The organism is Pseudonocardia sp. Cha107L01 (genome assembly GCF_052566575.1).
Genome location: NZ_CP199579.1, coordinates 7,052,698 through 7,110,368 on the forward strand (window position 1 = coordinate 7,052,698; position 57,671 = coordinate 7,110,368).

General features: G+C 66.3%; 44 protein-coding genes and 6 pseudogenes (1 of these 50 running past the window's edge). 24 read left to right on the forward strand and 26 right to left on the reverse strand.

Annotated features, from left to right (window positions below):
- The 3 genes from ACTXG6_RS33220 to ACTXG6_RS33230 all read left to right on the forward strand — a co-directional run.
- Window positions 1-202 carry the end of a magnesium transporter MgtE N-terminal domain-containing protein gene (locus ACTXG6_RS33220; RefSeq protein WP_445183351.1) on the forward strand. 1,244 nt of this gene lie to the left of the window's left edge, so the window shows 202 of its 1,446 coding nt (coding positions 1,245-1,446); its start codon lies off the left edge, out of view; its stop codon occupies window positions 200-202.
- Between the two features lie 165 nt (window positions 203-367).
- A complete protein-coding gene (locus tag ACTXG6_RS33225; RefSeq protein WP_445183352.1) occupies window positions 368-778 on the forward strand; it encodes a hypothetical protein in 411 nt (136 codons plus the stop codon).
- A gap of 72 nt (window positions 779-850) precedes the next feature.
- Entirely contained in the window at window positions 851-1,411 is a 561-nt protein-coding gene (locus tag ACTXG6_RS33230) for an MgtC/SapB family protein (RefSeq protein WP_445183353.1), read from the forward strand.
- A gap of 1,033 nt (window positions 1,412-2,444) precedes the next feature.
- Here the strand turns inward: ACTXG6_RS33230 and ACTXG6_RS33235 are convergent.
- Window positions 2,445-2,891 (reverse strand): DUF2127 domain-containing protein, encoded by a 447-nt coding sequence (locus ACTXG6_RS33235; RefSeq protein WP_445190159.1) that lies wholly within the window; start codon window positions 2,889-2,891, stop codon window positions 2,445-2,447.
- A gap of 587 nt (window positions 2,892-3,478) precedes the next feature.
- Between ACTXG6_RS33235 and ACTXG6_RS33240 the strand changes: the two genes are divergently transcribed.
- Window positions 3,479-3,628 carry a lmo0937 family membrane protein gene (locus ACTXG6_RS33240; RefSeq protein WP_445183354.1) on the forward strand — a complete coding sequence of 50 codons (150 nt, stop codon included), beginning with the start codon at window positions 3,479-3,481 and terminating at the stop codon, window positions 3,626-3,628.
- 240 nt (window positions 3,629-3,868) lie between these two features.
- Here the strand turns inward: ACTXG6_RS33240 and ACTXG6_RS33245 are convergent, their stop codons facing one another.
- The 3 genes from ACTXG6_RS33245 to ACTXG6_RS33255 all read right to left on the reverse strand — a co-directional run bounded on the left by ACTXG6_RS33245 (window position 3,869) and on the right by ACTXG6_RS33255 (window position 7,428).
- Window positions 3,869-4,759: an MIP/aquaporin family protein gene (locus tag ACTXG6_RS33245; RefSeq protein ID WP_445183355.1), complete on the reverse strand. Its 891-nt coding sequence runs from the start codon at window positions 4,757-4,759 to the stop codon at window positions 3,869-3,871.
- A gap of 12 nt (window positions 4,760-4,771) precedes the next feature.
- Entirely contained in the window at window positions 4,772-5,185 is a 414-nt protein-coding gene (locus ACTXG6_RS33250; RefSeq protein ID WP_445183356.1) for a hypothetical protein, read from the reverse strand.
- A gap of 1,724 nt (window positions 5,186-6,909) precedes the next feature.
- Window positions 6,910-7,428 (reverse strand): STAS domain-containing protein, encoded by a 519-nt coding sequence (locus tag ACTXG6_RS33255; protein WP_445183357.1) that lies wholly within the window; start codon window positions 7,426-7,428, stop codon window positions 6,910-6,912.
- On the opposite strand from ACTXG6_RS33255, the gene istA reads away from it, so the two are divergent.
- The 5 genes and pseudogenes from istA to ACTXG6_RS33280 all read left to right on the forward strand — a co-directional run.
- Window positions 7,427-8,899, forward strand: a complete 1,473-nt coding sequence (gene istA, locus ACTXG6_RS33260) for an IS21 family transposase (protein WP_445183358.1) — start codon at window positions 7,427-7,429, stop codon at window positions 8,897-8,899. The two genes, ACTXG6_RS33255 and istA, sit on opposite strands and share 2 nt — an antisense overlap.
- On the forward strand, window positions 8,896-9,165 hold the full coding sequence (locus tag ACTXG6_RS33265; RefSeq protein ID WP_331511675.1) for a hypothetical protein: 270 nt from the start codon (window positions 8,896-8,898) through the stop codon (window positions 9,163-9,165). Before istA ends, ACTXG6_RS33265 begins: the two co-directional genes overlap by 4 nt.
- Complete coding sequence (gene istB / locus ACTXG6_RS33270; protein ID WP_445183359.1) at window positions 9,162-9,935, forward strand: IS21-like element helper ATPase IstB; 774 nt, start codon at window positions 9,162-9,164, stop codon at window positions 9,933-9,935. The genes ACTXG6_RS33265 and istB overlap by 4 nt, the downstream gene beginning before the upstream one ends.
- 1,665 nt (window positions 9,936-11,600) lie before the next feature.
- A pseudogene (locus ACTXG6_RS33275) lies at window positions 11,601-11,837 on the forward strand (transposase); the annotation flags it as partial.
- Window positions 11,838-11,852: 15 nt separating this feature from the next.
- Window positions 11,853-12,338, forward strand: a pseudogene (locus ACTXG6_RS33280) (allantoicase); the annotation flags it as partial.
- Window positions 12,339-12,357: 19 nt separating this feature from the next.
- On the opposite strand, the gene ACTXG6_RS33285 reads toward ACTXG6_RS33280, so the two are convergent.
- Entirely contained in the window at window positions 12,358-12,624 is a 267-nt protein-coding gene (locus ACTXG6_RS33285; protein ID WP_445183360.1) for a DUF1876 domain-containing protein, read from the reverse strand.
- Window positions 12,625-12,744: 120 nt separating this feature from the next.
- On the opposite strand from ACTXG6_RS33285, the gene ACTXG6_RS33290 reads away from it, so the two are divergent.
- A complete protein-coding gene (locus ACTXG6_RS33290) occupies window positions 12,745-17,709 on the forward strand; it encodes an NAD-glutamate dehydrogenase (protein WP_445183361.1) in 4,965 nt (1,654 codons plus the stop codon).
- A gap of 475 nt (window positions 17,710-18,184) precedes the next feature.
- Here ACTXG6_RS33290 and ACTXG6_RS33295 read toward each other — a convergent pair.
- The 3 genes and pseudogenes from ACTXG6_RS33295 to ACTXG6_RS33305 form a co-directional block, all read right to left on the reverse strand.
- Window positions 18,185-18,958: pseudogene (locus ACTXG6_RS33295) on the reverse strand (IS3 family transposase); the annotation flags it as partial.
- A gap of 39 nt (window positions 18,959-18,997) precedes the next feature.
- On the reverse strand, window positions 18,998-20,050 hold the full coding sequence (locus tag ACTXG6_RS33300; protein WP_445183362.1) for an IS110 family transposase: 1,053 nt from the start codon (window positions 20,048-20,050) through the stop codon (window positions 18,998-19,000).
- A gap of 208 nt (window positions 20,051-20,258) precedes the next feature.
- Window positions 20,259-20,570, reverse strand: a complete 312-nt coding sequence (locus ACTXG6_RS33305) for a transposase (RefSeq protein WP_445183363.1) — start codon at window positions 20,568-20,570, stop codon at window positions 20,259-20,261.
- 734 nt (window positions 20,571-21,304) lie between these two features.
- Here ACTXG6_RS33305 and merB point away from each other — a divergent pair.
- Window positions 21,305-21,632, forward strand: a pseudogene (gene merB / locus ACTXG6_RS33310) (organomercurial lyase).
- A gap of 96 nt (window positions 21,633-21,728) precedes the next feature.
- A pseudogene (locus ACTXG6_RS33315) lies at window positions 21,729-22,313 on the forward strand (IS630 family transposase); the annotation flags it as partial.
- Here the strand turns inward: ACTXG6_RS33315 and ACTXG6_RS33320 are convergent.
- The 4 genes and pseudogenes from ACTXG6_RS33320 to ACTXG6_RS33335 all read right to left on the reverse strand — a co-directional run.
- Window positions 22,309-22,662, reverse strand: a pseudogene (locus ACTXG6_RS33320) (transposase); the annotation flags it as partial. The pseudogenes ACTXG6_RS33315 and ACTXG6_RS33320 overlap by 5 nt on opposite strands.
- Before the next feature lie 503 nt (window positions 22,663-23,165).
- Window positions 23,166-24,011 carry an IS3 family transposase gene (locus tag ACTXG6_RS33325; protein ID WP_445183364.1) on the reverse strand — a complete coding sequence of 282 codons (846 nt, stop codon included), beginning with the start codon at window positions 24,009-24,011 and terminating at the stop codon, window positions 23,166-23,168.
- 47 nt (window positions 24,012-24,058) lie between these two features.
- Complete coding sequence (locus tag ACTXG6_RS33330) at window positions 24,059-24,349, reverse strand: transposase (protein WP_445183365.1); 291 nt, start codon at window positions 24,347-24,349, stop codon at window positions 24,059-24,061.
- 115 nt (window positions 24,350-24,464) lie between these two features.
- Window positions 24,465-25,349, reverse strand: a complete 885-nt coding sequence (locus ACTXG6_RS33335) for an IS3 family transposase (protein WP_445183366.1) — start codon at window positions 25,347-25,349, stop codon at window positions 24,465-24,467.
- A 305-nt stretch (window positions 25,350-25,654) separates the two neighbouring features.
- On the opposite strand from ACTXG6_RS33335, the gene ACTXG6_RS33340 reads away from it, so the two are divergent.
- A complete protein-coding gene (locus tag ACTXG6_RS33340; protein WP_445183367.1) occupies window positions 25,655-26,746 on the forward strand; it encodes an IS110 family transposase in 1,092 nt (363 codons plus the stop codon).
- On the opposite strand, the gene ACTXG6_RS33345 is transcribed toward ACTXG6_RS33340, so the two are convergent.
- Window positions 26,700-27,059: a transposase gene (locus tag ACTXG6_RS33345; RefSeq protein WP_445190160.1), complete on the reverse strand. Its 360-nt coding sequence runs from the start codon at window positions 27,057-27,059 to the stop codon at window positions 26,700-26,702. The two genes, ACTXG6_RS33340 and ACTXG6_RS33345, sit on opposite strands and share 47 nt — an antisense overlap.
- A gap of 194 nt (window positions 27,060-27,253) precedes the next feature.
- Here ACTXG6_RS33345 and ACTXG6_RS33350 point away from each other — a divergent pair, with 194 nt between their 5' ends.
- On the forward strand, window positions 27,254-28,327 hold the full coding sequence (locus ACTXG6_RS33350) for an IS110 family transposase (RefSeq protein WP_445183368.1): 1,074 nt from the start codon (window positions 27,254-27,256) through the stop codon (window positions 28,325-28,327).
- 166 nt (window positions 28,328-28,493) lie between these two features.
- On the opposite strand, the gene ACTXG6_RS33355 is transcribed toward ACTXG6_RS33350, so the two are convergent.
- From ACTXG6_RS33355 to ACTXG6_RS33375, 5 genes are all read right to left on the reverse strand, one after another.
- Complete coding sequence (locus tag ACTXG6_RS33355) at window positions 28,494-29,378, reverse strand: IS3 family transposase (RefSeq protein ID WP_445183283.1); 885 nt, start codon at window positions 29,376-29,378, stop codon at window positions 28,494-28,496.
- Window positions 29,375-29,662: a transposase gene (locus ACTXG6_RS33360; RefSeq protein ID WP_445183284.1), complete on the reverse strand. Its 288-nt coding sequence runs from the start codon at window positions 29,660-29,662 to the stop codon at window positions 29,375-29,377. The genes ACTXG6_RS33355 and ACTXG6_RS33360 overlap by 4 nt, the downstream gene beginning before the upstream one ends.
- Window positions 29,663-29,781: 119 nt before the next feature.
- Window positions 29,782-30,633: a polysaccharide lyase family 7 protein gene (locus tag ACTXG6_RS33365; protein ID WP_445183369.1), complete on the reverse strand. Its 852-nt coding sequence runs from the start codon at window positions 30,631-30,633 to the stop codon at window positions 29,782-29,784.
- Window positions 30,634-31,427: 794 nt separating this feature from the next.
- Window positions 31,428-32,540, reverse strand: a complete 1,113-nt coding sequence (locus tag ACTXG6_RS33370; RefSeq protein WP_445183370.1) for an IS30 family transposase — start codon at window positions 32,538-32,540, stop codon at window positions 31,428-31,430.
- Between the two features lie 820 nt (window positions 32,541-33,360).
- Window positions 33,361-34,532 (reverse strand): IS3 family transposase gene (locus ACTXG6_RS33375; RefSeq protein ID WP_445183371.1). Its coding sequence is split into 2 segments (ribosomal slippage): window positions 33,361-34,268 and window positions 34,268-34,532, totalling 1,173 coding nucleotides; the frame shifts between segments, so codons are not numbered across the junction.
- 231 nt (window positions 34,533-34,763) lie between these two features.
- On the opposite strand from ACTXG6_RS33375, the gene ACTXG6_RS33380 reads away from it, so the two are divergent.
- From ACTXG6_RS33380 to ACTXG6_RS33390, 3 genes are all read left to right on the forward strand, one after another.
- A complete protein-coding gene (locus ACTXG6_RS33380; protein ID WP_445183372.1) occupies window positions 34,764-35,684 on the forward strand; it encodes an AMP-binding protein in 921 nt (306 codons plus the stop codon).
- Window positions 35,606-39,250 carry a Pls/PosA family non-ribosomal peptide synthetase gene (locus ACTXG6_RS33385; RefSeq protein ID WP_445183373.1) on the forward strand — a complete coding sequence of 1,215 codons (3,645 nt, stop codon included), beginning with the start codon at window positions 35,606-35,608 and terminating at the stop codon, window positions 39,248-39,250. Before ACTXG6_RS33380 ends, ACTXG6_RS33385 begins: the two co-directional genes overlap by 79 nt.
- A gap of 319 nt (window positions 39,251-39,569) precedes the next feature.
- On the forward strand, window positions 39,570-41,471 hold the full coding sequence (locus ACTXG6_RS33390; protein ID WP_445183374.1) for an Hsp70 family protein: 1,902 nt from the start codon (window positions 39,570-39,572) through the stop codon (window positions 41,469-41,471).
- Between the two features lie 653 nt (window positions 41,472-42,124).
- Here ACTXG6_RS33390 and ACTXG6_RS33395 read toward each other — a convergent pair.
- Window positions 42,125-43,825 carry an IS1634 family transposase gene (locus ACTXG6_RS33395; RefSeq protein WP_445190161.1) on the reverse strand — a complete coding sequence of 567 codons (1,701 nt, stop codon included), beginning with the start codon at window positions 43,823-43,825 and terminating at the stop codon, window positions 42,125-42,127.
- A gap of 156 nt (window positions 43,826-43,981) precedes the next feature.
- On the opposite strand from ACTXG6_RS33395, the gene ACTXG6_RS33400 reads away from it, so the two are divergent.
- Window positions 43,982-44,401 (forward strand): family 43 glycosylhydrolase, encoded by a 420-nt coding sequence (locus ACTXG6_RS33400; RefSeq protein WP_445183375.1) that lies wholly within the window; start codon window positions 43,982-43,984, stop codon window positions 44,399-44,401.
- A 504-nt stretch (window positions 44,402-44,905) separates the two neighbouring features.
- On the opposite strand, the gene ACTXG6_RS33405 is transcribed toward ACTXG6_RS33400, so the two are convergent.
- The 3 genes from ACTXG6_RS33405 to ACTXG6_RS33415 form a co-directional block, all read right to left on the reverse strand.
- On the reverse strand, window positions 44,906-46,012 hold the full coding sequence (locus ACTXG6_RS33405) for a hypothetical protein (RefSeq protein ID WP_445183376.1): 1,107 nt from the start codon (window positions 46,010-46,012) through the stop codon (window positions 44,906-44,908).
- Window positions 46,013-46,111: 99 nt separating this feature from the next.
- On the reverse strand, window positions 46,112-46,390 hold the full coding sequence (locus ACTXG6_RS33410; protein WP_445183377.1) for a DUF4873 domain-containing protein: 279 nt from the start codon (window positions 46,388-46,390) through the stop codon (window positions 46,112-46,114).
- A gap of 288 nt (window positions 46,391-46,678) precedes the next feature.
- On the reverse strand, window positions 46,679-47,662 hold the full coding sequence (locus ACTXG6_RS33415) for an undecaprenyl-diphosphate phosphatase (RefSeq protein WP_445190162.1): 984 nt from the start codon (window positions 47,660-47,662) through the stop codon (window positions 46,679-46,681).
- A 272-nt stretch (window positions 47,663-47,934) separates the two neighbouring features.
- Between ACTXG6_RS33415 and ACTXG6_RS33420 the strand changes: the two genes are divergently transcribed.
- From ACTXG6_RS33420 to ACTXG6_RS33435, 4 genes are all read left to right on the forward strand, one after another.
- Window positions 47,935-48,084 (forward strand): hypothetical protein, encoded by a 150-nt coding sequence (locus tag ACTXG6_RS33420; protein ID WP_445183378.1) that lies wholly within the window; start codon window positions 47,935-47,937, stop codon window positions 48,082-48,084.
- 56 nt (window positions 48,085-48,140) lie between these two features.
- The gene (locus ACTXG6_RS33425) at window positions 48,141-48,488 is read left to right on the forward strand and encodes a helix-turn-helix domain-containing protein (protein WP_445183379.1); all 348 of its coding nucleotides are present in this window, start codon (window positions 48,141-48,143) and stop codon (window positions 48,486-48,488) included.
- 14 nt (window positions 48,489-48,502) lie between these two features.
- Window positions 48,503-49,537, forward strand: coding sequence for a transposase (locus tag ACTXG6_RS33430; protein WP_445183380.1), 1,035 nt, complete (start codon window positions 48,503-48,505; stop codon window positions 49,535-49,537).
- 842 nt (window positions 49,538-50,379) lie between these two features.
- Window positions 50,380-51,551, forward strand: a protein-coding gene (locus tag ACTXG6_RS33435; protein WP_445183371.1) for an IS3 family transposase whose coding sequence is annotated in 2 segments (ribosomal slippage) — window positions 50,380-50,644 and window positions 50,644-51,551 — 1,173 coding nt in all. Because the reading frame shifts where the segments join, the coding sequence is not laid out codon by codon here.
- 331 nt (window positions 51,552-51,882) lie between these two features.
- On the opposite strand, the gene ACTXG6_RS33440 is transcribed toward ACTXG6_RS33435, so the two are convergent.
- Window positions 51,883-52,767 (reverse strand): IS3 family transposase, encoded by an 885-nt coding sequence (locus ACTXG6_RS33440; protein ID WP_445183381.1) that lies wholly within the window; start codon window positions 52,765-52,767, stop codon window positions 51,883-51,885.
- 116 nt (window positions 52,768-52,883) lie between these two features.
- Here ACTXG6_RS33440 and ACTXG6_RS33445 point away from each other — a divergent pair.
- Window positions 52,884-54,055 (forward strand): IS3 family transposase gene (locus ACTXG6_RS33445; protein WP_445183371.1). Its coding sequence is split into 2 segments (ribosomal slippage): window positions 52,884-53,148 and window positions 53,148-54,055, totalling 1,173 coding nucleotides; the frame shifts between segments, so codons are not numbered across the junction.
- Here the strand turns inward: ACTXG6_RS33445 and ACTXG6_RS33450 are convergent.
- Window positions 53,973-54,401 (reverse strand): transposase, encoded by a 429-nt coding sequence (locus tag ACTXG6_RS33450; RefSeq protein ID WP_445190163.1) that lies wholly within the window; start codon window positions 54,399-54,401, stop codon window positions 53,973-53,975. The genes ACTXG6_RS33445 and ACTXG6_RS33450 overlap by 83 nt on opposite strands.
- Window positions 54,402-54,595: 194 nt before the next feature.
- Here ACTXG6_RS33450 and ACTXG6_RS33455 point away from each other — a divergent pair, with 194 nt between their 5' ends.
- Complete coding sequence (locus tag ACTXG6_RS33455) at window positions 54,596-55,669, forward strand: IS110 family transposase (RefSeq protein ID WP_445183368.1); 1,074 nt, start codon at window positions 54,596-54,598, stop codon at window positions 55,667-55,669.
- Between the two features lie 205 nt (window positions 55,670-55,874).
- On the opposite strand, the gene ACTXG6_RS33460 is transcribed toward ACTXG6_RS33455, so the two are convergent.
- Both ACTXG6_RS33460 and ACTXG6_RS33465 read right to left on the reverse strand, forming a co-directional pair.
- The gene (locus ACTXG6_RS33460; protein WP_445183382.1) at window positions 55,875-56,453 is read right to left on the reverse strand and encodes a hypothetical protein; all 579 of its coding nucleotides are present in this window, start codon (window positions 56,451-56,453) and stop codon (window positions 55,875-55,877) included.
- A 452-nt stretch (window positions 56,454-56,905) separates the two neighbouring features.
- A complete protein-coding gene (locus ACTXG6_RS33465; RefSeq protein ID WP_445183383.1) occupies window positions 56,906-57,286 on the reverse strand; it encodes a hypothetical protein in 381 nt (126 codons plus the stop codon).
- Between the last annotated feature and the right edge of the window lie 385 nt (window positions 57,287-57,671).

The window sequence follows — 57,671 nt, forward strand, 5'->3', positions numbered from 1 at the left end:
ATCGTCCGTACCCCGCAATTGGCGCCGCCGCGAACCCACCCCACACCCCGACACCACCGATGAAGTCGTCGACGACGAGAACGGCGACGGCCACGCGCAGGCCAGCCCCCAGCCGGCATCAGACGATTCCGCGCCACCCTCCACCGCGTCGGGCAACGGCACCGAGTCACCGACTCACCCACCGACACAGACATCACGCTGATCCACAGTGGGTGAGGAGGTTCCGATGCCTACCAACCGTCCGCCCGGGCCCGATGAGCATCCACACGAGCGCCCAGGCCAGTGCCCGCCCACCCGGGCGCCGGCCCAAGGGCCGCGCGGTCCGGCCGATCTGCCTAGGGCTGATCGCCCCAGCATCCAGGTCGCGATGGCAGCCTCGCTGCTGCGCCACGGCCGCGATCCGGTGCGCGTCGCCGAACTCACCCAGGTGCCATTGGCCCTCGTTGAACTGCTCGCCGAGCACCAGGACAGCCGCCGGCACTGCACCCGACCCAGAAGGTCAGCGGGCCCTCCGAGCTCCACCTTAAAGCCGGACTCGCCACCATCGTCGGCAGGGTCCGCGTGGCAGTACGTGGAAATGTCGCGGCCGTGGGCGACACCACGGCGGCCCATCCTGAGTAGGTCGCATGGTGGGCCGCTCGCGGCGATCCTGCCGATAGTGATGAACCTGGGATTGGCGCTGATCTGCATGGCGTCTCACCGGCCCGTGCTCGGCTCGGCCTCGCTGCTGGTCACCGCGGCGCTGTTCGTGTTGTCGGTAGTGTTCGCGTTGCGCTGATTCCCGCCGTCACTAGCGGCGCCGCCGCTGCCCAGCGGCGGCGGATGAGCAAGCTTGACGTGGGGACACCCGGTGGGTAGCGCCGATGGGAAGTTCGTCCTGCGGTTGTTGCTGGCGACCGGGTGCGGGTTGCTGATCGGTCTGGAACGCCGGTACCGCTCACGCACCGCCGGTTTGCGTACCAACGCTCTGGTCGCGGCCGAAGCGGCGGTATTCGTGGAGTTCGGCGAGCAAACAGGCGTACCGGCGGCGCCGTTGCAGATCACCGCCTACGTGGTCTCCGGGGTCGGCTTCCTCGACCACCAGCAAGTAGAGCTGCCAACTCGCTGCCAGCCCGACCGGCCCGTGAACGAGCACATTCATGCACGCCTTAATCAGGGTCGCGTTGAGCGCATACACGATGCCCGTCGCGACACCCAGAAGGGTGGCGGCCCCGCCCTGTCCGCCACGCCGCGCGGTCACCGCGAGGGAACCGATGACCACGACGGCCAACACCCCGACGGCAACCGCCGGTCCGGTGTCCGCCCGTTCCTGGGATCCCGAGACTCCGGCGGCGCCGGTGATCAGGAAACCGCACCCACAGCGACACCACCACCTCTGTCCACAACTCAGGTTCCGGCGCTACCTCGGTGAACGCGGCGGGCGATCACGCCGACGCCCACCAGAACGCCGACCAGCACCAGGGGCGACGACAGCACCCACACCAACTACGACGACACCTCACACACCGACAGCCACAACGAACTTAACTCCCACGACACACCCACCTCGACGACCACCACAACACCGACATCCACCACGCCTAGCCAGTCACCGAGACAACTGCGCAGGAACGGCCTCGAGCACAGCAACCTCGGCTACCAGGTGATGCAGTTCCTGGTAGCCGAGGTTTGCAGCTCATGATCTGAATAGCGAGCGGCCGGTCGTACCAACCTCCGGAGGTCTCGGTCTCGGTCTCGGTCTCGAGCTCTGCTCGGCTAACGAGGTAAGCCGGTTGACGCCTGCGACGGGTGCCGGTTTCATCACTTCTGCCTCAGAGGTAACACGACGCCAACCAGGTGCGACATCCATCACATGACCATCCGCACGTACCGCGGCAAGGTGACCCCGTGACTTGGTGCTGGCGGATGTCGCCCCTCGTCGTCGTAGCATTGGTTGCGCTGCGGGCCAGGTGGCTGGCCGGTCTGGTCACCAGCTCCGCGCGCCTTAACGCCGCGCCCGCGTGGGCGCTGAGCTTGCTGCGGGGAAGAGGTACCGGGGTCTCGCAATTCTTCGTATGGGTCTACGTCGTACTCGGTGTGATCCTCGTCCTCACCGTGATCTCAGGCATCCTGAACTGGGTTATCGGGGAGATCAACCTCCAGCGCGAGTGCTACCGGCCGCTCCGAGATGTCCGGGCACAGCCCGCGCACCCGAACTGGGCCGGCCCGACCAGAACGCGTTGGCCGATCAGTGAACCGGGTACTCACGCCCCGGGGTCGGCCCGCCGGCCCGGAGACGCGACAACTGGACGGCGCTAGCCGTCGCGAACCACAAGCGGGTCCTGCCCGCATCAAGACAGTCTGAGCACCATCTACCCATCGCTCTGGTCGAAGCCCGAGCCACACTACGAAAGCCGGTGGAAGCCCGAGCCACGCTACGAAAGCCGGTCAGGAAGCTGCTCCCATCATGGTTGCGGCCGCCGGCGGTCATCGTGGCGCCGGACGAGTCGCAGAGCGAGGTAACCGACGATCACAATGTTGAGCACCAGAGCGCAGACCTTGAGCAGGCTTGGCTTGCTCAACAACTCCTGGACCTCCGGGATGAACAACAGCGCCGTGGACACCACCGTCAGGTACTCCCCCCACTCCCGGCGCCGCAACAGGCCGTAGGCCTCAGCAGCTTCCAACAATCCGTAACCGATCGCGATCCCGCCATCCCGCTGAGCCTTCCGCGGTCCAAATCCGGCCAGCTTCGAGATCAGTCGCCCGGTGACGTTCTGGCTGGGATCCAACCCGGCCCGCTCGGCGACCCGACGCGCAAGATCGGCCCAGTCCGCGTGGGCATGAGTCAACAGGATGAGACCGATACCGACCAGCACCACAGCCCGCAGCGCCCGCTCGGCCGCGAGCACCGGAAGCAACCGGCTCTGATCCCTCCCCCCACCTCGCCCAGATTCCCCCCTCGGCGCATTACTCTCTGACCGAGTCACCATCCGGACTCCTTCGATCACTGGACACAGCAGTCGGCGCCGGAGGGGTGCGGTGGGGCCGTAGCGAATCAGCCCCTCTGCCACCCATCACGCGCAACCGGGGCGCCCACAGGGGTGGACGGGACGGAGCTTCTCAGAGAAGCGACTCCCTGTCAGGATCGGACACGCCTGGGGGACTCAGATGCCGGTCGAGCAGGAGCAGGAGCCCAGCATGTGCGAAGACTTGGTTCTGCCATCCCCGCCGTGGGGAACCGCCGCCGTCTCCGCCCGCCCCAGTTGAGGACCGGACCAAGGTCGGCTCCTTGCCTGTGGTCCGAGCACTCGATTGCACGTTTGCACCTAGTGTTCACCTAGGGTTGGCAGCGGTGCGCGCGCGAACGCCCGAGGCTGCGCCCGGCTGTTCGGGGTGTCAACACGGTGCTCAAATATTTTCGTCCGCGAGGCGGTTAACGATGTTCTGTCACGGGAAGGAGTGAATGTCACCGCCCTTCGCAGAATGGAGCCCACCGATGTTGCTTGGCCTCGCCGGTTTGTTACTTGTCCTGTGGCTGCTCGGATTCTTCGTGTTCCATCTCGGGGCCGTCGTCCACGCCGCCATCGTGATCGCAGTCATCGTCGCAGTCGTGCATTTCGTGCGCGGGCGCGGCGCACGGGTCTGAACCGACAAAAGTCACCGTCCCGGTGACCCGTTTTCTGCCACCGGGACGGTGACCCTGGTAGTGATCCAGATCGGGAGTCGATGGGTCAGGTCAGTGCTCCCGGAACCTGATCGCCCGCTGCCGCGGCAGCAAGGACGTCGGCGTCGGCGCCCTACCGACCGATGACCCAACATCGCCAGATCGTTCAGCTTTGCTGAACGCTGGACGCAGTGCTGGTGTCCCGTATGCGCGGGTGAATGGTTAGCGGCAGTGTCTATCGGGGCCTGGGCTGTGACCGGGTTCGGGCAGCCTGCCCCGCGCGGCTTGGGTGCCGCCGGGGTCGCCGCCCGGACCGCGCAGGATGTAGCTGGCGGCGACGGCGGCGACCGCGCCGAGCGGTGGGGCGGTGAGATAGATCCACAGGTCGTGCAGGTCAGAGCCGATGAGGGCGGGTGCGAGTGAGCGGGCTGGGTTCATCGAAGCCCCGCTGACGGGGCTGGACCATAGGCCAGCAAGTGCGATGTAGGCGGCAACTCCGAACGCGGACAGCGGGCCGATGTTCTGGGCACTGGAGGCGGTACCCAAGATTGTGCTGACCAGCCCGAGACTGAGGATTGTTTCGACGACGAAGGCCTGCGTGGCGCTGAATCCGGCTCCGGGCAGGGTCGCCCCCAGGTGAGCCAGATCGCCGAACGTCATTCTCAACACCATGCTCGCCAGCAGCGCACCAGCGAGTTGCGCCCCAAGGTAGCCCGGTACCCGGAGCCAGCCGAAGTCGCCTCGTAGCGCGAATGCGATGCTCACGATGGGATTGAGATGCGCGCCGGACACCGCGCCCATGAACAAGATGATCGCCAGGACCATCAATCCCGGCGACGTCACCTCCGCCACGCGGCCGATTTGACCGTGCGTGGCGGCGTCCAGGACCGGTGCGCCTGAGCCGACCAGTACCAGCAGAAAGGTGCCGAACAGCTCGCTGAACAGCCGCCGCCACTCATAACGAAGGTCGGCGAAGTCGCGGGCCCAGACCGGCGCACGTTCCAGTAGCCCGACGAGCTGCTCGCGGTGGCGGGCGTTCACGATGGCTTGGATGCGGTCGGGGTCGGCGTGCGGCGACGTGCGGGTCTGGTCTGGCTTCTCGTCTGGGCTCATCACCGCCGCCGGCTATGCACTGACGGCTGGTGGGTCCACGAGCCGACAGGGGATTTCGGCGTCCTCGTCGAGGTGGTAGCTGGCGCACACTCGGTGATAGCCGTCCGCGATCTGCAACGCTCGATCGGGCCGCAGCTCACCACGGACCAGCAGCACCGGCGACAGCGGCGTGCCCTTGGAGACTTTCTTTAGATCCTTCGCGACTTCGGGATCATCCGCCGGAAGTAGCGGAAGCCGCGCCGCGCGAAGAATGTCTTTCGCAGCCTGGTGCACCAGCGGCGCCTGCGACAGCAGACTCGACAGCGACTCGGCCAATGCGGGTGCGGCTATCAACCGCAAAAACGACACCGCGGCGGGATAGTCATGCTCGGCCGGAGCGTCAGCCCAGCTCAGGGTCGGTTGCGTCGACTTCGATTTTTTTCCCATTCATGATGGTGACACGGTCCGACTCTCACCGCTGTCGAGACTCTCACCGCTGTCGATGTCCGCAACGAACCTCGCCATCCAACGAGCATGGTCCACTGAGCACCGTTTTGCGGATCCTCATCCGTACACCTGGCCCGTGCCGGGGTGACACCGGCCCGAGAGTGATCACTCTCGCCTCTTGCCCGCCGCCACCCGCGGTCACCCTCCGCCTCCAAGAGCCGGCAGACGAGTCGAACGTGTGCGGTCGGCTGCGCCGCTTCGGTCCCGCCCACCTGCACGACGTCGCACAGATCGAGCAGTTAGTACTGGACGACCTCCGCCACTAGCGCGGTACCCACCTCGAACACGACAACCTCGCACAGTTCGTGACCATCGCCGCCGTCCGCGCGCCTACTGGGGGCACGGCCACCCCCCAAACCGCGCCACCCGACCGGGACCACCGCACCCTCAGAGCGGTTTGCGCTCGGCGGACGCCTTGGAGGCGGGGAAGGTGACCGGCGGCGGTCGACCGGCGACGAGCGCGTCAAGGCGAACCGTTCGCCGCCCACTGCGACACGGCCATCTCACTGAGAGCAACCTGGGAGACATCAAGTCACCCGGTCGATACGTTGGATCTCGGATTGGTGACGGCGAGGTTACGAGAAGGCAAGGCTCCCCAAGTCCGTCGGTCCCCCGAACCGACCGCCACCCTCGCCGCACGGTCCGGAGGGTAGGACCATGTCACGGCATCGCTATCGGGTCGAACCTCATGCCGAGGTCGACCTGTTCGACGCTCTCGTTCCCGAACCGCGCTCAGCCACATCGCCACCCGACCGAGCACGCCCCGCACGCCCCGAGTGGGCGGAGTCCTCAGACTGGCCGTTGCTGCCGAGCCCCCGCATCTCCCAGTCAGGGCCGATGTCCGTGGTAGCCCCGGTCCTAGAGGTCCCCGCACCCCGATTACCCGAGCCGGGCTCACATTGGGGCCCCGACGCGCACACGGCTAGGCAGCCGGATCCCGCACCAAATGACGTCGTCGACGCCGCGCATGCCCCGGACACCGTCCAGGACTGGCACACATCGACGACCCCCGACCAGGGCTTGGAGCGCGATACGTTCGACTGGGCTCCCTGGGACGGCGCGCAGGATGAGGCGCCCGTCCAGAACTCTCAAACGGTGGTCGAGGGCCGATTCACCCTTCCTCGAGCGGGGGCAGATGGGTCTCGGCTCGAGGTTCCGACGTACCGTCCTCGCCTCCCCGACCCACGACGCCCTCAACCTCCTCGCCAGCTAGGGTGCCACGCCCGACCGGCCGGAGGTCGCCCAGACGAATCCCCGAACCGGACCGCACCGAGGTAGCACGAGGCGGCCGGACCGACGGTCGTAGGGCGCCCGTTCGTCAGCGTCGGATCCGGGTGTCATTCCGCCCGGGGTCATGCCCCGGCTCGGTCCGAACTTCGAGCGCGGAGCCTTAGCCACCAATTGCAGCCAGAAGCCGAAACGTCGGTCGGGTCTTGATCGACTCGACCGACGTTTTCGCAGCTCAATGGCGGTTGCGGTGGGATTTGAACCCACGAGGGCTTGCGCCCTACACGCTTTCGAGGCGTGATCTTGTGCGTCGGATAAAGGACCTCTGTCCAGTAGGTGGAACGGGAACGTTAGGTGTCCGTCGGCCCTCGCCGCTGGTACGTCAGAACGTGATGACGTACCAGGCCCGTGAGCGGGGCGCTGCCTTACCGGTGTGATCATTCGTCCTGGATTGGTCCGGCGGCGACGGCGTGCTCCACAGTGTCGAATAGTCGCAGAGCCTGGAGGTGGGCGTCCTCGATCACGCGTAGCACCTGCTGGTGGCGGTCCCCGATGACAATTGCTAAGGGCCAAGGCTGGTCGGCGAACCGCGACGCCACATCGGCGAGTACGTCCAGTCCGACGGGGTCCAGGAACGTTACCTCGCGCAGATCCAGCACGAGGCCCGTGGCCGGGCGCAGCAGGAGTTGGAGTCTGGCCGCATCAACGCCGTGGATCGAGCCAGAAACCGTCAGAACGGTGCAGCCGTGCCGACGGACACGCGAAGATCCGGATGGGCGGACAGCTGGCTCCGGATGGGCGGACGTGAGATCTCCGGGTCCGCGGACATGACTTCTCCGGGACACGCCTGAACAGCATGCGAGGCGGGGTCCCTCCTGCCGGGTTGGCTCTGGTTGTCGATCACAGCCAGCCCCGATCTGGAGGGACCCCTTGACCAAGTCTGGCAGGGAAGTCATGGAGATCTTGCAAGCGTTCGATTTGACGCGTTGTCCACATTCAGCCGCGGCGTTGGCCGGGGTGGATGAGAAGACCGTGGCCCGTTTTGTCGCGATCCGCGACTCCGGGCGCGACCCGTTTACCCCGGCGCGACGGCCGCGAGCGATTGACCCGTTCTTGGACAAGATCGAGGAGTTAGTCGAGGCATCGAAGGGGCGAGTTCGTGCCGATGTGGTGCACGCGCGGCTGGTCGCGATGGGGTTTACCGGCACCGATCGCAGCACGCGGCGCGCGGTGGCCGAGGTCAAGGCTGATTGGAATGCGGGGCACCGACGGAAGTACCGGCCATGGGTGGCTGAGCCGGGGATGTGGTTGCAGCACGACTGGGGCGAAGGTCCCCGTGTCGGTGGCAGGCGCACGCAGCTGTTCTGCGCGTGGCTGTCCTGGTCACGGTTTCGGGTGGTGCTCCCGGCCTGGGACCAGACGCTGGGCACCCTGGTGGGGTGTGTGGATGCCACGCTGCGGCGGATCGGTGGGGCGCCCACCTATTTACTGACTGATAACCCGAAGACGGTGACGATCGACCGGGTCGCCGGCGTGCCGGTGCGCCATCCTGACATCGTCGCCGCGGGCCGCCATTACGGCTGCAAGGTGGAAACGTGTGAGCCCTTCGATCCGGAGTCGAAAGGCGGCGCTGAGCACACGGTGAAGATCGCCAAAGCGGATCTGGTCCCGACCACGGCGAACCTGCTGCCCGCCTACGCCTCGTTCGCCGAGCTCGCCGACGCGTGCTTCGAGTGGTGCGAGCGGGTCAACGCCCGCCCGCACCGGGAGACCGGGGCCGCTCCTGTTGAGCGGTTGCGCATCGAGCGCCAGCACCTGCATGTTCTGCCGGGCGCGCCGCATGCGATCGCGCTGGGCGAGGAACGGCTGGTTGATGATGATCAGACGATCCGGTGGGGCTCAGTGCGTTATTCCACCCCGGACGGGCACCAGGGCCAGAAGGTGTGGTGCCGGGTGGTGGGCGAGGAATTGGCCATCACCGGGTCCACCGCGGTGGGGATCAGCGAGATCGCCCGTCACGAGCTATCCACCCCGGGGCATCCGCGCATCGTCGATGCGCACTACCCGCACCACCCAGGCGGGAATCTGCCGCGGGTTCCCAAGGTGCGTGCCCGCACCCCGGAAGAGGTCGCGTTCTTGGACCTGGGCGAGGGGGCACGCCGGTGGCTGATCGAGGCCGCCGCGACCGGGGTGGCGCGGATCCGGGCCAAGATGGCCCGGGCGGTCGCGCTGGGCGCGGTCCTGGGTGGCGACCGGGTCGATGAGGCCCTCGGGCTGGCCGCGATCGCGGGCCGGTTCGCCGAGGACGACCTGGTCTCGATCCTGGATCACCTCGGCGCCGCCGGGCCACCCGATGACGTCGTGCACGTCGACGAGGCGCACTCCGCGCAGCCCGGCACCGGGTCGTGGGACAGGTTCGGCGCATGAACACCCCCGACCCGACCCAGCCCGCGTCGTTGCCGGGCCTGCCGCCCTCGCCCTGGGTACTGATCGACCGCACCACCCTCGAGCAGACCACCACCGTTCTGGATCTGCTCGAGCAGTGGCTGGCCGGCGGCGACCCTGGGCCGACCGAGGCGTGCGCTCGGGCCTGCTCGGGTGGGCAGAGTGACGCGTTCGAGGTCGCGGCCTGGGTGGGCACCCTCGCCGCCCGGCTGCAGCAGCGCATCGAGGCGGTGGACTCATGGTCGTGAGCCACCCGCAAGCGCCGGCGCTGCCCGATGAGTTGGACAAGATCACGCGTCGGATGCGGCTGCCTTACCTGCGCAAAGCCGCGCCCGACATCCTGGCAACCGCACGGGCGCAACGTTGGGACCCCGCTGAGGTGCTGCGTGTCCTGCTGATCGAGGAAGTCACCGGCCGCGACTCGGCGACGCGTCGGTTACGGCGCAAGAACGCGAACTTCCCTACCGGGAAGACGTTCTCCTCCTGGCGGCCCGAGGAGTCCTCGATCCCCGAGCCCACCCAGAACGCGCTGGTCACCCTCGAGTGGATCGGTCGGCAGGAGAATCTTGCGGTCGCCGGCCCATCGGGCACCGGGAAGTCGCACTTCGTTGAGGCGTTGGCGCACGCCGCGATCGAGGCCGACCTGCGGGTCGCCTGGTTCACCTTGGAATCTCTGACCGCGGCGGTCGGCAAGGCCAAGGTCGACGGCACGGTCGCACGGACGGTGTCACGGATCTGCGGCTGCGATTTGATCGTGGTCGACGACATCGGGATGTTGCCCGCCGGCCAAGACGCCGCCGAGGCGTTCTACCGGATCATCGATGCCGCCTACGAGCGGCGCTCGATCGCGGTGACCAGCAATATCCACCCCAGCGGATTCGACTCGATCATGCCGAAAACCCTGGCCACCGCCACCGTCGACCGCCTGCTCCACCATGCACATCTGATCGCAACCACCGGCGACTCGCACCGTCTCGCCGAAGCCCTCGCAGGCAAGGGAGTGATCCCCTTGAACTAACCCACACCCGGAAAACTCACGTCCGCCTACCCGGAGATCCGCTGTCCGCCAGCCCGGAGATCAAATGTCCGCCCACCCGGAGTTCCCAATGACCGTTGACAAGCCGTTCACGACACGAGCCGACCAATGCATGCGACACGCTCCTCACGTTGGATGTCCACCAACACTTCGGTTCGGCGAACCGGGCCCGGCCGCGGGATCAAACGGCAAACGTGCTGTTGGTGAGCGCTCAGGTCGTGGAGGGACTAGCGGGGCGACGGACCACGACCCGTCGGGCGTTGCGAGCAGTGTTGTGACACAAGGGCCGCGCCCAGCGTCACGAGTGACCGTGCATTCCACGGTCCCCGACGATGACGGCGCCATCGGCCTAACCTCGGACCGAGGTGGAATCGAGTCGTCAGCTAGGCCATCGACTGATCGCGGTCGCCCCCGCCGTCGAGGAGTAGGTGGGGATTTGGTGGAATGACCAACCTCCTGCGGCTGGGTCCAGGGTCCAAACCAGGTCGTAGCAGTCCTCGGGCCAGGATGTCGGTGGTGTGGGAGCCACGGCCGCTAAAGCGGTTGCGATAACGGACAGTTCGCCGTGTCGCCAGCAGATCAGGGTCGGTTCGCTACGGCTGACCAACTCCCGGGCCAGCGCCGTTTCGTCGCCTTGCCGAATTGGGTGTTGACCGGCACTCCGAGGTGGGCGGCCAGCGGAGTGACGGTCTGTAGCGTCCGCGAGCCTTCCCCGGCTGTGTCGCTAGCCGCGTAAATCGCGGTCGGCCGAGCCAGACCAGGACAGGATGCCCCGGTCGCGCGCGCGAACAGCTCGAACAACGCGCCAGCGCGAATCCAGCCACGCACGGTCAGCGAGTCAATATCAGGCTCGCCATCCTCGTCGACGCCTCGCGACCGACCCGAGGCCGGTGGTCCCTCACCAGGGCGAATGAACATCATGCGGGCACCGCTGACGTCAGCGGGCGGAGGCGCCGATATCACCGTCTGTGCCCCCACCCCGGATCCGTTCAGCAGCTGCGAAGCAGTGACCACCCCACCGGGTGCCCGGGTCCGGAGCACCTCTAGACGCGTCGGTCGAAATGGTTCGCTCACGGGTTACTCCTCATGGTGGGTCGACGCCCCGGGGCGAGCGCAGTCGGGTAAGTAACATTCTCACAGTTGTACAACTGCTTGCACGTGATTCCGTCGGGTACATCGACAACGCCCAAGAACCGACTGGTACTGCAGGGGAACCGGGCGGCATCCCAGCCGACAAGGACGCGATCGCTGCCCTGGGCGGCCGGAGCTCCGCCGCCCTGGATTGACTCGACCGGCCGCCACGACACTTACCTAACCGGGGCCGCCAGTTGCGATCTGACCGACCGCCCGCGCGGACACACCTCCACCCTGTCCGAAAATGATCAAGTTCGACAAGCCCAGGTGCAGCGGATCTCAGCCAGGGTGGGATCTAGTGAGTGAACCCGTTAGTAGCTAAGTTTCTGGCCGCGCTGGTGTCAGATCCTTACTTCTGAGGCTGCCCGACCAGTGACAACGGCCCACCCACTGATCGTTTGCGGGTCGGTGTACGAACCGATTGAGCCCCCTTCGTGCCTGAGCACGTAGAAGAGGCCATCGCATGCGTCTCTGCGCGAACCCGCCAAGGAACACGTAGAGAGGTGCCATGCGATGGCCCTGGATCAGTCTGCCCTGCTCGAAGTTCTTGACGCACTGAAGGTCGCTGATGTCGGTGATCGTGTCCGTCAGGTCGCCGAGACCATCTATCAAGCGTTGATCGAGGCCGAGCTCACCGAGGCGATCGGCGCGGCCCCGCACGAGCGTTGCGCGGAACGTGTCAATCAGCGCAACGGCCACCGGGCCCGCACGTTGAGCACCAGGGCCGGGGATTTGGAGTTGCGGATCCCGAGTTGGGAGAACGCTCGCCGTCGCGACGACGCGAACGACTTCGTGACCTTCGCGCTGGCCGGGCCAGCGACGGTGACGCTGGCGGAGCTCGACACCAGCCATTTCGTCGGCAACGCACCGGGATGGGTAGCGCTGCGCGGCATAGACGCCCGATCCGCCAGCCTCGAGGAATCCCGGGCCTGGTCCGAGGTACTGCCACGCACTCGGCTGCAACCAGACACACCGCACCGTTTCCGGCTCGGCGCACACCGCCCGATGACCCACATCCGGATGGATGTCTTCCCCGACGGTGGCCTGGCTCGGGTCCGGCTGTACGGATCCATGGACCCAGCTCAGCGCCGAGTGATCGGTCTGCGCTGGTTCAACGCGCTGCCCGAGACCCACGCCCGCACCGTTCTCGCGCAGCACGCAGACGGTGAACATGCCGCCAAACTCGCGGCATCACGCCCGTTCACCGACGCCGCGGCGCTACCCGACGCGCTACTTACGGTACTCGAGTAGGCGCTGGAACCGAGCCCAGTCAGATATGGAGGCGGGCCGGCTGGTGGGTGATCTGCTCGATATCCCCGGCGGCCCTGTCGAGCAGCTGGTGAGTCAGCTCAGACAGTGCCCGGGCCGCGGCGAGCTCGTCGCCGATCTCCGGCACGTCCCGATCGCGAGGGCTGAGCCGGGCCAGGCCAACCCCCGTCAACTCGTCGCTGTCGGTGCGCAGGCGGGCGATAGCCCGAGTTCTGCCGTCGTGTTCGTCGATTTCAACAGCGATGTCCCAATGCTTCGTCTCGTGCATGTCGCTCACCTCATCGTTGAGCTTCTCGAGCCATTGTGACGGACGACGGGGTCCCTTGGCACCGCCTTCAAGCGACTGGGCTGGAAGCTGCGACTGCGCACGGCTCCGCGGGGTCCGGGGATGGCGTTCCGACCTCGAAGGCGCGACCCTGAGTGCCCGACGCTCGGGCTGGAGGACGGCGTGCAGGCGAACTGGTTTGACCGCGAGAGGGCCGAAGTTGTTAAGCGCGTCCAGCGCTACGCGCAGGAACGGCTGGGCGGCGAGCAGGCCGAGTTGTTCCTGCCGTTCGTCGGCCAGTACTACGGGCGGGTCGGCGCCGATGATCTCAGCGAGACAACGGTCCCCGACCTGTATGGGGCGGCGCTCGCCCACCTGCGGCTGGCCCGGACGCGGCGGCGGGGAGAGCCGAAGGTGGCGGTGTACTCACCGGACTACGACGAGCACGGTTTCGCCAGCCCGCACACCGTCGTCGAAGTGGTCACGGACAACATGCCGTTCCTCGTCGACTCGTTGACGATGGAGCTTCGCCGCCACGGGCTGGGCCTGCACGTCGTCATCCACCCGGTGCTGACCGTGCGGCGGGACCGGGACGGCGAGCTGCTCGGCGTCGTGGCCGACACCGGCGACAAGCCCACCGACGACGCCGTGGTTGTGGAGTCCTACCACCACGTCGAGGTGGACCGGCAGACCGATCCGGCGGTGCTGCAGGAGATCCGTCGCGATCTGGTCCGCGTCCTCGGTGACGTCATCGCGGCCGTGACGCACTGGCCCGCGATGCTCGACCGGGCGGCGTCGCTCGCGCTCGAGCTCGAGGCCGAGGCGGCCGACGGGCAGGACGATCGGGCCGAGGCCGCCGAGTTCCTCCGGTGGCTGACTGTCGGCTCCTTCACGTTCCTCGGCTACCGCGAGTTCGAGGTCACGGCGGTCGACGGGGAGGACGTCCTTCGGGCGATTCCCGGCACCGGCCTGGGCATCCTGCGGGACACACCCGTCCCACCGAGGCCGCACCGCCTGTCCACACTCCCGCGGGGGAGTCGCGCCAACATCCTCCAACCGGGCCTGCTCAATCTGACGAAGACCCGCGCGCGGGCCACCGTGCACCGCGACAGCTACCTCGACTACGTCGGGATCAAGCGCCCCTTGCCCTCGGGGCGCGCCGGCCGGGAGTGCCGATTCCTCGGCTTGTACACGACGACTGTGTACAAGCAGTCGCCGACCGAGATCCCGATCGTCCGTCGGACGGTGCGCGCCGTGCTCGAACGGGCCGGATTCCCTCCGGACAGCCATGACGGCAAGGCACTCCTGGAGATACTCGACAGCTACCCCCGTGATGAGCTGTTCCAATGCACCGAGGACGAGCTGTACGCCGACGCGATGGCGATCCTCGCGCTGCGGCACCGCCCACGGCTGCGGCTGTGGTTGCGCCCCGACGGGTTCGGCCGGTTCCTTTCCTGCTTCGTTGACCTGCCGCTCAGCCGGCTGACCAGCGAGATCCGCTCGCGTGTCCGGGACGTGCTGATGGACGCGCTGCACGGGTTGCACTCGGAGGAGTCCACGCTCATCTCCGACTCGGTGCTGGCCCGGCTGCACTTCGTCATCTACACCGACCCCAACTGGGTGCCCGACGTCGACGCCCCGACGATCGAGGCACGGTTGGCGCTCGCGTTGCGAGGATGGGACGACGACCTCGCCGAGGCGCTGGTCGACCAGTTCGGCGAGGAGCGCGGGCTGCTGCTGCACCATCGCTACGCCGACGCCTTCCCGCCCGGATACCGCAGCGACTTCCCCGCCCGCACCGCCGTCGGCGACATCCGGCGTCTCGAGGAGCTGAGCGCCGCCCGAGGCGGGCCGGACCTTGCGATGCACCTGTACCGCCCATTGGAGTCGCTCGACGGTGAACCCCGGCTCACCGTGTACCGCCATGGGGAGCCACTCGCGCTCTCCGACGTACTCCCCTTGCTGGAGAACATGGGGATGCAGGTCGTCGACCAGCGCCCGTACGAGGTGCGTCCGGCCGGGGCCGAGCCGATGTGGATCTACGACTACGGGCTGCGCTGGGCACACCACCTCGAGCTGGAGGACGGCGACGTCCGCGAGCGCCTTGCCGGTGCGCTCGGCGCGGTCTGGCGCGGCGAGGTAGAGAACGACCGGTTCAACCGGCTCGTGCTCATGGCCGGCCTGCGTGCCCGTGAGGTGACCGTGCTGCGGGCCTACGCGAAATACCTGCGGCAGGCCGGGAGCACCTTCAGCCGGGACTTCATGGCCGCGGCGCTGGCCGACAACCCGGAGATCGCCCGCCAGCTCGTCGCGCTGGTGTGGCTGCGGTTCGACCCCGACCCCGACTCGGCCGTCGATCGCGAGCTGGGCGCGAAGCAGCTCGTCGCCGACATCGTCAGCCGGATCGATGCGGTGGCGAGCCTGAACGAGGACCGGGTGCTGCGCAGCCTGCTGGGCCTGGTGACCGCCACGCTGCGGACGAACCTCTTCCAGCGCGACGCCAACGGCCGCCCCAAGGCTTGGCTCTCGCTGAAGCTCAATTCCCGGGAGATCCCGGACCTGCCGCGGCCCCGGCCGAGGTTCGAGATCTTCGTCTACTCGCCACGAATCGAGGGTGTGCACCTGCGCGGCGGCGAGGTCGCCCGGGGCGGTCTGCGCTGGTCTGACCGCCCGGAGGACTTCCGCACCGAGGTCCTTGGGCTGATGAAGGCGCAGGTGGTGAAGAACGCGGTGATCGTGCCGGTCGGCGCGAAGGGCGGTTTCGTGGTGAAGGCGCCGCCGAGCGGCCGGGAGGCGCTGCACGCGGAGGTGGTCGCCTGCTACTCGACGTTCGTCCGAGGGTTGCTCGACGTGACCGACAACCTCGTCGACGCCACGGTGGTGCCCCCACCGAGGGTGGTCCGGCACGACGGGGACGATCCGTACCTCGTCGTCGCCGCCGACAAGGGCACCGCCGCCTTCTCCGACATTGCCAACGAGATCTCCCGGGAGTACGGATTCTGGCTCGGTGACGGGTTTGCCTCCGGCGGCTCGTGCGGCTACGACCACAAGGCGATGGGGATCACCGCCCGCGGTGCCTGGGTGTCGGTCCGCAGGCACTTCCGGGAGCTGGACCTGGACGTGCAGAACGAGGACATCACGGTGGCCGGGATCGGCGACATGTCCGGCGACGTGTTCGGCAACGGCATGCTGCTGTCCCGGCACATCAAGCTGGTGGCCGCCTTCGACCACCGGCACGTGTTCCTCGACCCCGATCCTGATCCGGCGCGCGGCTTCGACGAGCGGGCCCGGCTGTTCGCCCTGCCCCGCTCGTCCTGGGCGGACTACGCACCCGAGCTCATCTCGCCCGGCGGCGGCGTGTTTCGCCGCACCGCGAAGGCCGTGCCGCTCTCTGCCGAGGTTCGGGCCGCACTGGACGTCGACTCGCCGGCGCTCGCCCCGGACGAGCTCATCCGGGCGATCCTGCGGGCTCCGGTCGACCTGCTCTGGAACGGCGGAATCGGGACCTATGTCAAGGCCGGCACCGAGACGAACGCCGATGTCGGGGACAAGAACAACGACAGCGTCCGGATCAACGCCGACGAGTTGCGCTGCCGGGTCGTTGGCGAGGGCGGCAACCTCGGGCTCACCCAGCGCGGCCGGATCGAGTTCGCGCTGCGCGGCGGGCGGGTCAACACCGACGCCATCGACAACGCGGCGGGCGTCGACTGCTCCGACCACGAGGTGAACATCAAGATCCTGCTTGACCGCATCGTGCGCGACGGCGATCTCACCGTCAAGCAGCGCAACACCCTGCTGGCCGAGATGACCGCCGACGTCGCCGCGCGGGTGCTCGAACACAACGACGCCCAGACCCGCGCGCTCTACACCGCCGTCGCGCAGGCGGGCTCCATGCACGAGGTCCACCTGCGCTACCTGGACGTCTTGGAACGCTCGGGCCACCTGGACCGCGCACTGGAGGTCCTGCCGACCGCCGAGCAGCTGGTCGAGCGAGGCGGGTCCGGCGGGCTCACCATGCCCGAGCTGGCGGTGCTCCTCGCATACACCAAGATCGAGCTGTATAAGCAGCTGCTCGCCTCCGACGTGCCGGAGGACCCGTTCCTCGGCCACGAGCTGGAGCGGTACTTCCCGGACGCCCTGCGGGACCGCTTCGCCGGGCGGATCGCCGACCACCCGCTGCGGCGCGAGATCGTCGCCACCTGCGTCACGAACAGCGTCGTCGACCACGCCGGCACCAGCTTCGTCTTCCGGCTGGCCGAGGAGACCGGTCGGAGCGCACCGGAAATCGCGCGGGCGCACACCGCCGCACGGGAGATCTTCGCGCTGCCCACACTCTGGACACAGATCCAGGCCCTCGACGGGACGGTCCCGAGCACAGTGCAGGTCGGGCTCTTCCTCCAGGCGCGGCAGGTGGTCGAGCGAGCGACCCGCTGGCTGCTGCGCAACCGGCGGGAGCCGCTGGATATCGCCGAGACCGCCGCGTTCTTCGCTCCCGCCGTGCCGGAGCTGAGCGAGCGGTTGCCGGAACTGCTCACCGAAGCGGCCGCCGACGCGCTGGCCACCGAGATCGGGCGCTACACCGAGGCAGGTGTGCCCGAACCGCTCGCCCGGCGGATCGCGGCGTTGCCGTCCCTCTTCTCGGTGCTCGACATCAGCGAGGTCGCCCGGTCCAGCGGTCACGTACTGGCCGACACCGCAGCCGTGCACTTCCAGCTCGGCGAGCAACTGCTGCTCGACTGGCTGCGCCAACGGATCCTGGAGCTGCCCCGCGAGGACCACTGGCAGGCGCTCGCCCGGGGTGCGCTGCGGGACACCCTGTACGAAGTGCACGCCTCGCTCACCGCCGAGGTGCTCCGCCGAGGTGAGCCGGAGGTGAGTGCTCGCGACCGGGTCGGTGGCTGGCTGGGTCGGGCGGCGACCGCGACGAACCGCTGCGTGCGCGTCCTCGACGAGATCGCCGGCAGTGGCCGGGCCGACCTCGCCACCCTGACCGTCGCCCTCCGCGAGGTCGGTGCCCTTGCCCCGGCGGACCAGGCTGAGGTCGGCCTGACAGCGGGACTGTCCACACTGACAACGCCGAGCTCATAGTCCTGGGCTGGCGGCGGCGCGCAATTTCCCCCACGGTCAGCATCCTGCCCTGGCCGCAGGCTATAACCAGCACATGAGCACCCTGTTTCTGCGCACGGGTGCTACGGCAGAGTGTTCGAGTCCCCCTCAAGCACTTGACCGAGTTTTCAAACCCCGACAGTGCGCGGTGGGGTACTCGACCGTTGCAGTGGCGGACGTAGCTGGCCAGTGCGGTCCTCAGGTGTACGTTATGGCACCTGCGAGACCCCTGTCGTCGACGGCGCCCGGGAACCGCGACTCCGTCCTCAACCCTGGCAATTGGAGTTGACCCGCTTTGACGGACACGGTGGTTGTGTCGGTCAGGCCGCGTGGGTGGCGGCGGTGTTTTCGTAGGCGGCCGGGCTGAGGTAGCCCAGGGCGGAGTGCCTGGTCTGATGTTGTACCACCCTTCAATGAAGTCGAAGATCGCGGCGCGCGCGGCGGCGTGTGTGGGCCAGGATCGATGTTCGAGTAGCTCGCCCTTGATGGTGGCGAAGAACGACTCGGCCAGGGCGTTGTCCCAGCATTGCCCGGTGCGCCCGACCGAGAGCCGCACGCCCAACTCGGTCGCGGTGCCGGCGAGCTGGGCCGAGGTGTACTGACAGCCGCGATCAGAGTGGAAGATCACCCCGGCAGCGGGGCGGCGGGCGGTGACCGCGTTGCGCAAGGCCTGCTCGACCAGGTCGGTGCGCAGGTGATCAGCGGTGGCCCAGCCGATGACGCGGCGTGAGGCGATGTCGATGACGGTGGCCAGATACAGCCACCCTTGCCAGGTGCGGATGTAGGTGATGTCGCCGCACCAGCGCTGATCGAGGCCGAAGGCGTTGGGGGTGAAGTCCCGCTCGATCAGGTCCGGGCGCGTCGGTGCGGCCGGGTCAGCGATGGTGGTCTTGCGCCACCGGCGCGGGGTGCGCCCGCGCAGTCCGGCCGCGCGCATCAGCCGGGCGATCCGCTTACGGCCGTGCCGGTGGCCCTGTCCGGCGAGCTCGGCGTGTGCGCGCGGCGCCCCGTAGGAGCCATCGGAGTCAGCGTGGATCTCGGTGATCCACACAGTCAGTTCGGCATCCTCGCGTTGACGCGCGGTCCCTCCAGCGGCGAGCGCGGCGGCGTGGGCGTAGTAGGCGGACCTGGAGACCTTCAGCAGCCCACACGCGCGGGCAACGTTCCCGCCACCAGCCCCGTCGGTAGCGCTGCGCTGCTTCTCCGCCTCGATGAACGGGTAGACGTTCACCGGGTCTCCTTGATGCTCCTATGTCAAGCGCCTCGTCGTTCAGGCGGCCAGCGCGGTCACTATCGAGGCTGGGGCGGCGGCGAGCTGGTCGGTCCGCAGGGCGCTGAAGACGGTGTCGGAGAGCCGTCGCCGCAGCAGGCGCAGCGCCGCGGTCTTGTCCTTGCCGCGGGCGTGTTGTTTGGCGAGGTAGGCCGCGCCGGCGCCGATGCCACGGGCTTGGGTGATGGCGATCATGTGCAGGGCGCAGTTCATGGTCCGGTTGCCGCCGCGGTTGAGCCGGACCTTGCCCGCGCTGGCGCCGGACCAGACAGGCACGGGCGCGGTGCCGGTGAAGCGGGCGAACGCGTCCTTGTCGCGGAAGCGGTGCACCCCGGCGGTCTCTCCGATCATCACCGCCGCGGACAACACACCGCATCCTGGGATCGACAGCAAGCTGGGAGCGATCCGACGCACGAGGTCGCGTAGTTCGACCTCGAGGGCGTTGATCTGCCGGTTGAGCTCGTCGCAGCGGGCCAGCAGGTTGCGGGTCAGGCGAGCGACCACCCCGTCGACGCGGTCCAGCTCTACGCGCAGCCGCGCGACGACGCAATGACGACGCAACCCACGTGACGGAATCAGCAGATCGGGGTCGAGTTCATGCAGGTACCAGCGGATCTGTGAGGCGATCCGGGTGCGCTGCACGACCAGGTCGTGACGATGGTCGGACAGCAGCTTCACTTCCCGAGCGGGGCCGTCGAGTTCCGCGACCGGAAGATCCGGGTGCCGCAGGGCGGCCAGGGCGACCGCTTCAGCATCGATCGGATCGGACTTGCCCGGCTCCCTCGCCGCGCGGCGAGCCCCAGCCATCAGCTTGGTCGGAACACGAATCACTCGACACCCCGCGACCAGTAGATCGGCCTCCAAACGACGGGTGAGATGGCGGCAGTCCTCCAGCGCGAAGCTGACCTCGTCGAACTGGACCGACCAGCGGACCAGCTCCAAATGGCCATCGCTGTTGGTGCGGACGGTCTTCACCCCCAGGCGCCGACCCACGGCATCGACCGCGACGACGGTGTGGGTGCGCTTATGGGAATCGGTGCCGATCATGACCATGCGGGGGAACTCCTCACGCCGAACCGGAAGCAAGCAATCCCAGAACCGCGCGGAGCGGGCACGCCTCAATTCGGCTCAGTAGCAGGCTCCTATGAAGCCACGCTCCACGCGTCCTGGGCGCCCGGCGGAGCCGCACATCGAGGACAAGCCATCGCCATCGAACCGCGAGGCAGCGAAGAAACGAGCGAACCCCACCGGACGACCAAGATCATGACATTGACGCGAAGAAAGCCGTCGCCCGCTTGAGGATCTCCACGTCCTCACGCAGCCGGCGGTTGTCCCGGCGCAGAGCCGCGAGTTCCTCGCGTTCGCTGCTGGTCAAACCCCCGTCAACGCGGCTGCCCTCGTCGCGTTCGGCCTGCTTGACCCACTCCCGCACCGCGGTCTCGGTCAGGTCGAAGTCCTTCGCTACCTGGCCGACCGTGCGGTCCCCGGCGCGGCACCGCTCGACGATGTCGGACTTGAACTCCGGCGTGAACGAACGACGCGGCCGCGGCTTCTTCCTCGCCATGGTCTCCATGATGGGCATCCTCTCCAGGCCGAAGCCACAGATCGTGGATGTCCGTCACGGCGGGTCAACCCCACTTCGCACCCCGCTCACTGTGCTGAGCACCCGCGCACAACTTCTCCGACGCACCCTGCGCAGCTGGGCCGAACCCGGCTCGGTGCACGTCGAGATGGACAGGCTTGGTCGCCGACGCGCACACCCTGGGCGCGATCCTGGATGACTTCCCGCAAGCCAGCGACGCCCGCACGACTACGAGCTCGGAAACCGTGAACCTCACCGGACTGACCCACAAATCGTCGCCGCCGCGGAACCGGCCGCCCAGGCCCGCGCCATCGGACTGATGCCGCAGTGGCCGGCATGGTCGGCTCACGACCTTGCTGATCAGTGGCATCGACCCCTTCAGAACGGCCGACCAGCACGACCACGTAGTGGCATGCCGGATATACCGCGACGAATACGGCAACCCAGCACGAGCACCGTCCATCGCTCAACTGCGCGCCGCGCTCGCCGCCGTCGGAACCACTCCACCTGCGAATCCACGCCCCCAGACTGAGCCCGCCCAGCCGGATGCGCTGCTGAGCGCCTGGCGGACGCGAGCGTCACCGCTGGAACCAGTCGAGAAACCGGTACACCAGGCGATCCTGGGCGCCTTCACCACCACCGCAGGACCGCCATCGGCAACCGCCCTGGCCGCGGTCACAGCGGGTTCGGGCAGTCCAGATCGCCACCAGGCTCAGGTCTACGCGATGTGTGCCATCAACGCCCTCGGGGTCGCCCCGTTGCTCGGCGTGGACACCCGAATCGACTCCACCGACGCGACCACCGGCCAGCGAGTGACCGTCATAACGACGGAGGGACGCAACAGCTGGCAGCCACCCGGCGCAGTGGAATTCAAGGGCCACCGCCGGGAACAGGCCATCAATCAGCACCTGCTGTAGCTACCTCAATTTCTTCACCGACGAAATGTCGGCGAAGACCTGGACCACCGCTCACCACCAAGTCTCAAGCCAGATCGTCAACCAGAACCAAGCCGAAGCCCTCGCGGCAAGACTGTTCAGACCATTACTCAGCTAGCGGGTCGACGTCGTCGCGGCGGACCCGAACCGCACTACCTAGTGTTATGACGCGTGTCCGGCTTTAGTGTTCTGCTGAACGGTGGGACACTGATGCATGCCGAATCGGGTGCACGTTCTGGCTGTGTCGGAGGTTGAGCGGGCGGAACTGGAACGTCGGGTCCGGGATCGCGGCGCGCTGGCTCGTGACGTGGCTCGGGCGCGGATCGTGCTGTTATCCAGCGAGGGTTTGACCGGCCCGGAGATCGCCGAGCGGGTCAACTGTTCAGAGCCGACGGTGGTGCTGTGGCGCCGGAGATTCGCCCAGGAAGGCCTGGCCGGTCTGGCTGAGCGGCCTCGCAAGCCGCCGCCGCGCACAACGGTCACCGACGAGGTGCGTGATGAGATCCTGACCGCGACCCTGACCAGACCACCGGCGGAGTTGGGTGTCACGCACTGGTCGAGCCGGATCCTCGCCGACTGGCTACGCCGGCGCGGAACGCGGGTCTCGCACGACTCGATCAGCAGGTTGTGGCGCCGCTTCGGTATCCAGCCCTGGCGGGCCGAGACGTTCAAGTTCTCCACCGACCCGCAATTAGAAGCGAAGGTCCGCGACGTCGTCGGGCTGTATCTATACCCGCCGGACAAGGCCGTGGCGCTCTCGATCGATGAGAAGTCCCAGGTCCAGGCCCTGCAACGGCGGAAATCTCGCCCGTCGTCAAACCTTTCGCATACAACGACAACACGATCTCATCAACACTGCCGAGTCGCCGCTGCCGCTTTTTCACGATCACCGGCTCAAACGTGCCCTCACGATCCCGTGGCACCGCCACCTGGACCGGACCGACCGCATCCGAGATCACCGTTTTGATGCGGCTGCCGTTGCGCACGTTCGTGCCCTCACGACCCGGCTGATCACCGTGTTTCGAGTGGCCGAGGTGCTCAGTGATCTCCGCGGTTAACGCGGTCTCCAGGACCGTCTTAGTCAGCTGCTTGAGCAGCCCGTCCGGGCCGGTCAACGCCAGCCCCTGTTCCTGCGCTTGCGCCACCATCGCCGCAACCAGCTGCTCCTGAGCACTCGCCGGCTTGCTGGCCTTCGTCTTCGACGTCCGCGTTGTCACAGGCGTCAACTGTCATCACACTCCGTGCCCATCCCGCCGGACCTCAGCCCGGCGCGTCAGGCCGAAAACACCGAAGATCGAACAGTCCCGAGCCCGCCCAGAATGATTGACTCAGGGGAACACATGTTTCTATATCGTGGGCAAGTGGCAATCCCCTGAAACCGTAGAGACTTCAGTTGGTGTGATCTTGTAGTTGGGTTGTGTCGTTCGCGTCGCGTGCCAGTCGGGCAGGCGCTGGCCTGCCCGCGCTGTGCGCCGGTTGGGGGCCGTCGAGGCTCCGAGGTCAAGGGCGGCCGTAGGCCGTCGCGGCAGCGATCGCGTCAGCGACCCTTGAGGTTGGAGGTGCGGTCCCCGTATCCTGCGCGGCGCGTAATGGGATTCAGCGGCGGCGCAGCTGAGCTTCCCCCCGAGGCACGGACACCTCCGGTGTGGGGTCAGCGTTCCTGGTCTGACCGGGTGCGGAGGGTCTCGAAGGTGATCGGGCTGTGCATTCCGATGCTGGAATGGCGCCTGTTGGGGTTGTACCAGCACTCTATCCATTCGAATACCGCGTTGGCAAGCTCGTCGCGGGTCTGCCACTGTTTCGAGTCGAGTAGTTCCAGTTGCATCGTTCCCCAGAACGATTCCATCATCGCATTATCGTAACAATCGCCGATTGTGCCCATTGAGGCGAGCAGTCCGGCCTCGCGGAGCCGTTTCCCGAAGGCCCATGAAGTGAATTGTGAGCCGTGGTCGGAGTGCAGCACGGTCTGACCGTCGGCGCCTTCCTTTGCGGGTCGTCGGCGGATGATGGCCATGCCGAGCGCGTCGGTGACGAGTTCGGTGCGCATGTGGTCGGCGATGGACCAGCCGACGATCACTCTGGAATAGGCGTCGAGTACCGCGGCGCAGTAGATTTTCCCTTCTTCGGTGTGGTGTTCGGTGATGTCGGTTACCCATAGGCGGTTCGGTTCGTCGGCGACGAACTGGCGGTTGACGAGGTCGGTGCTGGCTGGGGCGTCGGGGTCGCGGACGGTGCAGCCGTGGCGTCGTCGCCGGTAGAGGCCCTGGATGCCGGCCTCGCGCATCAGTCGGGCGACCCGCTTGAGGTTCACCGGCAGTCCGAGACCGATCGTCAACTCGGCGTGCACGCGCGGTGAACCGTAGGTTCCGCGGGACTCGTGGTGAATCTGGCGGATCTGTTTGAGCAGCAACTCGTTCTCCTGGACACGTGGCGAATCGAGACGACCGAGCCAGTCGTAGTAGCCGGATCTCGACACATTGAGCACCCTGCAGGTCACCGCGACATCAATGTTGTCGTCGGCGAGTTCACGGACCAGCGGGAATACTACTTTGGGAGAACATTCTCCCGGGCAAAGTACGCGGCCGCCCGCTTGAGGATCTCAACCTCGACTTCCAGGCGACGCTTATCCCGGCGAAGCTCGGCGAGCTCCTTCTTCTCGGCGCTCGTCAGCTGTGTCGCGCTGCCTGATTCGTCGACCTCGGCTTGGGCCACCCAGTTCCGCAGGCACGACTCGGAAATACGCAGATCCTTCGCCAACTCAGCGAATGACTTGGACCGCTCACGGGCCAACTCGATGGCACGACGACGGAACTCGGGAGGGTGAGGAGGCGGCACGACAACATCCTTCCTGGTGGCCGAAGCCACCTCAGGTCGGGTGTCCGTGCTCAGGGGAGAAGCTCACAGCCGCCTCCGTTGTGGTTGTGGTTGTGCTTGTGGGTGAGCATCTCGCTCAGGCCACCTCGGTGGCAGGGTCGTCGGGTTGGGCCAGCTCGTAGTCGATCGGGGAGATCATCCCGACGGAGGAGTGCCGTCGGGTGCGGTTGTACTCATCGATCCAGGCCGCGACCCGCCGCCGAGCGGCTGCCTTGGTCGGGAATTCTTCGCACGAGCGCAGCTCGAACTCCAGGGTGGAGTGCCACGACTCGATGACCGCGTTGTCCAGCGCCGATCCCGGCCGGCCCATTGATTGGCGGATGCCCAGTCGTATACAGGCCGCGCGGAACATCCCGGCGGTGTATTCGCTGCCCTGGTCGGTGTGCAATACCACCTCGGCCACTTGCCCGCCGCGCACCGCGACCGCCATCGCCAACGACCCGTAGGCCAGCTCGGCATCGTGGTGCTCGCTCAAGGCGAACCCGACGATGCGCCGCGAGCACACGTCCAGCACGCTGGCCAGTTGCAGTTTGCCTTCGGCGGTGTCGATCTCGGTGCCGTCACCGAACCAGCGCTGGTTGATCCGCCGTGCGGTGAAGTCCCGTTTGACCAGGTCCGGGGCGCGCCAGCGGCCCTTGCCCGGGCGGGTGGTGCCCCGCCGGTGATGTTTCGCCCTGGCCCGCAACCCTTGCTCGGCCATGAGCTCCGCGACGGTGTTCTGGGAGACCCGCCAGCCCATGTCGCGTAGATCCGCGGTGATCCTCGGTGCGCCGTAGGTGCCCCGGTGTTGGGCGAACAACGCCGCTACCAGCACGGCCTGCGCCCGCCGCCGCGCTCGCCGGGGCGAGGCGTCGCCGTGGCGCCACTTGTAGAACCAGGCCTGCGACACCCCCAACGCCCGGCACGCCACCGCGTGCGGAACCCCGTGTTCGGCCCTCTGGGCCGCGATGAACCCGGCCACGACTACCGCCGACCCGTCGCGTCCTTGACCCAGAGGGCCACCGAGCGCTTGAGCACTGTGAGGATGATCAGGTACCGCCGCGACCGTGGGTCTGACCCGGCTTGAGACTGGCCGCGGTGCCTTGGTGATGATCGGTCGGCCTGCCGGTCGCGGCGGTGCTTGCTGCCACCGGGCCGGCGGGTGCGTGTCCCGATAGGGGCCTTGCCGCGAACAGGGCACCGTCACAGTCCTGACCGCACCGCACCGGCCCGGTGACGGCCAATCCGCTCCCCACACTGCCAGGAGACGAACGACCGGTGCCCAGCATGCCCCAGCCCAACCAGCCCGACCAGACCAATGCCGGCGAAGAGGTGATCCTCGGGATCGACACCCACAAAGACGTGCACGCCGCAGTCGTGATCAGCCTGCTCGGTGTGGTGCTGGGCAGGCGCAGTTTTCCGACCACCGCGGGCGGCTACGAGTCCCTGCTGGGCTGGGCGCGCGGGTTCGGGGCCCTGCGCCGGGCCGGGGTGGAGTGCACCGGCTCATATGGCAAGGCCCTGGCCCGGCACCTGCGTGCCACCGGCGGCATCGCGGTGATCGAGGTCAACAAACCCGACCGAGCCACTCGGCGCCGTCGCGGCAAGACCGACACGATCGATGCCGAGGCCGCCGCCCGCGCGGTGCTCTCCGGTCAGGCCACGGCGACCGCGAAGAGCAGCGACGGGGACGTGGAGATGTTGCGGCTGTTCAAGCTGGCCAAGTCCTCGGCGATCAAGTCACGCACCCAGACGATCAACCAACTCCAGAGCGTGCTGATCGGTGCCGACCCTGAGCTCCGCGATGAGCTGGCCGCCCTGAGCACCAAAGCGCTGGTGCGCCACTGCGCCGCCCTGACCGTCCCGGCCACCACCGACCTCGCCGGCGCGACGTTCTACACGCTGCGGTTGCTGGCCCAGCGCATCCAGGCCCTCTCCGCGGAGATCGCCGAGCTCGACGGCAAGCTTGCTCGGGCCGTCCACCGGCGCGCCCCCAAGCTGCTGGGGCAGATCGGGATCGGCCCAGACTGCGCCGCCGAGCTGCTCATCGCCGCCGGGGACAACCCGGAACGGATGACCCACGAGGGCTCCTTCGCCGCGCTGTGCGGCACCAGCCCGGTCGAGGCCTCCTCGGGCAAGACCAACCGGCGCCGGCTCAACCGCGGCGGCAACCGGAAGGCGAATTCCGCGCTCTACATGATCGTGATCACTCGGCTGCGCTGGTGCCCCCGCACCCGCGCCTACGTGCAACGTCGCATCGCCGAAGGACTGTCCAAACGCGAGATCATCCGCTGTTTGAAGCGCTACATCGCCCGCGAGGTCTACCAGATCATCATCGAGCCGGAAAGTGGCCCGAGATCACTCCACCACGCCGCTTGACAAACATAGGGGCATCATCACGCTCCATCGCCAGCTCGGCGTTCTCCCGCCGCAGCCGGGCCAACTCGATCCGCTCGTCCTCGCCGAGTCGACCGTTACCGTCCTTGGCCTGACGGTCCAAAGCCACCCAGTTGGCCAGCGTGCCCGGGTTGATCCCCAGGTCCTTCGCGATCTGCGCGATCGGGCGCCCGGTCTCGCGGACCAACCGGACCGCGCCCTCCTTGAAATCCTGATCTGTGAGTGTCGTTGCGGTACTCCTGGATGGAGAACCACCAGGCTCGGTGCCGGTGACCCGACGTGACTCAATCCTGATCTGGCCGCTTCAGCGTGCCCTTCGTTTGACCTGTCGGTCGTGGTTGCCGGCACCAGCCTGGCCCCACCAGTTGGCTTGATTAGAAGCATGTCCGCGCGAGCGTGACCCGTCACAGATCTGCCACCACGGTGACCCTCATCCAGGCCGGTGCCGACGTTGACCGCAACCCCTGGAAGGGCCCTCGGCCAGTGGTAATGCTCTCAGAAGTCACCGATGCAGTCATCGGTGCCGATACCCACCGCGACACTAACCAGCTCGAGATCGCTTACCCCAGCGGCGCGGTGATCGCCACCGCCTCGTTCGGCAACCACAACGCCGGCCATGCCGAGGCGTTGGCTTGGGTGTTCGACCATGCTCCTGGACCGAGGCTGGTGGTCTCGATCGAGGGGACCCGTAGCTACGGCGTCGGGCTGGGCCGCGCCGCGGCCGCCGTCGGGCTACCGGTGATCGAGGCCGAGCAACCCCGCCGCAAGACCCGCCGAGGCAAGGGCAAGTCCGACCCGATCGACGCGCATCTGGCGGTGCTGTTCGCTCTCGGCCTCGAGGTGAACAAGCTGCCCACCCCACGCGCGGACGGAGACCGGGAGGCCCTGCGTATCCTGCTGTGCGCGCGGGAGGATCTGACCACCACCAGCACCGCGCAGACCAACCGTCTCAAGGCGTTATTGCGAGATGGGGGCGACGCTGACCGTCGTCTCGCCTGCGGGAAACTCACCGCCGCCATGTTGTCTGAGCTGGTGAAACGTCGCCAACCTCGGGAGGCCAGTCGAGCCCAGGCCGTGCGTCACGCCGAGATCCGCCGCCTGGCCCTCGCACTACGCGAGGCCGCCCGGGCGCTGACGGCCAACAAGGCTGAGCTAGCCGCGATCGTCAACGACCTCGTTCCAGCGCTAACTGACCGGTGTGGGATCGGGCCGGTCACCGGCGCGCAAGCGATCGTCTCGTTCTCCCACCCCGGGCGGTGCCGTAACGACGCCGCGTACGCCGCCCTCGCCGGCACCAGCCCGATCGAGGCCTCCAGCGGGCGCACCGTGCGCCATCGACTCAACCGGGGTGGCGACCGAGCGCTCAACAGGGCCATCCACGTCATCGCCAACACCAGGATCCGCAGCGACCCCGCCACCCAGGCCTACGTGGCCCGGCGCACCACCGAAGGCAAGACCCCCAGGGAGATCCGGCGCTGCATCAAGCGCTACATCGCCCGCCAGCTCTTCCGCACCCTCACCACCGCGATGGCTCCCGCCACCGTCGCTGCACCCAGCCTATGAATCAGCGCCCGAACGGCCCTGGCCGCGCCAGCTCACACGACAGGAGGAACCCACATCAAACGGTCTTGACACACATAGAAGCGTCAAACTTCCGCCGTGACTCCGCCATCGCCCCCACCTCCTCTAAGGCGATGTCTGGACTGTTCCCGATTTCATTGACACTGGTTTAGGCTGCCAGTTCGGTAAGTTTTCTGAACCCTAGCTCGTATTCGATGGGTGTCAAGTAGGCGAGTGTGGAGTGTCGCCTGCGGCGGTTGTAGTAGCTTTCGATCCAGAGGAATGTCTGTTGTTGTACTTCGGTCGCACCGCTCCATGGCCGGGTGTGGATGAGTTCTTTCTTGTAGGTTGCGAAGAATGATTCGGCGACCGCGTTGTCGAAACAAGTAGCGCGCCGACCCATTGAGCGCTGTACGCCGTTCTCGGTGCAGAAGTTAGCGAATTCTCGGGACGTATATTGACAGCCTCGGTCGCTGTGGAATATGACCCCGGCCAGGGGTTTACGGGTGACCAGTGCCGCGGCGAGGGCCTCGACGATGAGGCTGGTGCGCAGGTGATCGGCGACGGCGTAGCCCACCACTTTGCGGGAGTGCAGGTCGATCACAGTCGCGGTGTAGACCCAGCCGTCGACTGTCTGGACGTAGGTAATGTCGCCACACCAGCGGGTGTCGGGTGCGTCGGCAGTGAAGTCCTGGCCGATCAGGTCTGGGGCGTCGATAGGGCGTAGACCTGCGACGGTGGTCTTCTTCCAGGCTCGGGGGTGGCGTCCTTGCAGGCCGGCGGCACGCATCAGGCGCCAGACCCGCTTGGGAGCGGTCCGCACGCCGCGCACGACCAGCTCAGCCCAGACCCGGCGCACCCCGGGGTGGCCGTGCAGGTCTTGGTGGATCTCGCGGATGGTCTCGGTGAGCTCGGCGTCGGTGCGTTCGCGCTGGCACGGCCCTGAGGTCAGCCATCGGTAGTAGCCCTGCCGGATCACTCCGAGCTGGTCGCACATGAACGTAACCGAAAACTGCTCATCGGTTGCCCAGTCCGCGATCGCCGCGTATTTCACGGCTGTTCCTTCGCGAACCAGGTGGCAACTTTTTTTGCGAAGTCCCGCTCCATCTTCACAATGGCGATCTCTTTACGTAGCCGTATCAGTTCGGCACGTTCAGACTCGGACAAGTCCTTGTCAGGAGTGCGACCGGACTCTCTTGCTGACTTCACCCATTTACCCAACGTCATCTCGTGGACGCCGATACTTTTCGCTACCTCAGCGATAGTGCGGCCGGAATTGAGCACGAGGCTAACGGCCTGGTCCTTGTACTCCTGGGTGAAGTGTCGGCGTGTCGCCACGCGAGTACCTCCGCTGCGATCAGCGGCAGTCTACGACCGGCTGTCTACAAGATCGGGAACGGTCCAGTCTCCACGTTACGAGGGGAAGCCCACTGGTGTGCGTCTGTCATGGGTTGACGTCAGGGGTTGGTGGATTGTTGGGCGAGGCGGTGGAAGACGACCCGGCCGCCGTCCTGGGGTCCGCTAGAGCTGTTGGCTTGCTGGTAGTCGCCAGCCTGGAAGCGGACCGTCTTGCCTAGGAACTTGGTGGGGACGGGTGCGGTGCTCTGGCGGGTTTGGCCGTTGTAGGTGGCGGAGAAGGTCATGCTGCCGTTGCCCAGGTCGGTGATGGTGTAATCGAGTTGGTTATTGAGCCCGACGTTGTCCAGCAGCGGGTAGTTGATCAGCTTTTTGCCTTTGCCGACCTGCTTGACCACGACCCGCAGCTTGTTGTCCTGCACGCGCAGCATCACGTACGGGACGGAACTGATCGGGCCGGCCCCGTGGATCTGGCCCAGGATGATGCCCCCGCCGTCTTGGGGTAGCTGCAGCAGAGTCAGCGAGGCGGCCAGGGTGTGGACCCCGGTGCCGGCGCTGAAGTAGTGGAGGCTCTGCAGCTCGGTGCGCGGGTGGGTGGAGTTCTTGGTGGTCGCCCCGGAGGTGGGTGCCCAGAACATCAACCCACCGTCGGGGAGGGCGGTCATCCACGGCTCTTTGAAGGCCGCCGGTTCGATCGAGGCGGCATCACCTTTGTCGTTTGCCTCGGGCAGGCTCAGCTTCCAGCCGGACAGAGCGATCCCAGGCGGCGGAAGCGGTGGTGGGCTCGCGGGCGTCGCGGGTGCGGCGGTCTGGGATTCGGACGCGCCGCCGCCGGAGTGGGCCAGGGTGATCCACAGTCCGCCGCAGAGCAGGACTCCCAGGACCATGGCGATGGCGACCCATCGGCGGTCACGCAGTACCGAGAGCTTGCTGGGGAGTCCTTGCCTTTTCACCGAGCCCACCGTAGCCCGAGCACTGAGCGTGTCCGCGCGGGCTGTCCTTTGACGAGGGACACTCGCGCTGGCGAGGTCACAGGCCTCGCGTGCGGGATCAATGGGCAAGGGGATCAGGTTATGTATGTGCAGGTCACCGTTGATGGTGTGCCGCGCGGCCCGGTTACAAGCCGCGCGTGGCCTTTGACCAGGATGATGATCCCGATCCCGATGACCACTCCGGGTAGCAACAGGTGACCCCAACGCGACAGTGCTCGGGCGATCAGCGGGCGGGTCGCGAAGAACCAACCCAGGGCGCACCACAGGGCCACCAGGGACCAGGGAAACCGCCGCGAAGACGGTCAACGAGGCGGTCCCGGCGGCGAACACCGGCATGTAGACCCCGATATTGTCCCTTCCATTGGCGAGCGTGACCGCCGCGACCGTGAGCACGCCGGCCCCGCCGCTCCCGGCCGGTGTTGCGTCCTCGTCGTCTGAGCGCCGGGTTTCGCGCCAGGTGCGCCAGGCCGCGCGCAGACCGAGACTGAGCGGGGATGTCGCCGATGTTGGTAACAGCGCACATGACCAATGCCTGGCTGATCGTTGCCCACACGTCTTTCAGATCCTCTTCTTCCCTGCTCAATAGAGCGGTCAAGCTCGATCCTGTCAGCATCACTACACGACCGCGTACGGCAGCCGGACGGGCTATCGATGGCGATGAATCGTTGATAGCTACGTCGCGCTGGGCGGGATGCGCGACGTCCCATGTCGACGGCACGTGAAAACTGAACAGGGCGTGGCATGGCCGGTTCTAGTCAACGTCGCAACACTGGCTGGTTCGGCGAGGTTAGCAACTCCGCGAAAAGGTCAGCTGGAGCACGGTCGTTGAGGACCACTCGTGGGCGTCTGTTGATCTCGTCCTCGACTGCGCGCAGGTGCTCGGGTGTGTGGGCGGATAGGTCGGTCCCCTTCGGAAAGTACTGGCGCAGCAGGCCGTTGGCGGTCTCGTTCGACCCCCGTTGCCAGGGCGCGTGCGGATCGCAGAAGTAGATCGGGATCGACAGCGTGGCTGTGATGTCGTTGTGGCGGGCCATCTCGGTGCCCTGATCCCAGGTGATAGAGCGCAGCAGCCAAGGGGGCAGGTCGCCCAGTCGCTGTGCGAGCGCGTCATGCAGCGTTTGAGAGTCGCGCTGAGGAAGATGCAGCAGTCGGATCATCCTGGTGGTGCGCTCCACCAGTGTGCCGATCGACGAGCCTTGGTCCTTGCCGACGATCACGTCGCCCTCCCAGTGGCCTGCCTCGGTTCGGTCGGTCGGAGGAAACGGCCGCTGATGGATCGAGCGCATTGGCTGAGCGAACCGAGGGCGCCGTTGCGCGGGGCGCTGATGGGCTCGGCGGTGATCACGCCCGGTCCGCAGCGGTGAACGGTGCACAGGCGCCACCTTCGGCGGACGCACAAGTCGGAAGCCGGGCTGGTAAATCGCCTGGTAGATGCTCTCGTGACACAAGCGCATACCTGGCTCGTCCGCGTAACGGGCGCGTAGATGCCGAGCGATTTGCTGCGGACTCCATCGCTGCCTGAGCAGCTCGTCCACCAGCTGCCGCAGCACGGTGTTTGTCTGCAGACGCCCGCGGCGGTGGCGGGCCCGGCGGCCAACGGCCCGGCGGTGTGCGTCGAACGGACGGTAACCGCCGTCCTTGCGACCGTTGCGACGCAGCTCCCGCGAGATCGTCGACGGTGACCGGCCGATCCGCTCGGCGATGCCTCGGACGCTCACACCGGCATGGCACAGATCAGCGATTTCGATCCGTTCGTCCTGGGACAGGTAGCGGGCGCTGATCTCCCGCACGGCGAGACGGTCCAGCGCCGGGACGAACCCGGCCACCAGACCGTTGCGGTAGGTCTTGTAGCCGCGCGACCAGTTCATCCCGGACGTGCGGGACGCACCGACCTCTCGGGCTGCGGCGCAGATGCTCCACCCGCGAGCACGCAACTCCATGAACCGCCGGCGCTTAGCCGACTGGGGGCGCCGACCGGGCCCCTTCTTAACACGACGCGTCGAAGACAACACGACCTCCAAACGAGCGAGGAAGTGTTGCGACGCTCAGTAGAGACCGCCTTGCCGACAACTGCTCAAGATTCAGTTGCCGTTGACAGTCCCACACGCCACGTGAAGAACCGCCGTGCCCTCTCGCGCCGAGATCCTGAGGAACTCACGCCTCACAGGGACCGCCACGCACAGCGGCGCTGACGCGGTGTGGCACACCAAGTGCCCTCGGCGGGGTCGCCGATCCGGTCAATGCTGCATTGCGCACCGCCGGCGACACTGATGCTCGTGCTGGCGGTATTGACCGGTTGCTCGGGTGGGCGGCCACTCCCCCCGCCTCGACCGCCCAGCATTCAAGCCCCAATTCCCCACGAAACCACCGGACTCGGGGTGTCGTTAAGGAGCGTGGCAGGAAGTGTATGAGCAGGCGTTCTCGCTGTTCAGGTTCTCGCTGGCATGGATGACCGCCGAGGGCGTCCTCGGGTTGATCGCCGGGGGCGCCGCCGCATCGATCGCGTCGAACAGTGCTGCTGACGGTCGCCGCCCACCCACGACGACCGTGGCGGCTACCTGGACCGGGACCGGATTCACACTGGAAGGTGGCCAGGACGCCTTCCGCTACACGTGCTGGCTCACTGGAGCGGACCGTGCTGGGTGTCTGGGCTGCCCCGCGTTTTTCGGATAGCTATTATTCGTGTTGTTATGCCGCTTGCCGCTGATTTTGGTACTCGTTGTAGGCCTCTCGTGGAGTTCGGTAGGCCAGCGCCGAGTGGAGACGCTTGAGATTATAGCGGAACTCGATGTATCGGGTTACATCCTTTCGGGCGTGTTCTCTTGTAGGGTAGGCGGTGCGGTTGACGCGCTCCACCTTCAGAGTGGCGTTGAACGATTCGGCGAGGGCATTGTCGAAACATGAGCCTACTCGGCCGACTGATTGTCGAATGTCGAGTTGAGCCGCCGCCTCGGCGAAGGCCTGGCTCAGATATTGGGATCCGTGATCGCTATGGAAAATCGCTTCGCTTTCTAGGTCGTAGTTTCGGGAGGCCATGCGGAGCGCGTCGATGACGAGTTCGGCGCGCATATGCTCGGCGATCGCGTAGCCGATGCATTCTTTGGTGCAGCAGTCGATCACGGTTGCCAGGTAACAGAACCCCTGCCATGTCGGCAGGTACGTGATATCACCGACGAGCTTCTTGCCCGGCGCGTCGGCGGTGAAGTCGCGACCCACCAAGTCGGGGATGCTCGCGGCGCCCTCGCCGGCTTGGGTCGTGGTCGGACGCCACGGTCGTGGCTGGCAGGTGACCAGATCCAGCTCAGACATGAGGTCGCGGACCATCTCCGGTCCGCATACCTCGCCCTGGCGGGCCAGGGCCGCGTGGACCCGCCGATAGCCATACGTCCCGTCCGACTCCTCGAAGATCGCCTGGACGAGCGCGCCCAGTCGTGCGCGACGGATCGCCGTGTGTGAGGCAGGCCGGTCTCGCCAGGAGTAGAAACCTGAGGTCGACACACGCAACCAGCCGCACATTGTCTGAATGGGGTAGTGCGCCTTCTCCGCCTCGATGAACGAGTACTTCTCGCTCACCGATACTCCTGGGCGAAAAAGGCCGCTGCCTTTCCCAGGAACTCGGTTTTCATGCGCAATTCCCGGTTCTCGCGCTCGAGTTCCCGCAGGCGTGCTCGCTCTGGCATAGTCAACGGTGGCTCGTCGCTGGCATGCTCGGCGCGATACTTGTTGACCCAGTTCCCGAGAGTGCCTTCGTGCACGCCTATCTCGCGGGCAACCTCAGCGACAGGACGCGAGGTGTCGACCACAAGTCGAACCGCCTCAGACTTGAACTCCGGGCTGAATCTCCGGCGCTTCTCCCGCATCGATCTTCCTCCAATTCGGACGGAACCTTATTGGGTCCGCTATCCGAAATGTGGGAGGCACGCCAGTCCGCACCCCGAGACGGTTGTGGGTCGTTGGCCAGGGTGAGGGAGCACGGGACACGTGTGATGCCGACCGGAATGAGCAGGCGGGGACGGTGTTCAGGTGAGGACGGTGTCCAAGTGGGGTAAGGGGATTGTGTGACTGCGATCGGGTCTTGTGATTCCTCCTTCATGGAGGAGCCTGCGGCGTTTGTGTTGTTCGCGGAGGGCGAGGCGCAGGGCCACCGGACGTACGACGCGGAGCGGTTGGATCATGTTTTTGAGGAGAAATGTGACTGGATCACCCAGTACGGGCGGGTCGGGCACTTGGCGGTGGATTCCGAGGATCTGCGGCTGACCTACGATCAGCTGGACCGCAAAGCCAACCAGCTGGCCCGGTACCTGCGGTTGCGGGGGGTCAAGCCCGGTGACCGGGTCGCGCTGTTATTCGACAGGAACGCTTACTCCTACATCGGCATGCTCGCCGTGCTGAAGATCAGCGCCGCGTACGTACCCCTCGATGTGGCTTTCCCACCCGACCGGATGGCCTACATCTGCGAAGACGCCAACGCCACCTTCCTGCTGTCGATGTCCCACGTACCGGCAAAGGTCGAGGACTTCGACTCGATCACAGCGAACGGGGCCGAGACCATCTTCATTGACTCCGCGGCGGCGTTGATCGACGACTACGACTCCCGGCGCCTGCTCGTCGCCGAGCGCGGCTTCCACAAAGACCAGCTCGCCTACATCATCTACACCTCGGGCTCGACCGGCCGCCCCAAAGGTGTGGCCATCGATCACCCTTCCATCTGCAATTTCGTTCGCGTCGCCGCCGAGGTGTATGGCATCCGTCCGCATCACCGGATGTATCAGGGGTTGACGATCGCGTTCGATTTCTCCTTCGAGGAGATCTGGGTGCCCTGGGCATCCGGTGCGACGCTGGTCCCCAAACCCCCGGGCAGGAGCCTGCTGGGAGCGGCCTGCACGAGTTCCTCACCGAACGCGGTGTCACCGCGATGTGCTGCGTACCGACGTTGCTGGCCACCATCGAGGACGACTTACCCGCGATGCGGTTCCTGCTGGTCTCCGGCGAGGCGTGTCCGCAGGACCTGATTGCCCGCTGGTGGCGCCCGGACCGCCGGTTTTTGAATGTCTACGGCCCCACCGAGGCCACCGTCACCGCGACCTGGACTGAGCTGCATCCGGATAAGGCGGTGACCATCGGGGTGCCGCTGCCGACCTATTCCACGGTGATCCTCGACGTCGAGGGTCCCTACCGGGGCTTGCCGCGTGGCGAGGTCGGGGAGATCGGTATCGCGGGTATCGGGTTGGCCTGTGGTTACCTCAACCGCGACGACCTGACTGACAACGCGTTCATCCCGGACTTCATCGGTATCCCGGGGAACCCGTCGGGGCGGATTTACCGCACTGGTGACCTAGGTCGGGTCAATGACGACCTCGAGATCGAGTATTTGGGCCGGATCGATCTGCAGGTCAAGATTCGGGGTTACCGCATCGAGCTGACCGAGATTGAGTCGGTACTGCTGCAGGTCCCCGGGATCGCTCAGGCTGTGGTCGACACCTACAAACCGAACCCCGAGACCATCGAGCTGGTCGGCTACTACAGCCTGCGCACAGACACGGCCCACGTCGACGAGGAAGTGATCAAAGCCGCGTTGCGTGAACGGCTGCCCTCCTACATGGTGCCCGCCTACCTTGAACACCTCGAGGTCATCCCCATGACCCCCCAAGACAAGGCCGACCGCAAAAATCTGCCCCCACCGCGCCAACGCGGCGCCGCACCCCAGGGCGAACATGTGGCCGCCGCGACCGACGGCCAACGCGCCCTCGCCTTGGCACTGGGCGAAACTCTCGGCATGGCCGAGGTCTCCGTCGAGAGCCACTTCTTCGGCGACCTGGCCGCGAACTCCCTGCTCATGGCCCAGTTCTGCACCCGGGTCCGCAAGCTCGGGACGCTGCCGCCGATCTCGATGAAGCAGATCTACCTCAACCCGACCATCCGCGAGCTCGCGTCGGCCCTGGGTGATGCGCCGGCCGGGCAGCCGGACGCCGGCACTGCGAACATTCCGGTGGCCCGGGCCACCAAGGTCGGGTACGTGGTGTGCGGTGCCGCGCAGCTGGGGGTGTTCCTGGTGGCCGCCTATCTGAGCGCGCTGGTGCTCGACGTCGGGTACGTATGGGTCTCCGGTGCCGTCGGGCTGGTCGCTGGCTGCGAGCGGGCCGCGGTGTTCACCACAGCCAGCTATGTCGGGTTGTGTCTGCTGCCGATCGTGGCGAAGTGGGTGCTGGTGGGTGCGTGGCGGGCCCAGGAGATCCGGCTATGGAGCGCGGGTTATCTGCGTTTCTGGCTGGTAAAGGTGATCATCCAGACCAACCCGATGGTCGCGTTCGCCGGTTCCCCGCTGTTCACGTGGTACTTGCGGGCGCTGGGCGCGAAGATCGGTCGAGACGTGAGGATCTACTCACGCCTCGTTCCTGTTGCCACCGATCTGATCACCCTTGGTGACGGGGTGGTCATCCGTAAAGACACCTTCTATAACGGTTACCGTGCCGTCGCGGGCGCCCTGCAGCTCGGTCCGGTCGTCGTCGGCCGCGACGGGTATGTGGGGGAGAAGACCGTCCTGGACATCGACACCTTCATCGGTGACGGTGGTGCCGTCGGACACTCCTCAGCATTGCAGTCCGGGCAGTCGGTGCCGCCGCGACAGACCTGGCACGGCACCCCAGCCGAACCGACCACCACCGACTACCGCACAGTTCCCACCCTCGAGAGCTCACGGCTGCGCGCGTTCGGCTACAGCGTCGTGCAGGTGCTGGCCATCCTGGTGCCCGGCACCATCGTGATGGCGCTGTTCTCCGCAATTGACCCGGCCGAAGCGAGACTTGACACCATGCTGGGTTTCGATGCCACTGGCCTGAGGACCCCGGCGTCCTATCTGTTCATGATGGCGGCCTCGCTGCTGGTGTTCCTCGCCGCGCTCGGCGTCGGGTTGGTGTTCATCGTGGCCGTTCCCCGGGCGCTGCACCGGTTCATCACCGCGGGCACGGTCTATCCGCTCTACGGGTTGCACTACGTGCTCCAACAGATCATCACCGGTGTCACCAACGCGACCTTCTACATGGACCTGTTCGGCGACAGCTCCGCGGTGGTGCACTACCTGCGCGCGATCGGCTACAAAATGGGCCAGATTATTCAAACCGGCTCCAACTTCGGCGCCACCCTCAAACAGGATTCGCCGTTCTTGAGTCGAATCGGCGCCGGAACGATGGTGTCGGACTCGTTGTCAATCGTGAATACCGACTACTCAGCGACATCATTCCGGGTGTCACAGGTCACCATCGGAGACCACAACTTTTTGGGCAACAACATCGCGTACCCCGCCCAGGGGCGCATCGGTGACAATGTCCTGCTCGCCTCGAACGTGTTGGTCCCGATCGACGGGCAGATCCGCGAGAACGTCGGCTTGCTCGGCTCCCCACCGTTCGAGATCCCCCGCTCGGTTCACCGGGACAGCGACTTCGATTTGCTCGACGACCCCGCCGAGATCCGTCGGCGGGTCTCGGCGAAGAACCGCTACAACACCGTATCGGCGATGCTGTTCCTGATGGTGCGGTGGTGCCAGCTGTTCAGCGTCATCGTGATCATCACACTGGCGGTCGCGTTCGAGGCCCACTACGGCGCCCTGGCCTTCACCACCGCAACGGTTCTGATCATGGTAACCAACCTCGCGATCGTGGTGTTCGTCGAACGGGCCGCCTGGTGGTTCCGGCGCTTACGTCCGGAACTCTGCTCAATCTACGAACCCTACTTCTGGCGCCACGAACGCCTCTGGAAGCTGCTGGCCACCCCCCCATTCAACGGCACCCCGTTCAAAAACATCCTCTGGCGTCTCCTCGGCGTGCGGATCGGGCGGCGAGTCTTCGACGACGGCTGCTCCATTCCCGAGAAAACCCTCGTTACCATCGGTGACGACACGGTCCTCAACGCCGGCAGCGTCATCCAATGCCACTCCCTAGAAGACGGCGCCTTCAAATCCGGGCACACCACCCTCGGAGCACGAGTCACCCTCGGCGTGGAGGGCTTCGTGCACTACGGCATCACCATGGGCGACGACTCGACCCTGGACACCCACGCATTCCTGATGAAGGGAGAGGAGACCGGTCCCGGGGAACGGTGGCACGGCAACCCCGCCCACCCTGGACCCGCGGTCGGGTCTGACAGATCACATGGCGGGACCAGCAAGCAGCGGACCGAGCTGCGCCCGGCTCGCACAGTCCTCGCCGGAATTCTCCTCGCTGCACTGACCCTCGCAGGTATAGCGACCGCGGTCGCCGCGACCCGCAACCCCACCGCGCCGTCGGTGGCATCGGTGCCCAACTCCACGACCCCATCCCCCGATCGGCCGACTACAGCTGCGCCAAACCTGGCCCCGTCACACACCATTCGGCCGAACCCCCTCACGCCGGCCGAAGGTTGTCAACCGTCAATCTGCGGCACCCGCGCGCCCCGAGCCTCGAAAGGGAATCCAGAGGGCCCCGGCCCCCACTGCCAGAAAGCTCCGGCCACATCCCCCCGCTGCGCACCAGCCAAACCCGCCGCCGCGCGCGGTATCAACACAGCTCCCGATACCACCCCGTTCAACACGCCGTCGCGATAATCCAACCAACCAAACCGACCCGCGTCGGGCCACCCGCGCATCGACTCCCGAATCACCACACACGTTCGACGGGCAGCTTTACCCCCGACCATCACCGATGGTAATCATCCGCCGCCGAAATGTCGGGATCGGTCGACCCGTGGGCCCCGTCGGAGTGAAGCCGGCACCTCGCGCGGGCGGTAGGTGACTAAGCGTAGACGCAATAGGTGAGAACACGACAGGTCTATACCAGAAACAGACTGATAATTGCATGAGTGTGCCGGGGCGAAAGAGGGGACGGCGATAAGCTCATCCCCTAAGTCTAGGCTATTCTGGGAGCATGACGTACGCTCCCCAAGCGTTGGATTTCGCCACACCCCGCGATTATTGTCTCGGGGTCGATTTGGGTACCACATTCGTCGCGGCTGCCATCTGCGATGGGGGACGGCCGGAGATGGTCACCTTAGGTGGCCGTTCGGTAGTGATCCCGTCCGCGGTGTACCTCGATGACGATGGCGGGTTGTTGTGTGGTGAGCCTGCCGTTCACCGGTCTATGAGCGACCCGGATCGGGCCGCTCGGGACTTCTTCAAGCGGCGGTTGGGGGATCCGACGCCGCTGCGCATGGGCGGTGAGACGCGGTCGGTGACGCAGCTGCTCGCGGCGTTGCTCAGTGAGGTGCTGCTGGTGGTGACAGAGACCGAAGGTGTACCCCCGAGGCAGGTGATGCTCACCCATCCGGCGAACTGGGGACCTTTCCGGCGTGAGGTGTTCGCCGAGGTCGCCGAGTTGGCTGGCGTGGACGAACACCTCACCATGACCGAACCAGAGGCCGCCGCCGCGCATTACGCCGCCACCCGTGAGCTGGCCGAAGGCAAGCTGGTGGCGGTGTATGACCTGGGTGGGGGCACCTTCGATACGACGGTGCTGCGTGCGCACCAGGGCGGGGTTGAGATTCTGGGGGTACCCGAAGGGATCGAGCGCCTCGGCGGGATCGACTTCGACAACGCGTTGTTCGACCACCTCGACCACCTCTGCGACGGACAGCTGTCCGCGTTGAACGCCGACGATCCCCGAGCGGCGGTGACGTCGGCACGGCTGAAGCGAGACATCGTACTGGCCAAGGAACACCTGTCGGTCGACCCTCGCGCGAGCATCCCTGTATTCCTGCCTGACCGCACATTCGACGTGCACGTCACCCGTACGGCGTTCGAAGATCTGATCCGGGCGCATGTGGAGTCGACCGTCGTCGCGCTGCAACGCACCTTGCGCTCAGCGCGGGTGAGCGCCGACGACCTCGACGCGGTGCTGCTCGTCGGCGGGTCGTCGCGGATCCCATTGGTCGCCGAGATGGTCACCGAAGCGCTAGGGCGCCCCGCCGCGGTGGATACACACCCGAAGTACGCCGTGGCCCTCGGCGCGGCAGCAATCGCCGCGCAGGTAGAACCAACCCGACAGACGGTGGGGACCGCGGCAACCCGATCGGCGATGCCCGTCGGCGCCCGCGATGCGGACAGCCCCCGGGCTCGCCCGATGACCCCCCTGTCCGCACAGAGTCAAGTACCTGTGTTGGCAGGCCACCCCCACCACCTCGACGGTCAAAGATCCATCACGCTGGAAGTCGGGTCGTCCACGTCGAGGATGAGTGTTCCCTCGGGTGTCGCGCTCATCGAGAGGCTCATAGCGCAGGACGCGGCCGGCGACAGAAACGACGGACGGTCTCCCCTGGCCCTGGTAGACACCGGGCACCCGCTGGCCGACCCGATCGCCGGTCAGGAGCGGACCAGGCCCGCGCTCGCCAAGGTACTCGTGGGAGCGCTAGCTCTCGCGGGACTCACCGGCGCGGGCTTTCTGACCCACAGCCCAGGGCCTCCAGTTCTCGACGCTGCCGCCCCAGCCCAGGCGTGCACGACGGACTGCGACAGCGGGCTGCCCCCGAGCTCCTCCTCGCGGCCATCCGCGCCACTGCCCACCGGGGCCACCGACACCACCCCGGCCGCGGTGGTGCATCGGCGCTCACCCGTCCCCGCGTCGAACATCCCACCAACCGAGCCCACCACTACCCTCGCCAGCGACAACCCCACCGTCGACAGAACACACGGCGGTAGGACTGGCACTGATAAGAAGACCGACAAAAAGAGCATCGGCAAAAAGAGTAACCGAACGAAGAGCATCGGCAAGAAGAGCGGCGGGAAGCATAGAAAATCGTCCTACACCTCGCCGCTATCCGACGATATTGTCTGAGGGCCAATACCGCCAAGGTAGGGGTACACGGTCTGCAGGCCTCCCGACACGCGACGGACCTGCCGAGACGTATTGGATGCCGTCGTCGTGATCGCTCCCCTGGCGCCCCGCGTTGACGAATCTGGTGGCGACGATGCCCGCTCGCCGAACAGAGAGCATTGCACCCAGTGCTGTCCCGGCGTCGAAGGCTTCGTGCACTACGGCATCACCATGGGCGACCATTCGACCCTGGACACGCACCCTTGACTGAAAGGCGAAGAGGCCGGGCCCGACGAACGGTCCTGAGAATCCCAACCGTTGCACAGAGTTGATCACCCGCATCGCCGCCGGCGAGGCCGGGTAGCGCCGGCTTCGTATCGCTATTCGCCAGGGCCAGCCGACACTCAGGTCGGGGTGTGCCGGTGTCCCGGTTTGGGCTCTCATGGCGCGGTCGCCGTTGGTGCGCGGGTCGTTCGTCACCGAACGGCAGTACCTACGACTCTTACTCGACCGCCAGCGGCTACCGCGACGGCGTCCCGTTGGACCCGGGTTCCGCAGTTGAGAGGCACATGGGCGGGTCGGATTCGGGGTTTGACCTGGGGGAACGCCCGTGAGGGCGCGGAGGGGGCGTGTGCCTACGCCGTTCGCCAGGCTCGGGTGGGTGTTTTGCCTGGTCAGGCCGGGTCTAGCGCGGTCACGGTGGTCGGGGCGGATACCTGACAATCGCGCAGAATGGCCGCCTGGGCGGTGGTGAGCGGTGTGGTGTGCACGGCGGTGCCGGCGCTGCCGGTCAGCGTCACGGCGTGGACCCGGCTGAGTTCGGTGTTGATGCGCCGCCAGGTCATGCCGGCGCGACGTTCGGCGAGGCGCACGAGCAGTAGCGCCAACCAGCACAGCAGGACGTGGGCACGGATGCGGTGTTCGAGCCGGTGGAAGACCGGCCGCAGTAGCAGGCTGGACTTGAGGTCGCGGAATCCGCGCTCGGCTTCCAGGAGGTTCTTGTAGCCCAGGGCGGTGTCCTCGGCGCTGAGGTGTGGGTCGGAGGTGGCGATGAGGTACTTGCCGTCCAGCCGTTCCTCCTGCTTGATCTTCGCGCGGTTGAGTGACAACCTGCCGGTCGGTGACTGGTGCAGCCAGCGGCCCAGGGTCGGGTGATCGCGCAGTGCGCATTCGGCCTTGGTGTGCGCGGCTTCAGCCTTCTGTCGGGTTGTCGCGTTCGTCTTCTTGCGGTCGCGTTCGCGTGCCTGCTTGATCCGCTCGAGCTCGGCTTCCAGTCGGGTGAGCGCGTCTTCGCGTTGGGTGCGGTCGCGCTCGGCCTGTTCGGGGTTGTGACAGATGACGAACCGCACGTCGGTGTCAGCTCCGAGGCGGACTTCCTTGATTCGCAGGTTCTCTTTGACCTGCTGGTAGCGGCCCTGACGGGCGAGTACTTGCTCGACCAGCGGATTCCCGTCGCGCATGCGCATCCCGGCGATGAAGTGCCCGCCGGCGCGGCGCAGATAGGCCAGGTTGTCCGCGCTGGAGAATCCGCGGTCGACGACGGTGATGACGCGTCCGAGGCGCCAGCCGCGCATGTCGTCCTTCACTCCGGGCAGGATTGCCTGATCGGACGTGTTGCCGGGCCAGCACCACACGCGCACCGGGATGCCCTCCTTGGTGACGGCCAGCCCGATGACGATCTGCGGGAGGTCGTCACGGTGGTCCTTGGAGTGGCCGTAACGGCGGAACGCCTCGTCGCCGCTGTCCTCGGTGTCGCGCTCGAAATAGGTGGACGTGGTGTCGAAGAACAGCAGGTCGACCTCGAGGTTGAGCAGGTTGGCCACGGCGAAGAACACCGCTTCCTGTACCTCGGCCTGGGCGTCGGCCTCCACCAGCAGGTCCATGGCGCGGTAGGCCTGGTCCTCGTCCATCGACTCGAGTCCGTCGATCGCCACGTCGTGGCTGGCCCACTCGCCCGCGGAGAGCTTCGACATCGGGTCGATGGCCCGGTTGGCGACCAGCGCGAACAGCACCCGCTCCACGTCGGTGGCGAACCGGCGCGGCCCGAGTACCTTGCGCAGCGCGGTGTCGATCTCCAGCGCCCGCCACAGCCCGTCGAGCAGGTGCACCGCCCCTACCGGGCGTGAGCCGGTCACGGACAGCCCGTCCCCGACCAGCTGCGTGGCATCCGCCACCGCCCCATCAGCGGTGCCCAGGTAGCGGTTGATCGAGGTGACCAGCCGCGCCAGCCCGTCGCGGTCGAGCTGGTCCTCCCGGCCCAGGTTCAACAGCACCTGCGCCTGCGTGACCCCGTCCACCCGACGGTTGTGCGCCAGCTGCACGTATCGCACGACCGTGCCGTCCCGGTTCTTCCGCTGCGTCGCCCGCAGATACATGCCCACCAGCCGACCAGGAACAGCCAGCGTGATCAAGCCCGACACCACAAGTCGTGTGCCCACGCTTTTCGGAGATTCCGAGGACGCCGCAGACCCACTACCAGCACAAACACGAATCAGAAGGAGCCTATGTGCCCATCAACCGCGGAACTCGGGTTGGAGAGCTGGGTCGCCAAGGACCGCTCAGGCAGCGTCTGGGCACCCGAAGTGGCGGTACGCAGCGACGGCAGCTATCTCCTCTACTTCACCGCCCACGCAGCGGCCCCGTACAACGTGCAATGCATCGGCGCGGCGCTGGCCACTTCGCCGAAAGGACCGTTCCACTCGGTCGGGAACCAGCCGCTGGTGTGTCACCCGCACGAGGTCAGCATCGACCCAGACGCATTCACCGATACCGACGGATCGCAGTATTTGCTCTACAGCAGCGGGCGCGGCAGCGCAACGATCTGGGCCCAGCAGGTCTCCCGCGACGGTCTCACCCCGATCGGTGACCGCCGAGCCCTGATCAACGCAGACCGTCCTGAGGAAGGCAACATTGTGGAAGCTCCCGCGATGGTCAGGCACGGCACGGAGTAGGTTCGCCGAGTCCGGCGACCACCGCCGCGGTGCCCCAGACAGCCGAGTCCTCGACCAAACAGCGCGACAACTAGGCCAGCGATATGGGGCCACCGCCGCCGTGACCGCGAGTCATCTGCATAGTCTGCGGGCGATCCGCGAGGAGCTACAACGGTTGGAGCGGGCCCTGTGCGGAGGCCCACCAGCCGATCTCTACCGCAAGCACCCACGTGTCTCAGTCCATCGCGGACGCATTCGGGTTCCTTCCGGAAACACCACACACTTCGACGTACACGGCGGGATCAAGAGGCTCATCACCCGCCTCATCGGCGTCGGGTGGATGGGTCGCTGCGTTCCTGGGCATGAGAACGTTCATGCTCGCCGAGGCGATCTTCGCGGGGCAGAACGGTAGGCCTGCTCCTGATGAGCCGAGCCCGCTCTGGGCAGCGCGCGTTGTGCCCGGTGATAGCGGTGCCCAGGTCTTCTGCTAAGCGCGACCGTGTGTTGTCCCCGGCGATGGTTGGGTCAGGGGGTTCCGCCGGAGGGGGGTCCTTGATAGCCGGGTTGTGAGGAGTCGTCGATTCCGACTTCGTAGCCGGTGCCGGGGGCGATTGTGTTGCCGGAGATTTTGGCTCCAGTGGCGTTGTTTTGCAGTGACCATGCGTGATTGATCTGGGCAACGACGTTGTTGGTGATGGTGGCGTTCTGGACGTCGTCGAAGACGACCGCAGCTTGGCCTCGTGTTTGGCAATAGTTGTTGGTGAACGAGAAATCCGTGGTTTGATCTTGGCCGCCGACACCTCCCGGGGACCTGGGGCCAAGCGCTCGCAGACAGCTGTAAGCGGCGTTTTCACAGCGGTTGTTATCGATCTGCACGTGGTGGCTGGGCCGCTGACCAGTACGCTGGGAGGTGAAGGCATCGATGCAGTTGGCCTGTGGCGTGCCGTTGCCACTGATGTGGCCGAGGGTGTTGTGCAGGATTTTGATGTTGTCACCGGAGAAGGTGACGTTGTCCGAGCCAGGACTGGTGGGGTTTCGGGCAACTGTGTTCCGCAGGGTGACGTTGTTACCTGCGATGGCGACCTCTGGTGATTTGGCATTCAGCACGGTGAAGCCGTCCACGATGACGTTGCCGGCTTCGACGTCGATACCGTTGACCCGGGTGTGCCCATCGCCCACGACTTGGACGGGGGCCTGCTCGGTACCGGAGTAGTTGACCTTCATACGCCAATTGCTCAAGTCCCCGGTGATGCACACCTTGTCACCGGGTGCCGCTTTGTCCAGGGCTTGCTTGGCCGAAGCGGGGTCGGTCCCAGTGGCGGTGCAGCCGGAAGGGGCGGGCAGCGGCCGGATCGCGCCCCGGCCACCTGGCGCGGTCGCCGCCAATCCCGCTGTTTCAGTGGGAATGTGGATCTCGGGCGCGCTGGGCGGCGGCGCGGCCGGGGCCCCGGTCGCTCCAGCTGAGCAGCCGGTCAACACGGCCAGGACGAGCAGCAGCGCCGCCGGCAGCGCGAAACGCAGCGTTGTCCGTATCAGCGGCCGCCACCGACGGCGCCTGTGGTGCACCGCGTCCGCGTGTATGGCGACCGGGTGCGGGGATGAGGCCCTCGAAGCCTCGGGACGAGAGAGCACGGCGGTTCTCCTCGTGACGTGTGGGGCGCACAAATCCCGCCCGGCGCGATGCGGTAATCGACGATTCATCCGCGCTAATGACCCGCCCGGCTACCGTGTTCACCCGCGTAGGAATCCGCTGACGGTGATGCTGCCGGCGGACCAGGCGGTCTCCGCACTCAACAAGACATGACCTTCGTGGCCGTCTGGAAGTCGGATCATCAGGCCGTACTGGCTCATACTCTTCACGACGAGGGTCAACTCGCTTCGGTCGCCGTGGTCGATATGCCCGGCCCAGGTCTCGGAACCATCAGGATCTGTCCTCGATCGCAGATCCACGGTCACCTCGATCTCACCACCCCGGGAGACGATCATGGCTGGCCCGTTATAGCTGGCCATGTCTCCTCCTTGCGTGAACCCGAATCTTCCGGCTCCATCGTCGTGGCCGAACGTGTGTCTGCCGTGAAGTGAAGCGCGCTTATCAGCAACGGGTCGAGGTCGTCCTTTCCCGGGTCACAGGCTCGGCCATGACAGGGCCTGACCTCAGCTGCCTGCACAGCGTCCCGGCGCGTCCGGCACCACCGATCGGAGGCGCCCACCCCCGCTCCTGCACGCTCTACCGGCAGGATTCTGCAAGGCCGGTCCTGCCGCACCGCGACCCATTTGTAGGGATGAGTAGTGCGATGGTCAGCGAACGGCGAACCAGACCAGGCACGCCGCACCCACAACGACGCAATACCAGCCGAAAGGCCGCAGGGAGCGGGTGGCGAAATAGCGGGTCAGAAACCGCACGGACAGATACGCACCTACCCCGGACAGCACACTGCCGAGCAGGATCTGCCCGCGGATCCCGTCGCCCAACGGACCAGCGAGGTCCCCGAGCTTGAGCAAGCCCGCGGCGGCAATGACCGGGGTCGCCAGTAAGAAGGAGAACCGGGCGGCGTCCTCATGCGACAGCCCAGCCCGCAGTCCGGCGACCATGGTGATGCCCGATCTGCTGATCCCCGGCGCCAGCGCCGCGATCTGCGCCGCCGCGATCAACACCGCGCGGCCCACCCCTTGCCCAGCCAACCGGGCATCCGATGCCGGGCCGGACACCCGTTCATCGATGTAACCAGTGGCGCCCTCCCCGACCTCAACCTCCTCCCCCACGTGGCCGCTACCCTCCGCGGCGGCACCTTGCGCGTGCCGCCCGCCCACTACCGGCGCCCCCCGGTTATTGGACCGACGGCGCAGCTGCTCGCCGCCGAGCAGGATCAGCCCGTTGAAAAGCAGGAACGCCGCGGTCGGCACCGCCTTGGACAGCACCGTGCGGAAGGTGTGCTCGAGCAGCAACCCGGAGATACCGACCGGAATCGTGCCCAGCACCAGCAGCCACGCCAGGCGTTGGTCGACGTCGCGGACCTCGCGACGCACGACACTGCTCACCAGCCCGCGCACGATCCGCACCCAGTCCCGCCAGAAGTAGATCACCAGCGCAAGCGCGGTCGCTACGTGCAGGCCCACGATGAACGCCAGGTACGGCGACTCCGGCGAGCTGACATCCAAATCCCGCGCCCACGACCCACCGATCACCGCGGGCAACAAGATGCTGTGGCCCAGACTGGAAACAGGAAACAACTCAGCCACCCCCTGCAGGGCACCGACCACAGCAGCCTCGACCCAGCTCAAACCCACAGTGCTGCACTCCCTAACCCGCTCCACGCCGGCATGCCCCACCAAATGACCGGCCTGATCCTGCCCCGGTGACCAACCCCCGGATATTCCCCAGGGCACCAGGCGTGCGACGTTGACCATATCGGCGACCGGCTGACGGGCTCGCTGGTCGATCTTCCTTGCGGATCCGGCGGATCTCTGGCACGCGTCTGCCGACGGGATCGGTGAAAACTCCGTATCCAGTCAACGCTTGCCCGAATACGGGGCCAGCGCGGGGGCTGGGGCCGGTGGCCGAGGATGGCGGTATGGATGTTGAACAGCCGTTGCCGCCGGTGGCGTTTTTCCAAACTGGGGCCACCCTGACTGCCACATTGGCAGTGTCGCTGTTTCTGCAGGTCCATTACTTCGAACGGATGTCTGATCGGGGCAACCTCTAGTGAGTCAGACTTTCTGGCATGGCCCCGATTTTGGGTCGGTCAGGGAGGATGAGGTCATGAGCCGGTCGAAGGCCCAGCCGCAGTTGCCGATCGAGGACAAGGTCCGGATTGTGTTGGCGGTGCTGGCTGGTGAGGTGACGTTGGCGGAGGCCGCCCGGCGCCATGGCGTGTCTGGGCAGTCGGTGGCGAACTGGCGGGATCGGTTCGTGGAGTCGGGTAAAGCGGGTCTGGACAACCAGCTGCCGGGCGGGGCTGGTCAGGCGGGTTCGCAGACTGAGCGGCGGCTGCGCGCGGAGGCTGAGCAGTTGAAGCTGGCGCTGGCCGAGGCCACGGTGCAGCTGCGGATCTGGCAGAAAGGTGCCGAGTACGTCGATCAGGTCCCTTCATCGACCTCGAGGCACTAAGGGCGGCAGCGGCATTGCCGGTCTCGAGGTTCGCGTCCCTGACCGGCATCCCGGAGCGGACGTATCGTCGCCGGCTCGCGCGGCTGCGTGGCGGTGTGCTGGTGAAGGGGCCGTGGCCGGCGCCGAAGGTGGACGCGGTCGAGGTGCTGGCTGCGAAATACGCCGCTGATTGGCCGGCCTGGGGGCATCGCAAGATCGCCGCGATGATGCGCGCCGACGGTCACGCGGTGTCGACTTCGACCGTGCAACGTGCCTTGCGCCGGCGGGGGCTGCTGCTGCCCCGTGGGTACCGGGCGGATCGCAAGTCGTGGGCGGTGCTGCGCCGGAAGGTGTTCCGGGACGCGCCGACCGAGCGTAATCGGGTCTGGCAGACCGATTTCTCCGAGTTCGAGACCACTGGCGGTGGGATCTGGCGGATCTGCGCGGTGATCGACTACGCGACCAAGTATTGCCTGGCCATCACCGTGACCCCGACCAGCCGGGGCGCCGACGCGCTGGCCTGTCTACAGCAGGCCGTGACTGAGGCCACCCGGCTGACCGGGCTGCCCGATCTGCGTGCCGACCGGGCGGTGATGGACATCCTCGACGCCGCTGACACGATCATCGGGCAGCTCCCGGCGCCGATCGCGGTGGTCTCCGACAACGGGCCGTGTTTCCGCGGTGAAGTGTTTGCTCGGGCCTTCGCCGGTGAGGACCCGCTGCTGCGCCATGTCCGCACTCGGGTCAAGAGCCCGCAGAGCAACGGAGTCGTCGAACGGTTCTTCGGCACCCTGAAATACGAGCACCTCTACCGCGGTGAGATCGGAGACGGTGACGCGCTCTCGGTCGAGGTCCACTGGTTCCGGCAGATCTATAACACCATCCGCCCGCACCAGGCCCTCGGCGACCGCACACCCCGCCAGGCCTACCAACCCTGTGACCTCTCCCCGGCCAGGCTCCCGCCGCCCCTGACCAGCGCCCGGCCCGCAGCCGGTGTCAAGCGCTCTCTGCTTGACACCGGCGAGGACCGGCGCAACATCCACAACGGCGGGAACCTGCCAACTCCTTGACTCAAGACAAACCGGCATACCAGGCAGGGACCGTTATGGGCGCTGGTGTTGGCCGGTGTGGTGTTCGTCGGTGAGGCCGCCGCGTTGTCGGCTCTGGTGCACGGCTCCACCCGGCTACGCGAGGTGTACCGGGCATTGGCCGCTGAGGGTTTGCTGCTGATGTCTACGGCCCCGGAGGGCCCGAGGGTGGTCAGCAAAACACTACGCCGAGAGCGAAGCACGCTCAGTGACCGGACGATTGGCGCGGTGTTGCTCCTGTCGGTGATTCCGCAAGGGAGGTCCGTGTTCTCATCGAGATGATATCTCGCACGTGCCCGGTGCTACCCGTCCGCAATCTGCGCGGGCAACCCGCAAGTCACATCACCACAGACCAGCAGCACCGGAGACAACTCCTTCCCCTTTCTCACCATCGCCACAGTCCGCAGCCACGCGAGGAATGTCTACCCCCAGCAACGCAAGCCCACTCGCGTGCATCATGTCCTTGGCCTTGTAATGCACAAGCGGTGCCATTTCCAACCGCCCCACCAACTCGGCGACCAGACCATCGTCCGCTATCAGCGACAAATACGACGACGCCGCCGGAAAATCGTGCTCACCAGGTTCAGCGTTCCACTACACCGCGCTCACCCAACCCACCCTCTCCCGAGACAATCCGCAGACAACCAACGCTAGCCCGTACGCACCTCACCTGCCTGCTCCGCGGCACAACGACAGCGCATCTGCACAAACGCACTTCGCGTCAAGGGCAACGAATCTCCAGGCGTCCTGTTGGCAATCTGGCGTGCCTCCCACATTTCGGATAGCGGACCCAATAAGGTTCCGTCCGAATTGGAGGAAGATCGATGCGGGAGAAGCGCCGGAGATTCAGCCCGGAGTTCAAGTCTGAGGCGGTTCGACTTGTGGTCGACACCTCGCGTCCTGTCGCTGAGGTTGCCCGCGAGATAGGCGTGCACGAAGGCACTCTCGGGAACTGGGTCAACAAGTATCGCGCCGAGCATGCCAGCGACGAGCCACCGTTGACTATGCCAGAGCGAGCACGCCTGCGGGAACTCGAGCGCGAGAACCGGGAATTGCGCATGAAAACCGAGTTCCTGGGAAAGGCAGCGGCCTTTTTCGCCCAGGAGTATCGGTGAGCGAGAAGTACTCGTTCATCGAGGCGGAGAAGGCGCACTACCCCATTCAGACAATGTGCGGCTGGTTGCGTGTGTCGACCTCAGGTTTCTACTCCTGGCGAGACCGGCCTGCCTCACACACGGCGATCCGTCGCGCACGACTGGGCGCGCTCGTCCAGGCGATCTTCGAGGAGTCGGACGGGACGTATGGCTATCGGCGGGTCCACGCGGCCCTGGCCCGCCAGGGCGAGGTATGCGGACCGGAGATGGTCCGCGACCTCATGTCTGAGCTGGATCTGGTCACCTGCCAGCCACGACCGTGGCGTCCGACCACGACCCAAGCCGGCGAGGGCGCCGCGAGCATCCCCGACTTGGTGGGTCGCGACTTCACCGCCGACGCGCCGGGCAAGAAGCTCGTCGGTGATATCACGTACCTGCCGACATGGCAGGGGTTCTGTTACCTGGCAACCGTGATCGACTGCTGCACCAAAGAATGCATCGGCTACGCGATCGCCGAGCATATGCGCGCCGAACTCGTCATCGACGCGCTCCGCATGGCCTCCCGAAACTACGACCTAGAAAGCGAAGCGATTTTCCATAGCGATCACGGATCCCAATATCTGAGCCAGGCCTTCGCCGAGGCGGCGGCTCAACTCGACATTCGACAATCAGTCGGCCGAGTAGGCTCATGTTTCGACAATGCCCTCGCCGAATCGTTCAACGCCACTCTGAAGGTGGAGCGCGTCAACCGCACCGCCTACCCTACAAGAGAACACGCCCGAAAGGATGTAACCCGATACATCGAGTTCCGCTATAATCTCAAGCGTCTCCACTCGGCGCTGGCCTACCGAACTCCACGAGAGGCCTACAACGAGTACCAAAATCAGCGGCAAGCGGCATAACAACACGAATAATAGCTATCCGAAAAACGCGGGGCAGCCCAATCCCCTGAAACCGTAGAGACTTCAGTTGGTGTGATCTTGTAGTTGGGTTGTGTCGTTCGCGTCGCGTGCCAGTCGGGCAGGCGCTGGCCTGCCCGCGCTGTGCGCCGGTTGGGGGCCGTCGAGGCTCCGAGGTCAAGGGCGGCCGTAGGCCGTCGCGGCAGCGATCGCGTCAGCGACCCTTGAGGTTGGAGGTGCGGTCCCCGTATCCTGCGCGGCGCGTAATGGGATTCAGCGGCGGCGCAGCCGCCTCCGTTGTGGTTGTGGTTGTGCTTGTGGGTGAGCATCTCGCTCAGGCCACCTCGGTGGCAGGGTCGTCGGGTTGGGCCAGCTCGTAGTCGATCGGGGAGATCATCCCGATGGAGGAGTGCCGTCGGGTGCGGTTGTACTCATCGATCCAGGCCGCGACCCGCCGCCGAGCGGCTGCCTTGGTCGGGAATTCTTCGCACGAGCGCAGCTCGAACTCCAGGGTGGAGTGCCACGACTCGATGACCGCGTTGTCCAGCGCCGATCCCGGCCGGCCCATTGATTGGCGGATGCCCAGTCGTATACAGGCCGCGCGGAACATCCCGGCGGTGTATTCGCTGCCCTGGTCGGTGTGCAATACCACCTCGGCCACTTGCCCGCCGCGCACCGCGACCGCCATCGCCAACGACCCGTAGGCCAGCTCGGCATCGTGGTGCTCGCTCAAGGCGAACCCGACGATGCGCCGCGAGCACACGTCCAGCACGCTGGCCAGTTGCAGTTTGCCTTCGGCGGTGTCGATCTCGGTGCCGTCACCGAACCAGCGCTGGTTGATCCGCCGTGCGGTGAAGTCCCGTTTGACCAGGTCCGGGGCGCGCCAGCGGCCCTTGCCCGGGCGGGTGGTGCCCCGCCGGTGATGTTTCGCCCTGGCCCGCAACCCTTGCTCGGCCATGAGCTCCGCGACGGTGTTCTGGGAGACCCGCCAGCCCATGTCGCGTAGATCCGCGGTGATCCTCGGTGCGCCGTAGGTGCCCCGGTGTTGGGCGAACAACGCCGCTACCAGCACGGCCTGCGCCCGCCGCCGCGCTCGCCGGGGCGAGGCGTCGCCGTGGCGCCACTTGTAGAACCAGGCCTGCGACACCCCCAACGCCCGGCACGCCACCGCGTGCGGAACCCCGTGTTCGGCCCTCTGGGCCGCGATGAACCCGGCCACGACTACCGCCGACCCGTCGCGTCCTTGACCCAGAGGGCCACCGAGCGCTTGTGGCGTGCCTCCCACATTTCGGATAGCGGACCCAATAAGGTTCCGTCCGAATTGGAGGAAGATCGATGCGGGAGAAGCGCCGGAGATTCAGCCCGGAGTTCAAGTCTGAGGCGGTTCGACTTGTGGTCGACACCTCGCGTCCTGTCGCTGAGGTTGCCCGCGAGATAGGCGTGCACGAAGGCACTCTCGGGAACTGGGTCAACAAGTATCGCGCCGAGCATGCCAGCGACGAGCCACCGTTGACTATGCCAGAGCGAGCACGCCTGCGGGAACTCGAGCGCGAGAACCGGGAATTGCGCATGAAAACCGAGTTCCTGGGAAAGGCAGCGGCCTTTTTCGCCCAGGAGTATCGGTGAGCGAGAAGTACTCGTTCATCGAGGCGGAGAAGGCGCACTACCCCATTCAGACAATGTGCGGCTGGTTGCGTGTGTCGACCTCAGGTTTCTACTCCTGGCGAGACCGGCCTGCCTCACACACGGCGATCCGTCGCGCACGACTGGGCGCGCTCGTCCAGGCGATCTTCGAGGAGTCGGACGGGACGTATGGCTATCGGCGGGTCCACGCGGCCCTGGCCCGCCAGGGCGAGGTATGCGGACCGGAGATGGTCCGCGACCTCATGTCTGAGCTGGATCTGGTCACCTGCCAGCCACGACCGTGGCGTCCGACCACGACCCAAGCCGGCGAGGGCGCCGCGAGCATCCCCGACTTGGTGGGTCGCGACTTCACCGCCGACGCGCCGGGCAAGAAGCTCGTCGGTGATATCACGTACCTGCCGACATGGCAGGGGTTCTGTTACCTGGCAACCGTGATCGACTGCTGCACCAAAGAATGCATCGGCTACGCGATCGCCGAGCATATGCGCGCCGAACTCGTCATCGACGCGCTCCGCATGGCCTCCCGAAACTACGACCTAGAAAGCGAAGCGATTTTCCATAGCGATCACGGATCCCAATATCTGAGCCAGGCCTTCGCCGAGGCGGCGGCTCAACTCGACATTCGACAATCAGTCGGCCGAGTAGGCTCATGTTTCGACAATGCCCTCGCCGAATCGTTCAACGCCACTCTGAAGGTGGAGCGCGTCAACCGCACCGCCTACCCTACAAGAGAACACGCCCGAAAGGATGTAACCCGATACATCGAGTTCCGCTATAATCTCAAGCGTCTCCACTCGGCGCTGGCCTACCGAACTCCACGAGAGGCCTACAACGAGTACCAAAATCAGCGGCAAGCGGCATAACAACACGAATAATAGCTATCCGAAAAACGCGGGGCAGCCCATTGAGCACATCACGCTCCATCGCCAGCTCGGCGTTCTCCCGCCGCAGCCGGGCCAGCTCGATCCGCTCGTCCTCGCTGAGTCGACCGTTGCCGTCCTTGGCCTGACGGTCCAAAGCCACCCAGTTGGCCAGCGTGCCCGGGTTGATCCCCAGGTCCTTCGCGATCTGCGCGATCGGGCGCCCGGTCTCGCGGACCAACCGGACCGCGCCCTCCTTGAAATCCTGATCTGTGAGTGTCGTTGCGGTACTCCTGGATGGAGAACCACCAGGCTCGGTGCCGGTGACCCGACGTGACTCAATCCTGATCTGGCCGCTTCAGCGTGCCCTTCGTTTGACCTGTCGGTCGTGGTTGCCGGCACCAGCCTGGCCCCACCAGTTGGCTTGATTAGAAGCATGTCCGCGCGAGCGTGACCCGTCACAGATCTGCCACCACGGTGACCCTCATCCAGGCCGGTGCCGACGTTGACCGCAACCCCTGGAAGGGCCCTCGGCCAGTGGTAATGCTCTCAGAAGTCACCGATGCAGTCATCGGTGCCGATACCCACCGCGACACTAACCAGCTCGAGATCGCTTACCCCAGCGGCGCGGTGATCGCCACCGCCTCGTTCGGCAACCACAACGCCGGCCATGCCGAGGCGTTGGCTTGGGTGTTCGACCATGCTCCTGGACCGAGGCTGGTGGTCTCGATCGAGGGGACCCGTAGCTACGGCGTCGGGCTGGGCCGCGCCGCGGCCGCCGTCGGGCTACCGGTGATCGAGGCCGAGCAACCCCGCCGCAAGACCCGCCGAGGCAAGGGCAAGTCCGACCCGATCGACGCGCATCTGGCGGTGCTGTTCGCTCTCGGCCTCGAGGTGAACAAGCTGCCCACCCCACGCGCGGACGGAGACCGGGAGGCCCTGCGTATCCTGCTGTGCGCGCGGGAGGATCTGACCACCACCAGCACCGCGCAGACCAACCGTCTCAAGGCGTTATTGCGAGATGGGGGCGACGCTGACCGTCGTCTCGCCTGCGGGAAACTCACCGCCGCCATGTTGTCTGAGCTGGTGAAACGTCGCCAACCTCGGGAGGCCAGTCGAGCCCAGGCCGTGCGTCACGCCGAGATCCGCCGCCTGGCCCTCGCACTACGCGAGGCCGCCCGGGCGCTGACGGCCAACAAGGCTGAGCTAGCCGCGATCGTCAACGACCTCGTTCCAGCGCTAACTGACCGGTGTGGGATCGGGCCGGTCACCGGCGCGCAAGCGATCGTCTCGTTCTCCCACCCCGGGCGGTGCCGTAACGACGCCGCGTACGCCGCCCTCGCCGGCACCAGCCCGATCGAGGCCTCCAGCGGGCGCACCGTGCGCCATCGACTCAACCGGGGTGGCGACCGAGCGCTCAACAGGGCCATCCACGTCATCGCCAACACCAGGATCCGCAGCGACCCCGCCACCCAGGCCTACGTGGCCCGGCGCACCACCGAAGGCAAGACCCCCAGGGAGATCCGGCGCTGCATCAAGCGCTACATCGCCCGCCAGCTCTTCCGCACCCTCACCACCGCGATGGCTCCCGCCACCGTCGCTGCACCCAGCCTATGAATCAGCGCCCGAACGGCCCTGGCCGCGCCAGCTCACACGACAGGAGGAACCCACATCAAACGGTCTTGACACACATAGACTTGACACACATAGAAGCGTCAAACTTCCGCCGTGACTCCGCCATCGCCCCCACCTCCTCTAAGGCGATGTCTCCACGTTACGAGGGGAAGCCCACTGTTCCGATCTTCCCAGAGTCGTTAGATGACTATTTTGGGGTGGAGGTCAGGTCGGGGTTATCGTTCTCGGTGATCGGGTCGCCGTCTTTGGCCGAGGTGCCTTCGACCGAGGAGATGAGGGAGTTGGCACCGGTGATGCCGCTGGCGTCACCGGTTTTGAGCTTGTCGAACGCGGCCTGAACCGTGTCGCCGATCTTGCCCAGTGGCGCGGCGATCGCCTTGCACAGGGTGGGGTTGGCCTTGACGTCCTCGCTGGCCAACCGGATCTCCCGCTTGACGAACAGTGCCGCCAAACCGCCCTTGATGAACCCGGTGATCCGCCCGCTGGCACCCTTTTTGAACGTACCCGCCTGGAACGGCTTGTACAGGTAGCGGTGGAACGCCCCGAACGCCAACCCGGTGTGCGCGAGGAACTTCGTCTTTGCGAACGCGATCGTGTTGCTGGCCGGGCAACTCTCATCGATCGGCGCGGCATCGGCCGCGCTCTCCGACGGATCAGCGGGCACCGAGCCGTCAACCGCGGCAGAAGCGCTCGCCGGTGGCGTCGTCGCGCTCTGGGCGCCCTTACCGCAGCCAGCGATCACCAACACCGGCAGCAGCAGGACCACCAGTATCCGGACTGCTCGAGACATCGTCATAGCGTCATATCCCCTCTAATCTCGGGAGTTACCTGTGCGGGTGCGTCGCCAAGGCCCCTACGGGTCCACCACCTCATCGGACGAGTCGATCCGCTACCGAAGATCTGGCGCTAGCCGCGCGCTTTGGCCTCATTGGTCCAAGTCGTGCACTCGCCCTCGGACAGCCCACGACGTTGCCATGCCCGGTCTCGATCATCTCTTTCAGATGCGCCCGGTTGCGATGGCGCAGCTCCTTGATCGAGTCCACCCCGATGCTCTGGGTAGCTCAGCTTGCTTAGAGCCGATGTCCTTGAGCTGGGCGAGGTCGTTCTCCACGTGACCGTGCTTGCCTTCATTACTGGTCACCACTGGTTCTCTCCCTCTGAGCGTCGGTCGCGCAGTGATTTGAGCAAACAGATCATGCCCGACCTGATCATCGGACGCTACGCGGAAACGCCCCGCCATTCGCCACGTCCGGGTAGAACAACGACGTCGGCGGCCGATGCGCAGTCTTCCCGGTAATCAGCCGGTGTCGGACAGCATTTGCCCGAGGATCTCGGTCGCCAAGATTCGGCCTCGGAGCAGGTGTCCAGCGAGGACCGGACGGCGAGGCCGTTGTCGTCGGCGGTGACGATCACCTGACTGTCGTCGGCGACGCCGACCCGGGTCGAGCACCGCGCTTCCGACCCGGCGGCCCGGTCTCTGGTGTGCACCGCCGGGTAGTGCGCGATGCTGGTCTGCTCGAAAAACGAATAGTCCTCGCGATGCCCGGAGACGTCGTTCAGCCCGATATGCGGGGCGGCGCCGGCGGTGTAGAGCGGCACTCGCGGCCGGGTCGGTGTCCAGCGGCAGACCGGTCCGTCGGATCCGGCTGTGACGGTGCCCGGGACCGCCAGGTGCCGGCGCGTCGCCGGGTCGTCGCGCAGCAGGTCGCATGGTTTGACGGCGAACATGCTGACGGCGAGCGGGTCAAGGGTGACCGCGGGCACCGGCAGACTGTTGTCCGCCGCAGCCGCCGAGCAATCCGGCTACTGCCACCAGCGCTGCGCCGACGGCAACCAACCTCGCGGTTCTCGCCATGCGGACGTCATCACCTACTCGCGTCTGCCGGGCTGGCCTGCCGATGCTCGCCGTCTCAGCGTTCGCACCGTGCAGCGTGCCATCACCGGCATGAGATCGCAGTAGGCAAGCGTCTAGAACCGCGCCCGG

Excerpts from the sequence above, each read along its gene's own strand:
- ACTXG6_RS33225 (WP_445183352.1), top strand. The coding sequence starts at position 368 with ATGGCAGCCTCGCTGCTGCGCCACGGCCGCGATCCGGTGCGCGTCGCC.
- ACTXG6_RS33240 (WP_445183354.1), top strand. The coding sequence starts at position 3,479 with ATGTTGCTTGGCCTCGCCGGTTTGTTACTTGTCCTGTGGCTGCTCGGA.
- ACTXG6_RS33245 (WP_445183355.1), bottom strand. The coding sequence starts at position 4,759 with ATGAGCCCAGACGAGAAGCCAGACCAGACCCGCACGTCGCCGCACGCC.
- ACTXG6_RS33250 (WP_445183356.1), bottom strand. The coding sequence starts at position 5,185 with ATGGGAAAAAAATCGAAGTCGACGCAACCGACCCTGAGCTGGGCTGAC.
- istA (WP_445183358.1), top strand. The coding sequence starts at position 7,427 with ATGGAGATCTTGCAAGCGTTCGATTTGACGCGTTGTCCACATTCAGCC.
- ACTXG6_RS33255 (WP_445183357.1), bottom strand. The coding sequence starts at position 7,428 with ATGACTTCCCTGCCAGACTTGGTCAAGGGGTCCCTCCAGATCGGGGCT.
- ACTXG6_RS33265 (WP_331511675.1), top strand. The coding sequence starts at position 8,896 with ATGAACACCCCCGACCCGACCCAGCCCGCGTCGTTGCCGGGCCTGCCG.
- ACTXG6_RS33285 (WP_445183360.1), bottom strand. The coding sequence starts at position 12,624 with ATGCACGAGACGAAGCATTGGGACATCGCTGTTGAAATCGACGAACAC.
- ACTXG6_RS33290 (WP_445183361.1), top strand. The coding sequence starts at position 12,745 with ATGGCGTTCCGACCTCGAAGGCGCGACCCTGAGTGCCCGACGCTCGGG.
- ACTXG6_RS33300 (WP_445183362.1), bottom strand. The coding sequence starts at position 20,050 with ATGGTCATGATCGGCACCGATTCCCATAAGCGCACCCACACCGTCGTC.
- ACTXG6_RS33305 (WP_445183363.1), bottom strand. The coding sequence starts at position 20,570 with ATGGAGACCATGGCGAGGAAGAAGCCGCGGCCGCGTCGTTCGTTCACG.
- ACTXG6_RS33340 (WP_445183367.1), top strand. The coding sequence starts at position 25,655 with ATGCCCCAGCCCAACCAGCCCGACCAGACCAATGCCGGCGAAGAGGTG.
- ACTXG6_RS33350 (WP_445183368.1), top strand. The coding sequence starts at position 27,254 with ATGCTCTCAGAAGTCACCGATGCAGTCATCGGTGCCGATACCCACCGC.
- ACTXG6_RS33370 (WP_445183370.1), bottom strand. The coding sequence starts at position 32,540 with ATGAACTGGTCGCGCGGCTACAAGACCTACCGCAACGGTCTGGTGGCC.
- ACTXG6_RS33380 (WP_445183372.1), top strand. The coding sequence starts at position 34,764 with ATGGAGGAGCCTGCGGCGTTTGTGTTGTTCGCGGAGGGCGAGGCGCAG.
- ACTXG6_RS33390 (WP_445183374.1), top strand. The coding sequence starts at position 39,570 with ATGACGTACGCTCCCCAAGCGTTGGATTTCGCCACACCCCGCGATTAT.
- ACTXG6_RS33395 (WP_445190161.1), bottom strand. The coding sequence starts at position 43,825 with ATGTATCTGCGGGCGACGCAGCGGAAGAACCGGGACGGCACGGTCGTG.
- ACTXG6_RS33410 (WP_445183377.1), bottom strand. The coding sequence starts at position 46,390 with ATGGCCAGCTATAACGGGCCAGCCATGATCGTCTCCCGGGGTGGTGAG.
- ACTXG6_RS33425 (WP_445183379.1), top strand. The coding sequence starts at position 48,141 with ATGAGCCGGTCGAAGGCCCAGCCGCAGTTGCCGATCGAGGACAAGGTC.
- ACTXG6_RS33455 (WP_445183368.1), top strand. The coding sequence starts at position 54,596 with ATGCTCTCAGAAGTCACCGATGCAGTCATCGGTGCCGATACCCACCGC.